The 57,671-nt window shown below is 41.1% G+C and carries 45 protein-coding genes and 2 pseudogenes (1 of these 47 cut by a window edge); 37 read left to right on the plus strand and 10 right to left on the minus strand.

The features are described 5' to 3' along the window. Positions 1 to 256, plus strand: a 256-nt coding sequence (locus tag OCV72_RS01545; protein ID WP_207643415.1) for a hypothetical protein, incomplete at its 5' end; no start/stop codon positions are given. 4 nt (positions 257 to 260) lie between these two features. Here the strand turns inward: OCV72_RS01545 and OCV72_RS01550 are convergent. Next, positions 261 to 953, minus strand: coding sequence for a YkgJ family cysteine cluster protein (locus OCV72_RS01550; RefSeq protein ID WP_055281391.1), 693 nt, complete (start codon positions 951 to 953; stop codon positions 261 to 263). Between the two features lie 112 nt (positions 954 to 1,065). Between OCV72_RS01550 and OCV72_RS01555 the strand changes: the two genes are divergently transcribed. Both OCV72_RS01555 and OCV72_RS01560 read left to right on the plus strand, forming a co-directional pair. Beyond that, entirely contained in the window at positions 1,066 to 2,229 is a 1,164-nt protein-coding gene (locus tag OCV72_RS01555; RefSeq protein WP_055281393.1) for an exonuclease SbcCD subunit D, read from the plus strand. Beyond that, a complete protein-coding gene (locus OCV72_RS01560) occupies positions 2,230 to 5,391 on the plus strand; it encodes an AAA family ATPase (RefSeq protein ID WP_055281395.1) in 3,162 nt (1,053 codons plus the stop codon). It begins immediately after the preceding gene. Between the two features lie 110 nt (positions 5,392 to 5,501). Here the strand turns inward: OCV72_RS01560 and OCV72_RS01565 are convergent, their stop codons facing one another. Both OCV72_RS01565 and OCV72_RS01570 read right to left on the minus strand, forming a co-directional pair. After that, positions 5,502 to 7,115 (minus strand): CTP synthase, encoded by a 1,614-nt coding sequence (locus OCV72_RS01565; RefSeq protein WP_055281397.1) that lies wholly within the window; start codon positions 7,113 to 7,115, stop codon positions 5,502 to 5,504. Between the two features lie 65 nt (positions 7,116 to 7,180). Beyond that, positions 7,181 to 8,674, minus strand: a complete 1,494-nt coding sequence (locus OCV72_RS01570; RefSeq protein WP_055281400.1) for a DUF1846 domain-containing protein — start codon at positions 8,672 to 8,674, stop codon at positions 7,181 to 7,183. Between the two features lie 183 nt (positions 8,675 to 8,857). On the opposite strand from OCV72_RS01570, the gene ftsH reads away from it, so the two are divergent. From ftsH to OCV72_RS01595, 5 genes are all read left to right on the plus strand, one after another. Then, positions 8,858 to 10,831, plus strand: a complete 1,974-nt coding sequence (gene ftsH, locus OCV72_RS01575; RefSeq protein WP_055281402.1) for an ATP-dependent zinc metalloprotease FtsH — start codon at positions 8,858 to 8,860, stop codon at positions 10,829 to 10,831. Positions 10,832 to 10,960: 129 nt separating this feature from the next. After that, entirely contained in the window at positions 10,961 to 11,662 is a 702-nt protein-coding gene (gene cobI, locus OCV72_RS01580) for a precorrin-2 C(20)-methyltransferase (protein WP_055281404.1), read from the plus strand. 64 nt (positions 11,663 to 11,726) lie between these two features. Beyond that, entirely contained in the window at positions 11,727 to 13,580 is a 1,854-nt protein-coding gene (gene uvrC, locus OCV72_RS01585; protein WP_055281406.1) for an excinuclease ABC subunit UvrC, read from the plus strand. Between the two features lie 50 nt (positions 13,581 to 13,630). Then, positions 13,631 to 14,560: an HPr(Ser) kinase/phosphatase gene (gene hprK, locus OCV72_RS01590; protein WP_055281409.1), complete on the plus strand. Its 930-nt coding sequence runs from the start codon at positions 13,631 to 13,633 to the stop codon at positions 14,558 to 14,560. A gap of 12 nt (positions 14,561 to 14,572) precedes the next feature. After that, on the plus strand, positions 14,573 to 15,505 hold the full coding sequence (locus OCV72_RS01595) for an ROK family glucokinase (protein WP_055281411.1): 933 nt from the start codon (positions 14,573 to 14,575) through the stop codon (positions 15,503 to 15,505). 92 nt (positions 15,506 to 15,597) lie between these two features. Here OCV72_RS01595 and OCV72_RS01600 read toward each other — a convergent pair whose 3' ends face one another. Next, positions 15,598 to 18,243 (minus strand): transglycosylase domain-containing protein, encoded by a 2,646-nt coding sequence (locus tag OCV72_RS01600; RefSeq protein WP_055281413.1) that lies wholly within the window; start codon positions 18,241 to 18,243, stop codon positions 15,598 to 15,600. A 152-nt stretch (positions 18,244 to 18,395) separates the two neighbouring features. On the opposite strand from OCV72_RS01600, the gene OCV72_RS01605 reads away from it, so the two are divergent. After that, entirely contained in the window at positions 18,396 to 19,049 is a 654-nt protein-coding gene (locus tag OCV72_RS01605) for a YigZ family protein (protein WP_055281416.1), read from the plus strand. A gap of 113 nt (positions 19,050 to 19,162) precedes the next feature. Here OCV72_RS01605 and hpf read toward each other — a convergent pair whose 3' ends face one another. Both hpf and OCV72_RS01615 read right to left on the minus strand, forming a co-directional pair. Next, positions 19,163 to 19,699, minus strand: a complete 537-nt coding sequence (hpf, locus tag OCV72_RS01610) for a ribosome hibernation-promoting factor, HPF/YfiA family (RefSeq protein WP_006426234.1) — start codon at positions 19,697 to 19,699, stop codon at positions 19,163 to 19,165. A gap of 134 nt (positions 19,700 to 19,833) precedes the next feature. Then, complete coding sequence (locus OCV72_RS01615) at positions 19,834 to 20,445, minus strand: hypothetical protein (RefSeq protein ID WP_022415036.1); 612 nt, start codon at positions 20,443 to 20,445, stop codon at positions 19,834 to 19,836. A gap of 98 nt (positions 20,446 to 20,543) precedes the next feature. On the opposite strand from OCV72_RS01615, the gene OCV72_RS01620 reads away from it, so the two are divergent. Next, a complete protein-coding gene (locus OCV72_RS01620; protein WP_006426232.1) occupies positions 20,544 to 20,699 on the plus strand; it encodes a hypothetical protein in 156 nt (51 codons plus the stop codon). A gap of 17 nt (positions 20,700 to 20,716) precedes the next feature. On the opposite strand, the gene typA is transcribed toward OCV72_RS01620, so the two are convergent. Beyond that, positions 20,717 to 22,540, minus strand: a complete 1,824-nt coding sequence (typA, locus tag OCV72_RS01625) for a translational GTPase TypA (protein WP_055281418.1) — start codon at positions 22,538 to 22,540, stop codon at positions 20,717 to 20,719. 157 nt (positions 22,541 to 22,697) lie between these two features. Here typA and OCV72_RS01630 point away from each other — a divergent pair, with 157 nt between their 5' ends. The 10 genes from OCV72_RS01630 (at position 22,698) to OCV72_RS01675 (ending at position 34,936) form a co-directional block, all read left to right on the plus strand. After that, positions 22,698 to 23,333: a single-stranded DNA-binding protein gene (locus tag OCV72_RS01630; protein WP_028088254.1), complete on the plus strand. Its 636-nt coding sequence runs from the start codon at positions 22,698 to 22,700 to the stop codon at positions 23,331 to 23,333. A gap of 90 nt (positions 23,334 to 23,423) precedes the next feature. Continuing rightward, complete coding sequence (gene dapA, locus OCV72_RS01635) at positions 23,424 to 24,314, plus strand: 4-hydroxy-tetrahydrodipicolinate synthase (RefSeq protein WP_028088255.1); 891 nt, start codon at positions 23,424 to 23,426, stop codon at positions 24,312 to 24,314. Positions 24,315 to 24,407: 93 nt separating this feature from the next. Then, positions 24,408 to 25,166, plus strand: coding sequence for a 4-hydroxy-tetrahydrodipicolinate reductase (gene dapB, locus OCV72_RS01640; RefSeq protein WP_055281420.1), 759 nt, complete (start codon positions 24,408 to 24,410; stop codon positions 25,164 to 25,166). Between the two features lie 124 nt (positions 25,167 to 25,290). Next, a complete protein-coding gene (locus OCV72_RS01645) occupies positions 25,291 to 27,243 on the plus strand; it encodes a fructose-1,6-bisphosphatase (RefSeq protein ID WP_055281422.1) in 1,953 nt (650 codons plus the stop codon). Positions 27,244 to 27,369: 126 nt separating this feature from the next. Next, positions 27,370 to 27,588 (plus strand): hypothetical protein, encoded by a 219-nt coding sequence (locus tag OCV72_RS01650; protein WP_055281424.1) that lies wholly within the window; start codon positions 27,370 to 27,372, stop codon positions 27,586 to 27,588. A 178-nt stretch (positions 27,589 to 27,766) separates the two neighbouring features. Beyond that, positions 27,767 to 28,534: a phosphoribosylformimino-5-aminoimidazole carboxamide ribotide isomerase gene (hisA, locus tag OCV72_RS01655; RefSeq protein ID WP_055281426.1), complete on the plus strand. Its 768-nt coding sequence runs from the start codon at positions 27,767 to 27,769 to the stop codon at positions 28,532 to 28,534. 157 nt (positions 28,535 to 28,691) lie between these two features. Further along, positions 28,692 to 31,259, plus strand: a complete 2,568-nt coding sequence (gene secA, locus OCV72_RS01660; protein ID WP_055281428.1) for a preprotein translocase subunit SecA — start codon at positions 28,692 to 28,694, stop codon at positions 31,257 to 31,259. Positions 31,260 to 31,355: 96 nt separating this feature from the next. Continuing rightward, a protein-coding gene (gene prfB / locus OCV72_RS01665; protein ID WP_117597141.1) for a peptide chain release factor 2 occupies positions 31,356 to 32,463 on the plus strand; the annotation gives its coding sequence in 2 pieces (ribosomal slippage) (positions 31,356 to 31,430 and positions 31,432 to 32,463; 1,107 coding nt in all). Positions 32,464 to 32,476: 13 nt separating this feature from the next. Then, a complete protein-coding gene (locus OCV72_RS01670) occupies positions 32,477 to 33,700 on the plus strand; it encodes a homoserine dehydrogenase (RefSeq protein WP_055281432.1) in 1,224 nt (407 codons plus the stop codon). Between the two features lie 27 nt (positions 33,701 to 33,727). Then, positions 33,728 to 34,936, plus strand: a complete 1,209-nt coding sequence (locus tag OCV72_RS01675; RefSeq protein WP_055281434.1) for an aspartate kinase — start codon at positions 33,728 to 33,730, stop codon at positions 34,934 to 34,936. Positions 34,937 to 34,964: 28 nt separating this feature from the next. Here OCV72_RS01675 and OCV72_RS01680 read toward each other — a convergent pair whose 3' ends face one another. Together OCV72_RS01680 and OCV72_RS01685 are read right to left on the minus strand one after the other, a co-directional pair. Continuing rightward, positions 34,965 to 35,372 (minus strand): helix-turn-helix domain-containing protein, encoded by a 408-nt coding sequence (locus OCV72_RS01680; RefSeq protein WP_055281436.1) that lies wholly within the window; start codon positions 35,370 to 35,372, stop codon positions 34,965 to 34,967. 127 nt (positions 35,373 to 35,499) lie between these two features. Further along, entirely contained in the window at positions 35,500 to 35,943 is a 444-nt protein-coding gene (locus OCV72_RS01685) for a CYTH domain-containing protein (protein ID WP_055281438.1), read from the minus strand. A 108-nt stretch (positions 35,944 to 36,051) separates the two neighbouring features. On the opposite strand from OCV72_RS01685, the gene OCV72_RS01690 reads away from it, so the two are divergent. The 10 genes from OCV72_RS01690 (at position 36,052) to OCV72_RS01735 (ending at position 48,744) form a co-directional block, all read left to right on the plus strand. After that, positions 36,052 to 36,597 carry a DJ-1 family glyoxalase III gene (locus tag OCV72_RS01690; RefSeq protein ID WP_171029332.1) on the plus strand — a complete coding sequence of 182 codons (546 nt, stop codon included), beginning with the start codon at positions 36,052 to 36,054 and terminating at the stop codon, positions 36,595 to 36,597. 181 nt (positions 36,598 to 36,778) lie between these two features. Further along, positions 36,779 to 38,065, plus strand: a complete 1,287-nt coding sequence (gene tig / locus OCV72_RS01695) for a trigger factor (protein WP_055281442.1) — start codon at positions 36,779 to 36,781, stop codon at positions 38,063 to 38,065. Between the two features lie 41 nt (positions 38,066 to 38,106). Then, positions 38,107 to 38,688, plus strand: a complete 582-nt coding sequence (clpP, locus tag OCV72_RS01700; protein ID WP_028088268.1) for an ATP-dependent Clp endopeptidase proteolytic subunit ClpP — start codon at positions 38,107 to 38,109, stop codon at positions 38,686 to 38,688. Positions 38,689 to 38,714: 26 nt separating this feature from the next. Next, positions 38,715 to 39,974: an ATP-dependent Clp protease ATP-binding subunit ClpX gene (gene clpX / locus OCV72_RS01705; RefSeq protein ID WP_055281444.1), complete on the plus strand. Its 1,260-nt coding sequence runs from the start codon at positions 38,715 to 38,717 to the stop codon at positions 39,972 to 39,974. A gap of 92 nt (positions 39,975 to 40,066) precedes the next feature. After that, entirely contained in the window at positions 40,067 to 42,397 is a 2,331-nt protein-coding gene (gene lon, locus OCV72_RS01710) for an endopeptidase La (RefSeq protein WP_055281446.1), read from the plus strand. Positions 42,398 to 42,443: 46 nt separating this feature from the next. Further along, positions 42,444 to 43,049: a ribosome biogenesis GTP-binding protein YihA/YsxC gene (gene yihA, locus OCV72_RS01715; protein ID WP_055281448.1), complete on the plus strand. Its 606-nt coding sequence runs from the start codon at positions 42,444 to 42,446 to the stop codon at positions 43,047 to 43,049. Between the two features lie 158 nt (positions 43,050 to 43,207). Continuing rightward, positions 43,208 to 44,116, plus strand: a complete 909-nt coding sequence (locus OCV72_RS01720) for a trans-4-hydroxy-L-proline dehydratase activase (RefSeq protein WP_055281453.1) — start codon at positions 43,208 to 43,210, stop codon at positions 44,114 to 44,116. 4 nt (positions 44,117 to 44,120) lie between these two features. Next, entirely contained in the window at positions 44,121 to 46,499 is a 2,379-nt protein-coding gene (gene hypD / locus OCV72_RS01725) for a trans-4-hydroxy-L-proline dehydratase (RefSeq protein WP_055281454.1), read from the plus strand. Between the two features lie 197 nt (positions 46,500 to 46,696). Further along, positions 46,697 to 47,473, plus strand: coding sequence for a DUF2238 domain-containing protein (locus OCV72_RS01730; protein ID WP_055281456.1), 777 nt, complete (start codon positions 46,697 to 46,699; stop codon positions 47,471 to 47,473). A 23-nt stretch (positions 47,474 to 47,496) separates the two neighbouring features. Next, positions 47,497 to 48,744 (plus strand): chloride channel protein, encoded by a 1,248-nt coding sequence (locus OCV72_RS01735; protein ID WP_055281458.1) that lies wholly within the window; start codon positions 47,497 to 47,499, stop codon positions 48,742 to 48,744. Positions 48,745 to 48,813: 69 nt separating this feature from the next. On the opposite strand, the gene OCV72_RS01740 is transcribed toward OCV72_RS01735, so the two are convergent. Beyond that, positions 48,814 to 49,227: a potassium channel family protein gene (locus OCV72_RS01740; RefSeq protein ID WP_055281460.1), complete on the minus strand. Its 414-nt coding sequence runs from the start codon at positions 49,225 to 49,227 to the stop codon at positions 48,814 to 48,816. Between the two features lie 235 nt (positions 49,228 to 49,462). Here OCV72_RS01740 and OCV72_RS01745 point away from each other — a divergent pair. From OCV72_RS01745 to OCV72_RS01775, 7 genes and pseudogenes are all read left to right on the plus strand, one after another. After that, positions 49,463 to 49,732 (plus strand): annotated as a pseudogene (locus OCV72_RS01745) (DEAD/DEAH box helicase family protein); the annotation flags it as partial. A 607-nt stretch (positions 49,733 to 50,339) separates the two neighbouring features. Continuing rightward, entirely contained in the window at positions 50,340 to 51,944 is a 1,605-nt protein-coding gene (locus OCV72_RS01750) for an ABC-three component system protein (protein WP_055281463.1), read from the plus strand. Further along, on the plus strand, positions 51,941 to 52,684 hold the full coding sequence (locus tag OCV72_RS01755) for an ABC-three component system middle component 1 (RefSeq protein WP_005341713.1): 744 nt from the start codon (positions 51,941 to 51,943) through the stop codon (positions 52,682 to 52,684). Before OCV72_RS01750 ends, OCV72_RS01755 begins: the two co-directional genes overlap by 4 nt. Further along, positions 52,681 to 55,080 (plus strand): AAA family ATPase, encoded by a 2,400-nt coding sequence (locus OCV72_RS01760; protein ID WP_005341714.1) that lies wholly within the window; start codon positions 52,681 to 52,683, stop codon positions 55,078 to 55,080. The genes OCV72_RS01755 and OCV72_RS01760 overlap by 4 nt, the downstream gene beginning before the upstream one ends. 448 nt (positions 55,081 to 55,528) lie before the next feature. Next, positions 55,529 to 56,356, plus strand: coding sequence for a ParA family protein (locus OCV72_RS01765; protein WP_005341717.1), 828 nt, complete (start codon positions 55,529 to 55,531; stop codon positions 56,354 to 56,356). Then, a complete protein-coding gene (locus OCV72_RS01770) occupies positions 56,334 to 57,245 on the plus strand; it encodes a ParB/RepB/Spo0J family partition protein (RefSeq protein WP_276554462.1) in 912 nt (303 codons plus the stop codon). Before OCV72_RS01765 ends, OCV72_RS01770 begins: the two co-directional genes overlap by 23 nt. Before the next feature lie 268 nt (positions 57,246 to 57,513). Then, a pseudogene (locus tag OCV72_RS01775) lies at positions 57,514 to 57,671 on the plus strand (SpaA isopeptide-forming pilin-related protein) (its annotated part continues 3,082 nt past the right edge of the window); the annotation flags it as partial.

Raw genomic sequence — 57,671 nt, forward strand, 5'->3', positions numbered from 1 at the left:
CGCTGCCAGTCACGACTTGAAGGAAACAATAGATAAGGATTATTGTGAATGTGGAATGCCGTTAGAAACAGTTAGAGAGTCAGAATCACCTAAAAGCAAAGGAACTACGCTCAAACTCGGCGTTCGCCTCAAACACGTTCGCTTCGTTCCTTTAACAGTGCTTCTGACTCTCTTAGTGTTTCTTATGGTATGGAACCTGAACAAGAAGCCTTATCTATTGTTTCCTTCAAGGACTGAGAGGCCGCTTCCACGTTAATAAATTAAATCCCAAGCGATTGAGTAAAAAGCTGCGACTTCTCCAGCCTCTCATAAAATTTCTCATAAAAATTCCCATCTTCCCCATAAGGCGTCAGATAAAACTGTGTCAGCACATGCATACTGATTGTTCTGGCAGTTGAATCAGAATTTGAAGAAGAATCAGAAGTAAGATTCATAACGTATTCCTGAAGCCCTTTCAGAAAGAAATGCCAGTCAGCAATATATTTCTCATAGGTTTTCAGATTCGGTGTATCCAGCCATTTTTTGATCTTTACTTTAGAACGATCCGTTTTCGGACATTCATGTACCTGTAAGAAATATTGGAAAGAATGGTTTTCATAAAAACGTCCCAGAGGGAACATGCGGCAGATTCCGGGACGGAATGCATGAACCGTACACCGTCCGTCCGCATCAAGGAAAGAACAGGCCTCTTTGGTTCCGGTCATCTTCAGATTCGGAAGAATGATCCCGTCTGCCACATTCAGTTCCAGCGGACCGGCCAGGAGTTCATTCACTGGTTTTGACAGATTGATGGAAAGCCGGTACACATCCAGTGGATCAAGGACGATGGAACTTCCCATACCGTGACAGCAGGCGGAGCAACCGTCACAGCCTTTGCAGTCAGTCCTGGCCATATCGTTGCTGCTGTATAATTTTCCATCGGATATTTCATCCAGATTAATCTCTCTTAACATACTCATTACCTCATATCTGTGATTATAGTTTTTTGTATAGTCTTGTTAGATAAGTTGATTATAGTGTAATATAGAGAAAGATGCAAATAAAATAGAAGGGATGTGGACAGGTATGAAATTTTTCCATTTATCGGATCTGCATATCGGAAAGCAGCTTCATCGTTATAATTTAAAAGAAGATCAGCAGGTGATCTTAAAAGAGGTCATTGCCTATGCAAAAGAATTGCGTCCGGATGCAATTGTGATTGCCGGGGATATTTATGATAAGTCAGTTCCATCAGCGGAAGCAGTGACTATATTTGATGAGTTCCTGACGGAACTTTCAGAGATCACACCGGCAATTCCGATTCTGATCATCAGCGGAAATCATGATTCACCTGATCGTCTGAATTATGCTTCAGAGATTTTGAGACGGCATCATATTTATCTTGTGGGGAATGTTCCGGAGCAGCCGGAAGAGCATATTGAAAAAGTAACATTGCAGGATAAATATGGAGAGGTAGATTTTTATCTGTTGCCATTTATGAAACCTGGATATGTAAGAAATGTTTTTGTTAACAATGTCCCAGAGACATATGCAGATGCTGTGAGAGAAATCATTAAACGAGAAGAGATAGATTATAATAATAAAAGAAACGTATTGATTTCTCATCAGCTTTATGTAGGAGAAAAGGAAGGAAGTCCGGAAACCTGTGATTCGGAAGTATTTTCCGTAGGAGGGATTGATAATGTAGATATCGGGGCAGTGAAAGAATTTGATTATGTGGCGCTTGGACATCTTCATGGGGCACAGTACGTCAGCAGGCCAAAGATCCGGTATTGCGGTACGCTTTTGAAGTATTCTGTCAGTGAGAGCACGCAGACAAAAAGTCTTACTGTGGTGACTTTAAAAGAAAAAGGGGAGAATCCGGAAATTGCATGCTATCCACTGCATCCGCTCAGAGATGTCAGGAAGAAAAAAGGAACGCTGGAAGAAATTATAAAAGAAGCCGGTGAAGAAGAAAAAGAGGATTATATCAGTATTACGCTGACAGATGAGATCGATCCATATAAACCGAAAGAGCAGCTGGAACGGGTATTTTCCCATATATTAGAGATCCGGGTAGATAATCAGAGAACAAGAACCAAATTAAAAGAAATGGATGAAGAACTTGTTATGAAGGATCCGTTTACCTCTTTTTGCGAATTCTATAAGGAGATGCAGGGAAGAGAGATGAATACGCAGGAGGAGACAATCATGAAAGAAATCTTTGACAATGTGAAGGGAGTGGAGTAGATGAGACCGGTTAAGCTTATTATGTCAGCGTTCGGATCATATGCCGGCAGAACAGAGATTGATTTTACAGAGATTCCCAATGGACTGTTTCTGATCACAGGAGATACAGGTGCAGGTAAGACTACGATCTTTGATGCAATCACATATGCGTTGTATGACAGGACCAGCGGCGGCACCAGAGATGGAAATATGATGCGGAGCCAGTATGCGGATGAAGGAACGGATACTTATGTTGAGTACACGTTTATATATCAAAAGAAACAATATAAGATACTAAGAAATCCGGAATATATGCGCCTGGGAAAAAGAAAATATGCAGACGGGTCACTGAGATATGTGAAGGAGACCCCAAAGGTAGAACTGACACTGCCGGATGGAAGTGTATTCAAAGGAAAGAAGAGAGAGACGGATCAGAAGATTGTAGAAATTACAGGGCTGGATGCAGATCAGTTTACCCAGATTTCCATGATAGCACAGGGAGAATTTCTGAAGCTTCTGCTGGCTGAATCAAAAGAACGGAAAAAGATATTTTCCAGAATATTTCAGACACGCTTTTATTACAGAATACAGGAAGAATTGAAGAAACAGGCAGTACAGTTATATGTCAAACTGGAACAGAATCTGCAGGAAATGAAGCTTGAGATGGCCAGGACAGAGTATCCGGTGTGTGAAAAAGGAAAAGAAACGGAGCTTAGCAGAAAATGGAAAGAAGTATCCGGACAGGATATTCCGGACAGAGACAGAATATCGGAGATACTAAAAGAAATCATCGGACAGGGAAGCCGATTGGAAAAGGCCTGCAAAAAAGAAGCAGACGGGGCACAGGTGCTTCTGGAAGATAAGAACCGTCTGCTGAAGGAAGCAGAACTTCTAGATCAGCTCTTTGATTCGTATGGACAGGTACTGAGCCATCTGAAAGAAAAAACAGCGGAAAAGGCAAAATATGAGCTTATGAAGGAGCAGATACAGTCCGGTAAGAGTGCAGAACGTGTCAGAACAGAGGAAAAGAGATATCTGGAAGAAGAAAAAAGGCTGACAGAGTTAAAAACACAGGATCACAGTCTTCAAAAGAAATTACAGGAATGCAGACAATTGTTGCAGGAACTTACAGAAGATCAGAAAGAGGCTGTGAAAGAAAAGACAGAAAAAGAGATTGTACTGACCGAGAAAAAAGTGCGGATACAGGATGCAATTTTGCAATATGAGAGTATTAATAAAAAGCAGGAAACTTTGAATAAACTTGCAGAAGAAATAAAAAAATATCTAAATCATGCAAGAATAATAAAAGAAAAGAATGAAATCCTGCAGAATAAGAATGAAGAAATAATTAAATTTCTAAAGCAACATGAAGATACTGAGATATGCATAAATGAATGCAGAAATAAAAAACAACAGACAGAAGAAAAAATGCGGCAATATAAGGAACTGGACAGACAGGAAAACAGAAAAGAACAATTAAAGGAAGACTGCGAAAGAGCAAAGAAAGAAGCTGAATGTGAACAGAAGAATTATGAACATGCATGGGTGGAATATGAAATGAAGTATCAGAAGTTTCTGAAAGAACAGGCGGGAATACTGGCTTTGACACTGGAAGCAGGACAGCCTTGTCCGGTCTGTGGTTCCAGAGAACATCCTCAGATTACATTATTGAGTGACGAAGCACCGACACAGGCAGAAGTAGAATCTGCAAAGGAGGAAAGAGACAGGAAAGAAAAAACAAGAGATATAAAAGTCGCTGCATTCCGGGAATGTCTTGCAGGATACCAGGCAGCACAGGAAATCTGCCAGACGCTTCAAATGAACATAAAAGATGCGCCGGAAGACGGAGTTAAGACTAACTGGAAAAAGATTATGCAAAATCTGGGACAGACGTTTGCAGAAACAGAAGAACAATTAAAACAACTGGAACAGATTTCCGAAAAATGCAAAGCATTAAAGAAGAATCAGGAACAGATTGCGGAGCAGTCGCTGGAACTGGAAAGAAAAGAACGGGAAACGGACCAATGCCTGACGGAATCAAAGCTGGTATATACAAAAGTACAGGCTGAATATCAGACTGCGAAGGAGAAACTGCCATATGAGACCATAGAAGAAGCAGAAAAACATCTGGTACAGACAGTAGGAGCATTGGAGCAGTTGAGAAAGAATTATGAGACAGTGACCAGACGTCTGACAGAAATGCAAAATAAAGAAAAGGAACTGGAAGGACGTAGTAAGACCGTGAAGGCATCTGCTTTACAATCTCAGAAAGAAGCAGAGAAAAAGAAACTCCGTTATGAACAGGTAATGAAGGCACAGGGATTTGCGGATGAGGAGAGTTATCATAGGAAATGCATGAAGGAGACGGAACTGGAAGAAGCAGAACGGTGGACAGAAGCATATCAGAGAGAACTTCAGGAACTGGAAGCAAACAGAAAATTACTGGAACAGCAGTTGAAGGGGAAAGAAAGGAAAGATATAGCGCAGATTAAACAGGAAATGAAAGAAGCATCTGAAGTGCTGGAGCAGATCCGCAGGGAATATATGAGGCTTCATAATATCAATGAAAAGAATAGAGAAATCAGGGATAATCTGAGACGCAATTTTGAGAAGAACAGTGGACTGCAGAACCAGTATGAAATCATTGGAAATCTGAGTAAGACGGCGAATGGAAATCTGAGTGGAAGTGCAAAACTGGACTTCGAGACTTATATTCAGAGGCAATATTTCCGGCAGATCATACGTGCCGCAAATAAGAGGCTGATCCGTATGACATCCGGCGAATTCATTCTGCAATGCAGAGATGTTGAAAAGCTGGGAAGCCAGGGACAGGCCGGACTGGAACTGGATGTGTATCATATGGCAACAGATACGATCAGAGATGTCAAAACCTTATCCGGTGGAGAGTCTTTTATGGCAGCGCTGTCTATGGCATTGGGACTTTCTGATATAGTGCAGAATACAGCAGGTGCGATCCATCTGGATACGATGTTTATAGATGAAGGGTTCGGATCTCTGGATGATGCATCGAGAGATCAGGCAATTCGTGTACTGAATGATCTTGCGGATAAAGACAGACTGGTGGGAATTATTTCACATGTAAATGAACTGAAAGAACAGATCGATCATAAGCTTGTAGTGAAAAAGACGGACAAGGGAAGTTCTGTAAGCTGGTCGGTATAAGGACGGAAAATCTGTTATCGGATCCGTTATATACAGAGATAAAAACAGGGAAGCTGTTGCATGATACGCAAGCGTTAGCAACAGCTTCCCTGTTTTTATTCGTTTAATAGTTATTTATGTTCTTCCTGATATTTCAGAGAAGCTTCGATAAATCCTCTGAACAATGGATGCGGTCTGTTCGGTCTTGATTTTAATTCCGGATGTGCCTGTGTGGCGATGAACCAAGGATGTTCAGGAATTTCAATCATTTCAACAATCCTTCCATCCGGTGAGAGACCGGAGAGCTTCATGCCGTGAGAAGTAAGAGCCTCGCGGTAGTCATTATTGACTTCGTAACGATGACGGTGGCGCTCACTGATCTGATCTGTTCCGTACATTTCGTAAGCTTTGGATGTCTTATCAAGTACACAAGGATAAGCCCCAAGTCTTAAAGTTCCGCCGATATCTTCAATGCCAATCTGCTCTGGCATGATATGGATGACCGGATGAGTGGTGTTTGGATCAAGTTCTGCACTGTGAGCATCATTGTAACCGATGACATCTCTTGCAAATTCTACGATAGAAAGCTGCATTCCGAGGCAGAGACCTAAGAATGGTATATTGTGTGTACGTGCATATTTGATCGCCTCGATTTTTCCTTCGATACCACGGTTACCGAATCCGCCGGGAACCAGAATACCACTTACGTCACTAAATAATTCCTCGGCATTATCGGCAGTAACGGTTTCTGAATCGATCCATTTGATATTTACAGTAGCACGGCTGAAGATTCCACCGTGTTTTAATGCTTCTACAACACTGATGTAAGCATCATGAAGCTGAATATATTTACCAACCAAAGCAACTGTGACTTCGGTGGTTGGATTCTTAAGGTAGTCGACCATTTCTGTCCAGTCTTTTAAATCCGGTTCCGGGCAGTCGAGGTGGAGACATTCACATACAACACCTGCAAGATTCTCTTCTTCCATTGCAAGAGGAGCTTCATACAGATATTCTACATCCAGATTCTGCAGTACATGATTAGACGGTACATTACAGAATAATGCGATTTTGTCTTTCAGTCCGACACCGAGTGGATATTCGGAACGGCATACCAGAATATCCGGCTGGATTCCCATTCCCTGAAGATCTTTAACGCTTGCCTGGGTAGGTTTTGTCTTCATTTCCTGAGAAGCCTTCAGATATGGAATCAGTGTGACATGAATCAGGATAACATTTTCACGTCCTTTTTCATGCTGGAACTGACGAATGGCTTCCAGGAAAGGCTGACTTTCGATGTCACCAACAGTTCCGCCGACTTCAATAATGGCAATTTCCGTATTCTCAGCGGCTGGATTGCGATAAAAACGGGATTTGATTTCATTTGTAATATGTGGGATAACCTGAACCGTTCCTCCGCCAAAATCTCCACGGCGTTCCTTCTGAAGAACAGACCAGTAAATCTTACCGGTTGTTACGTTGGAATTCTTGCTCAGACTTTCATCGATGAATCTTTCATAATGTCCAAGGTCAAGGTCGGTCTCAGCACCATCATCAGTTACAAATACTTCACCATGCTGTACTGGGTTCATAGTACCAGGGTCAATGTTGATGTATGGATCGAATTTCTGCATTGTAACTGTGTAACCACGAGCTTTCAGCAGACGTCCGAGAGATGCGGCTGTAATCCCCTTACCTAATCCAGACACTACACCGCCTGTAACGAATACGTATTTTACTGCCATAACTTCCTCCTTAAGTCAAAATTAGTTTCTCTGTTATATAAAGTGTTCAAAAAAATACTTTAAGATTATACACCTTTGTTATTAAAAAATACAGAGTTTTTTTCATATTTTGCTTCAAAAGTTGCCTGAATAGACAGCAGTTTGAATTGTTTGATGTCTACAGACCCCGGCATAACAGATACATGAGCCTGACAGCCTTTTAATTTAGGAAGCTGTTCCATCGCAAGTTTTGCATCTTCACTGGTAGCAGCACTTACAGAAAGGGCAATCAGAACTTCATCGGTATGAAGGCGTGGATTGCGGCTTCCCAGATATTTTGTTTTCAGACTCTGGATTGGTTCGATCGCCTGTGGAGAGATGATCTTGATCTCATGTCCGATACCTGCAAGTTCTTTTAATGCATTCAAAAGAAGAGCAGAGCATGCGCCAAGAAGATCCGATGTCTTGCCTGTCACGATCGAGCCGTCTGGGAGTTCCAGTGCAGCTGCAGGCCCGCCTGTACGCTCGGATTCGGTGAGAGCCGCATCGACTACCGGACGGTCATGAACGGTAATATCTGCCTGGTTCATTAACATTTCTAATTTATAAGTTTCTTCTTCAGAGCATGCGCCGAGAAGAAGTCTTCTCCTAGATGCATAGTATCTGCGGATGATTTCCTGACAGGAAGCGTTTCTACATGCGTCATCATTGCAGATACAGTTGCCAGCCATATTTACCCCCATATCTGTTGGGGATTTGTAAGGACTTTCTCCGTAGATGCGCTGGAACATGGCATTTAATACAGGGAAAATCTCTACATCACGGTTATAGTTGATCGTTGTCTCACCATAGGCTTCCAGGTGGAACGGATCTATCATATTAATATCATTCAGGTCGGCCGTAGCTGCCTCGTAAGCCAGGTTGACCGGATGTTTTAACGGAATATTCCAGATTGGAAATGTCTCAAATTTGGCGTAACCTGCTTTGATTCCGTGCTTGTGTTCATGATATAATTGTGACAGGCAGACAGCCATCTTTCCACTTCCAGGTCCCGGAGCAGTCACAACGACCAGAGGACGGCTTGTTTCTATATAATCATTTTTTCCGTAACCATCGTCACTTACGATAAAAGGTACATTTGTCGGATATCCGGGAATCAGGTAGTGACGGTACACTTTGATGCCAAGCTTTTCCAGACGGTTTTTGAATAATTCGGCACTTTCCTGTGCGTTGTATTTGGTAATAACGACACTTCCGACATAGAGCCCAAGTCCCTGATAGATATGCATCAGGCGGAGTACATCGGAATCATACGTGATACCAAGGTCACCACGGATCTTATTCTTTTCAATATCTTCAGCGCTGATGACGATGACGATTTCGGCCTGATCGGACAGCTCGCATAACATACGGAGTTTGCTGTCAGGCTGGAATCCAGGAAGAACTCTGGAGGCATGGAAATCATCAAAAAGTTTGCCTCCGAATTCCAGATACAGTTTGTTGTCAAATTGTCCGATACGTTCACGGATATGTTCAGACTGCATCTTCAGGTATTTTTCATTATCGAATCCAATTTTCATAAGTACATTCCCTCATCTAAAATATATTTGATCTTTTATAGTGGAAAATCTGCCGGAACCGGCATAAGCATTTTCATTTCAAGTATACTACAACACATAGGAAGTTTACAATCTTTTCATAATGTTTTTATTGATTTCTAACATAGTGGTCTTTATAATAATTAGTTATACAGGAGGATTAAAATGGACAACCAGAATAATAAGAATAACAAGAATAATAAACAAGGTATTTCGTTTATTTTATTGGTCACAGTTATTACATCGATTCTTGTGGTTGCACTGTTCCAGTTTCAGGGAATGACCTCTGCAAAAGAGATTACTTATAATAAATTCCTGAAGATGGTAGATGACGGCAAGGTCAAAAAAGTAGAGATTCAGAGTGATAAGATCATGATTGTCACGAAGAAGGATAAGGACAGTGGAATTTCACAGGAATATTATACCGGAGTTGTGAATGATGACGAACTGACCAACCGTCTGGAAAAAGCCGGTGTAGAATTTAATCAGGAGATTCCGGATACCACATCCGCGGTAGCAATGAACGTTATCTTAACATTCCTGCCAATCGCATTCTTTGTCGGAATGATCGTCTGGATGACAAAGCGTATGTCAAAAGGCGGCGGCATGATGGGAATCGGTAAGAGCAATGCCAAGATGTATGTAGAGAAGCAGACAGGTGTGACATTTAAAGATGTGGCCGGTCAGGATGAAGCAAAAGAGTCCTTACAGGAAGTAGTAGATTTTTTGCATAATCCCGGGAAATATACGAGTGTCGGTGCAAAGCTTCCGAAGGGAGCGTTGTTAGTCGGTCCTCCGGGAACCGGTAAGACACTTTTGGCGAAAGCAGTAGCCGGCGAAGCAAAGGTACCATTCTTCTCACTGAGCGGTTCAGCATTTGTGGAAATGTATGTCGGGGTAGGAGCATCCAGGGTACGTGATCTGTTTAAACAGGCTCAGCAGATGGCACCATGTATCATTTTCATTGATGAGATTGATGCAATCGGTAAGAGCCGTGACAATCAGATGGGCGGCAACGATGAGCGTGAACAGACACTGAACCAGCTTCTTGCGGAGATGGATGGATTTGAAAGCAATAAAGGACTGGTGCTTCTTGCAGCAACCAACAGACCGGAGATCCTGGATCCTGCGTTATTGAGACCAGGACGTTTTGACAGACGAATCATCGTGGAAAAACCAGATCTGAAAGGACGTGTAGAGGTTCTGAAGGTACATTCCAAAGATGTAAAGATGGATGAGACTGTTAATCTAGAAGAGATTGCACTGGCAACTTCAGGAGCAGTTGGTTCCGATCTCGCCAATATGATCAATGAGGCAGCAATCAATGCAGTAAAACATGGAAGAAATGCAGTGTGTCAGTCAGACTTATTTGAAGCAGTAGAAGTAGTACTTGTAGGAAAAGAGAAGAAAGACCGGATTATGAGTCAGGAAGAACGGAGAATCGTTTCCTACCATGAAGTCGGACATGCGCTGGTAAGCGCATTGCAGAAAGATGCGGAACCGGTACAGAAAATTACGATTGTTCCACGTACGATGGGAGCACTTGGTTATGTTATGCAGACTCCGGAGGAAGAAAAATTCCTGAATACGAAGAAGGAACTTCAGGCGATGTTAGTCGGATTGCTTGCAGGACGTGCCGCAGAAGAAGTGGTATTTGATACGGTTACAACGGGAGCTTCCAATGATATCGAGAAAGCAACAAGCGTTGCAAGAGCCATGATCACACAGTATGGTATGAGTGAGAAGTTCGGACTGATCGGTCTGGAATCCATTCAGAACCGTTATCTGGACGGACGTCCGGTCAGCAACTGTGGACAGCAGACAGCATCCGAGATTGATGAAGAAGTCATGAAGATGCTGAAAGATGCCTATGAAGAAGCAAAACAACTGCTGAGAGATCACAGACAGTCATTGGATAGGATTGCGGCATTCCTGATCGAAAAAGAGACGATCACCGGAAAAGAATTTATGGAAATCTTCCATGAAGTAGAAGGAATTGATCCGGATGCACCGAAGAAGGAAGAAGCAAGAATCGGTATGAATCCGGTAGAAGGTGAAGGGTTTGTTATGAAATCTGCAGATGATACAGCCGAAGAACCTGTTGAAGCAATAAAGGAAGTTGTCTGCGAAGAAGAATAAGTATAAAGAGAATAGATATACGAGGAAAGATACAGGGTAAAGTTTGAGAAGGCCCTGTATCTTTTTTCTTTTCAATTATATCTGCCTGGTATATAATAGGCAGGATGAGAGTATTCTGGAGGAAAGAGTATGAAGGGAAGATTATTCGGAGTCGGAGTCGGACCGGGAGATCCGGAACTTATGACATATAAAGCAGTGCGTATCATAAAGGAATGCCAAGTGCTCGCAGTGCCTGCGAGAGGCAGGAAACATGCGGTCAGCTACAGGATTGCAGCGGAGATGATAGAGAATATGGAAGAAAAAGAATTCCTGGATCTGGATACGCCGATGACAAAGGACAGACAGATTCTGGATCGGAATTATGAAAATGCAGCAGGGAGAATTATAGAAGAACTGGAAAAAGGGAAGGATGTAGCATATCTGACGCTGGGAGATCCGACAATCTATTCGACTTATATGTACATTCACCGCATAGTAAAAGCAAAAGGGTATGAGACAACGATCATCAGCGGAATTCCATCCTTTTGTGCTGCAGCGGCGAGACTGGATGACAGTCTTGTTGACCGGGCAGAAGAACTTCATGTAATCCCATCCAGCTATGGGATAGAAGCGGCACTAAACTATTCCGGTACAAAGATTCTGATGAAGTCCGCATCCGGAATAAGTGAAGTAAAGAGGACTTTGGAAGAAAAAGACGGAAATGTGAATGTAAAGATGATAGAAAACTGTGGAATGCCAGAGGAGCGGATCTATGAAAGAATAGAAGATGTTCCGGAGCAGGCAGGCTATTATTCTTTATTGATTGTAAAAGAGTCGGAAAAAGAGCGATAACAGGATTCAAAAAATCAGAGAAGATGTTTAGAATTAGAAAATAAAAAATATACAGGAGACGTATATGGAGAATTTTAACATACAGGAAGAACTGAAGAAGCTGCCCGGAAAACCGGGTGTATACCTGATGCACGATGAAAGGGATGCAATCATCTATGTCGGAAAGGCAATCAGCCTTAAGAACCGTGTCCGTCAGTATTTTCAGAGCAGCAGGAATAAAGGTGCCAAGATAGAACAGATGGTGACACATATTTCCAGATTTGAATACATTGTGACAGATTCTGAATTGGAAGCACTGGTGTTGGAGTGTAATCTGATAAAGGAACACAGACCGAAGTATAATACTATGCTGATGGATGACAAGAGTTATCCGTTTATAAAAGTTACAGTAAATGAGCCGTTTCCGAGGGTTATGCTGGCAAGACAGATGAAGAAGGACAAGGCAAAATATTTTGGTCCTTATACCAGTGCAGGCGCAGTGAAAGATACGATAGAATTGATCCGTAAGCTTTATCATATCCGCAGCTGTAACCGTTCGCTGCCAAAAGACATAGGGAAAGAGAGACCTTGTCTGAATTATCATATCCATCAGTGCCAGGCACCATGCCAGGGATACATTTCTCAGGAAGAGTATCGGAAATCCATAGACGAAGTTGTACGTTTCCTGAATGGACATTATGATCTGGTGTTAAAAGAACTGGAAGAAAAGATGATGGCAGCATCGGATAGTCTGGAGTTCGAAAAAGCAATTGAATACAGAGAACTGCTTACAAGTGTACAGAAGGTTGCTCAGAAGCAGAAAATCACAGATACGGCAGGAGATGACAGAGATATCATTGCAATGGCTTCTGAGGGAGAAGATGCAGTTGTGCAGGTATTTTTTATTCGAAGCGGAAGACTGATCGGACGGGATCATTTTTATCTGAAGAGCGCAGAAAATGATACGGAAGGCGAGATATTGTCAAGCTTTATCAAGCAGTTCTATGCAGGCACACCATATATTCCTGCGGAACTGATGCTGCCGGAAGAGATTGAAGATCAGGATATCATTGAAGAATGGCTGACGGCAAGGAGAGAACGCAGAGTACATCTTCGCATTCCGAAGAAGGGAACGAAGGAAAAACTGGTAGAATTGGCACAAAAGAATGCGCAGATGGTGTTAAAGAATGACAGAGAACGTCTGAAACGTGAAGAGGGAAGAACGATCGGTGCAGTGAAAGAACTGGAAAAGATACTGGGACTAAAAGGCATCATACGCATGGAGGCATATGATATTTCCAATACGAACGGATTCGATTCTGTCGGATCGATGGTAGTCTATGAACATGGGAAACCAAAACGGAACGATTACCGCAAATTCAAAATTAAAACTGTGCAGGGTCCGGATGATTATGCCAGTATGAATGAAGTACTGACCAGAAGATTCGGGCATGGATTGCGTGAACAGCAGGAAGAAAGTGAAACCGGAGGCTTTCAGATATTTCCGGATCTGATCATGATGGACGGAGGACGGGGGCAGGTGAATATAGCACTGGAAGTACTGGAAAAGCTTCATCTGCATATTCCTGTGTGTGGAATGGTAAAAGATGACAATCACAGAACGAGAGGACTGTATTTTAATAATACCGAACTTCCGATTGACCGCAACTCGGAATGTTTCCGGCTGATTACCAGGATACAGGACGAAGCGCACCGTTTTGCAATTACATTTCACAGACAATTGCGCAGCAAGGGGCAGGTGCATTCTGTGCTGGACGATATTCCGGGAGTCGGCCCTGCAAGAAGAAAAGATCTGATGCGATGCTTTGAGAATATTGATGCAATCCGTAATGCAACAGTAGAAGAGTTAAAAGAACTGCCAAGTATGAATGAAAAATCTGCACAGGAAGTATATAAATTTTTTCACCAGAATCATTAAGTATGGTATAATAATTAAAGAGATTTTTAATACGTGTGAGGTAGAAGAATATGGCGAATAAAGTTGAATTAAAAACACTTGTTGAAAAAATGAATCTTAAAAATTTAACACCGGATGTAGATCTGTCTGATAAAGATGTAGAGATACCAGATATTAACAGACCGGCACTGCAGCTTACAGGATTTTTTGAACATTTTGATTCAGAACGTGTACAGATCATTGGTTATGTAGAATATACATTTCTGGAGAAGATGACAGATGAAGATAAGAAAAAGCGGATTTATGAGACACTGCTTTCTTATAAGATTCCTTGCCTGATCTTCTGCAGGAATCTTCCACCGGAAAAGATGCTTCTGGAGATGGCAGAAAAGGCAAATATCCCTGTATTCCAGACAGAGAAGAAGACATCGGAATTTACAGCAGAGATCATCCGATGGCTGAATGTGGAACTTGCACCATGCATTTCTATTCATGGTGTGCTGGTTGATGTATACGGTGTTGGTGTGCTGATCATGGGTGAAAGTGGAATCGGTAAGAGTGAAGCCGCACTGGAACTGATCAAGCGTGGACACCGTCTTGTCAGTGATGATGTCGTAGAGATCCGCAGAGTCAGTGATGAGACACTGGTTGGATCGGCACCGGATATCACAAGACATTTCATTGAATTGCGTGGTATCGGTATTGTAGATGTAAAAGCATTGTTCGGTGTACTGAGTGTCAGGGAGACACAGAATATTGATCTTGTTATCACGCTTGAAGAGTGGAATAAGAACAAAGAATATGACCGTCTCGGACTGGAAGAAGAGTATACAGAATTCCTTGGAAATAAAGTGGTGTGTCATCATCTTCCAATACGTCCTGGACGTAATCTGGCGATTATCGTTGAGACAGCGGCCGTTAACCACAGACAGAAACAGATGGGATATAATGCAGCACAGGAACTGTACAAGCGTGTACAGCAGAATCTAACAAAAAAATAGGAGAGTAGCAAAATGAAATATTGTTTTGGTGTAGATATCGGGGGAACAACAGTAAAATTAGGTTTGTTTACGACCGATGGGGAGATTGTAGATAAGTGGGAGATTAAGACCCGTACAGAGAATCAGGGAGAGGCAGTTCTTCCGGATATCGCAGAGGCGTTAAGGGAAAAGCTTGAAGAAAAGAAGATCGACAGAGATGAGGTGGAAGGAATCGGAGTCGGAGTTCCGGCACCGGTGAATACAGAAGGTGTGGTACAGAACACTGCAAACCTCGGATGGGGATATAAAGAAGTAAAAAGAGAGATGGAAGAGCTTTCCGGCATGAGAGCCGAGATCGGTAATGATGCCAATGTAGCCGCACTTGGAGAAATGTGGCTGGGAGCCGGCAAAGGACGCAAAAATATCGTTATGGTAACGCTTGGAACAGGTGTAGGCGGTGGAATTATCATTGATGGAAAACCATTGGTAGGAGCGCATGGTGCCGGTGGTGAGATCGGGCATCTCTGTGTGAATTATGAAGAGACAGATCATTGCGGATGTGGTAATACCGGATGTCTGGAGCAATATGCATCAGCCACAGGAATTACCAGACTGGCGAATATCCGTCTTGCCAAAGATGATGCCAAGTCAGTATTAAGAGAGCAGGAAGTCAGTGCAAAGACTGTATTTGATGCAGTGAAAGCCGGAGATGCAGTGGCAAAAGAGATTGCAGAAGAATTTGGAAAATATCTCGGACATGCAATGGCTAATTTGGCAGCAGTGGCAGATCCGTCAGCAATTGTGATTGGCGGGGGTGTATCCAAAGCAGGTGAAGTACTGATAGAGTATGTGGAAAAGAACTTTAAAGAGAGAGCTTTTTTTGCTAACAAAGATACCGAATTTGTCCTTGCGACATTAGGGAATGATGCAGGAATCTGTGGAGCTGCTAAATTAATTCTTTCATAAAGGATATTGGAAAAATGAGATTGATTTTACAATCAAAAAAATATGTATAAAAAATGCGGGATGGTTTTAACTATCCCGCATTTTTCTATATATTACTGAGGTGTAGTACTGTCGGTTGAGCCACCTGTAGTACCGCCGGTTGAACCGCCGGTTGAACCACCTGTAGTACCGCCGGTTGAACCACCGGTTGAACCACCGGTTGAACTACCTGTAGTACTACCGGTTGAGCCGCCCGTTGTAGTACCGCCGGTTGTATCGCCGCCGGTTGCTGTGTTACCGGTTGTATTGCCGGTCGTTGAATTACTGCCGTTTTCTCTATTGGAGTCGCCGGAAGTATTAGCAGTAGAATTGCTGTCGTCTTCTGTGGAAGAGTTCGATTTGCTTCCGTATGAATATCCATGTCCGGAACATGTTTCGGTAGGCAGTGTGTCTTTTGCAAAATATTCTGTAATAGACGGGCATCCGCTTCCTGCGAGTTTTCCTGTAATTGTACAGATGCTTTTACGTTCAACGGAAGAAGGAACTTTGAAATCTTTTTCTTCCAGATTCTCGTGAATACGGCTCATGATACCTTTCCAGAGTCTGAAACGGAAACTTGTGTCATAATCACATTCCTTGTTGTCGTCATATCCTCCCCATACGGCACAGGTGTAATATGGTGTAAATCCACAGAACCATAAGTCCTTGTTGGAAGTTGTGGTACCAGTTTTACCGGCTACCGGCATATTAGGAAGCTGGCATGCAGTACCGGTACCGGAATTGACGACATCTTCCATTGCGCTGGTGAGAAGGTATGCTGTACTGTCTTTGAGGACGGTATGTGATTCGCCGGTACCATCCAGAAGGACATTGCCATCATGGTCAACTACTTTGCTGTAAAGCGTTGGTTTATTATATTCGCCGCCGTTGGCAATCGTTGCATATGCTGCACACATTTCGTAATTGTAGACACCTTCTGTGATACCACCAAGAGCAAGAGTCTGGGAAGTGCTGTCATCGAACACTTTTCCATTGATCGTCTTATTTTTTACAAGAGTACTGATTCCAAATTTCTGACAATACTCATAGCCTAATTCCTGAGTGATTTCATCACTTAATTTTACAGCTACTACGTTGATGGAACGTTTGATACCTTCACGGAGAGTTGTAGTACCGCCATATTGCTTATTGGCATTTCTTAAAACCTGTCCGTTTTTCAGTGTATATGGTTCATCATCAATTGTTGTTGCAAGAGTTTTGTCACAGGAATCTAATGCCGGTGCATAAGCCGCAAGAATCTTGAATGTAGATCCCGGCTGTCTCTTAGAACCCTGGTAGGCTCTGTTAAGACCAAGGCTGGAAGCTTTTTCTCCACGTCCGCCGACCATTGCTTTAATCTGTCCGGTCTTCTGATCCATGATCGTGATAGAAGACTGTGGCTGCGGAGTGATCGTGATACGTTCATCATAAGTATCTCCCTCCCTGGCAATTGTTGCTTTCCATTCTTCGACCATTGCTCTGGCAGCATCTTCGCTGGAATATAAAAGTCCCTGATCTTTTCCGTAAGTTTCTTTTACATAATTCTTGATGTTATTGCTGCCATAATTTTCCGTTGATCCATCGGCACGGGTTACAGTCAGTGCATAATCCAGACCATATTCTTTCAGTCCCGGATAATTGGAATCATCATTGGCTTCTTCATCGCAGATCTGCTGCATGGTTTGATTCTGTGTAGAATAAATACTAAGACCGCCGCTGTAAACAGCATTATAAGCCTGCGTATCAGTATAACCAAGCTGGTCTTTCAGATCCTGAATAACTTGCTGGGCAAGTGCATCAACAAAATAACTATAGGTATTATCTGCCTGAGAAGCAGTATTGGTTGTCTGAATCCGCGCATATACATCATCGGCAAGTGCTTCATCATATTGTTTCTGGCTGATATAATCCTGTTCCAGCATATTCTTTAATACTTTATTGCGTCTTACTTTATTGTTATCCGGATGAGTGATCGGATCATAAGTACTTGGACTTTGTGTGATTCCGGCAATGACTGCACATTCAGATAAGGTCAGATCAGATACATCTTTTCCGAAATAACGCTGCGATGCAGCCTGAACCCCGAGACAGTTCTGCCCAAGATTGATCGTATTCAGATAACTTTCAATGATCTCGCTTTTATCCATTTTCTTTTCAATCTGTAAAGCAAGATACTGTTCCTGGATCTTACGCTGGAATTTGTCATAAAACGTTTTTTCTTTGGTAAAGTTCGGGAACACATTGTTCTTGATCAGCTGCTGTGTAAGAGTACTGGCACCTTCAGTGAAATTACCACCTCTTGCAATGCCGACTACTGCAGCACGGGCAATACCCTGCAGATCTATACCGTTGTGTTTGTAAAAACGTTCATCTTCAATCGCAACAAAAGCATGCTGCAGATCTTTTGGTATCTCATCAACGGATTTGTATACCCTGTTAGAACCGGAAGATACAAATCGTTCAATCTCTGTGCTGCCGTCATCGGCGTAGACGAAAGTGGTAAATCCTTTCGGTTTAACGTCAGATGCGGAGACATGAGGAGTATCATCAATGATCTTTTTTATAAAAAGACCGCCGCCAGCTACTCCGACTACTGCTGCAAGAACAATACAGATCAGTAATGCTTTGAATAAACGGACAACGATACGTTTTCCCTGCATCGTAGATTTGGACGTTATTTTTTTCTGCCTTTTCGCAGCCTTTTTCTTTCCATAATTCATGCGTTTAGGCCTCCTTTATACCAGGTTATTATAGCAAATGTACACTCTTTTATAAAGAAAAAAATGAAAACTTCATATTAGACTAGGAAAATCTTAAGAAATTAGGTATTATATTATGTATAAATTTACAAATTATACGAAAGGACGACAAAATGTTACCAGAATACAGAACCATCTATCAGGGCGGAGAAGATGAGATTGTAGAAAAAAAATCAAGATTTATCGCAACTGTAATACCGGTGGAGAATGAAGAAGAAGCACTGGAATTTATAGAAAAGACAAAAAAGAAATACTGGGATGCCAGACATAACTGTTTTGCATATGTGATCGGAGAGAGAGGACAGCTTCAGCGCTGCAGTGATGACGGAGAGCCGAACGGAACAGCCGGAAAACCAATGTTGGATGTATTGCTTGGAAATGAACTGAGGAATGTGGCTGTGGTTGTGACACGTTATTTTGGCGGTACACTGCTTGGGACAGGAGGGCTGGTTCGGGCTTATTCACAAGCTGTGAAAGCCGGTCTGCGGGCATCGGTCGTGATAACGAAGATTCTGGGTGTGAAACTTCATATAGAGACAGATTATACAACATTCGGTAAGATCCAGTACATTCTGGCCCAGAGAGAGCTGAAAATACTGGATACGGTATATACGGATAAAGTAGAATTGGAAGTACTGATCCCGAAGACGGAACTGGAACAGGTGATGCATGCAATTACGGAAGGGACGAACGCACAGGCAGATATGACACCGAAAGAAGAGTGTTATTATGCTGAGATTGACGGTGTGCCAACGGTTTTGGAATAATTGCTTTGATGGTTTCTATTGCATATGAGAAATAAAAAAGAGACGACATGATAGGCTGCCGTCTCTTTTTACATCCTGATTTACAGGTATTATGTTGCATTTTATATGGAATTTTAAGAAAATTCTGGTTCGATCAATCCAAATGTTCCGTTCTTACGTCTATATACAACATTTACCTCGTCAGACTCTGCGTTACAGAATACATAAAAATCATGTCCAAGAAGTTCCATCTGTACACATGCATCTTCCGGATACATAGGTTTAAATCCGAATTTTTTGGTACGTACGATTTTAATCTCGCCGTCATCTTCAATATTATCTTCGGCGTCAAAGAATTCCTGTTTGAAGTTACCGCCTTCCTGTTCACGTGCTACCAGTTTATTTTTATATTTACGAAGTTGACGTTCGATGACTTCTTCTACAAGATCAATCGATACATACATATCAGAACTTTCCTGTTCGGAACGAACTAGACCACCCTTTACAGGAATTGTTACTTCAATTTTCTGATGTCCTTTCTGTACACTTAAGGTTACGTGAATCTCTGTATTCGGAGTAAAGTACCTTCCTAACTTTCCTAACTTGCTTTCTACGGCCTCTCTTAAGCCTGGTGTTACATCGATGTTCTTTCCAATAATAATAAATTTCATGATGCCCAACTCCTTTGCGACATAATTTCAAATAATTGCACGTTATACAATCATCAAATAAATGAATTATAATCTGACAATTGTTACTCGAACCGGCAATCTATCTGATATGTGTAGTATAACATGTTTGGCCGCTAATGTATAGCACGAATTACCTGAATTCTTGAAATTTTTCCATCATGAAGTTTGGCAACCCGCAGACCGCAATCGTGGAAGTAATAACATGCACCAACACGGGGCGTGATATTCTGTTCTTCGAGATGCCGCAGCAGTACATTGGAAAGGGTATCATCTGCTTCATGCGGAATGCTCACGCTGAGAATCTTGTTGACAACTTTAGCCTTGGTTGAAGCACGGAATACCGTTTCGTCTGCTATGTCGAATTCTGAGAATAAGAATTTTCTGGTTGCAAATAAGACTGCGATGGAACAGACGCCGATCAGACTGCTGTAGATGGAAGTGTGGTCCATAATGATGTGTCTTGCAATCGCAAAAAGCAGAACCTCAAATACGGTACTCGGAGAGTGCGAATACATCATACGGATCAATTCGACACCGATGATCAGATTAAAACAAACCTCGAGAAGATCATCGTAATTCGGATAGGTGTTCAGATTCGGAATATACTGAAGTGAACATACCATACGAAGGCAAAGCAGTATGATACCGATCGCAAGCATAAATGCAATCACATATTCCAGAATTGCGGCCACCTGTTTGAGAAGGTGAGAAATCAGTTCTTTCATTCGTGGATTCCTTTCTTTTATATAGATTTTCGCTGTAATTCCAGTATAAGTGAAAAAAAGATATTTGCCAATATCCCAAAGAAAGATATCATATCAAAATGAAGAACAATGGAGAAGGAAAATTTTTAGTAATGTGTGCTGCAGATGAGAACAAAAAAGCGGCAGAAAATAAAATATATAAATTGTCAGGTTTTCGTGAACAAAAACTGTTTTATATATTTTATTTTCTGCCGCTTTCGTGCGGTCAGTTATAACCGTAAATGTTTATTCATTAGCGATTTACACGTTTTCTCATCTTAGGATCCAGAATCTTTTTACGAATACGGAGTGATTCCGGAGTAACCTCCAGAAGTTCATCTGTATCGATGAAGTCGATTGCCTGCTCCAGACTGAGGACCGTCGGAGGTGTCAGACGAAGTGCATCATCTGCGCTGGAAGAACGAGTATTGGTAAGATGCTTGGTCTTACATACATTTACTTCGATATCATCTGTTTTTGCATTTTCACCGATGACCATACCGGAATAAACTTTTTCACCGGCACCGATGAAGAGTGTTCCACGCTCCTGAGCACTGTACAGACCATAAGTTACAGACTCACCGGTCTCGTATGCAATCAGAGATCCCTGTTTACGATACTGGATATCTCCCTTATATGGAGCGTATCCGTCGAATGCAGTGTTCATGATACCATTTCCCTTTGTGTCTGTCAGGAAATCACCACGGTAACCGATCAGACCACGGGATGGAATACGGAACTCAAGACGTGTATATCCACCATTGGCAGCACCCATTGTCTGTAATTCACCTTTTCTCTGGCTCAGTTTATCAATAACGACACCAGTGTATTCATCAGGTACATCAATGTAAGCAATCTCCATTGGCTCAAGAAGTTTACCATTCTCGTCTTTGTGATACAGAACCTCAGCTTTGCTGACTGCGAATTCATATCCTTCACGTCTCATATTCTCGATTAGAACGGAAAGGTGAAGTTCACCACGTCCGGATACTTTGAATGCGTCCATGTTGTCGGTATCTTCAACACGAAGGCTGACATCTGTGTTCAGTTCGCGCATCAGACGATCACGTAAGTGACGGGAAGTTACATATTTTCCTTCCTGTCCGGCAAACGGACTGTCATTTACAACGAAATCCATAGAGATTGTTGGTTCAGAAATCTTCTGGAACGGAATTGGTGTCGGATTTTCAGGTGAGCAGAGTGTATCACCGATGGAAATGTCAGAGATACCTGAAATTGCCACGATTGCACCGATAGATGCTTCTTTTACTTCTACTTTCTGCAGACCGTCAAATTCATATAATTTACTGATCTTAACTTTCTTCTGTTTGTCAGGATCATGATGGTTGACAACAACCATGTCCTGGTTAACTGCGATCGTACCGTTATCTACTTTACCAACACCGATACGTCCAACATATTCATTATAGTCGATCGTACTGATCAGAACCTGAGTCGGAGCTTCCGGATCACCTTCTGGTGCAGGAATATAATCCAGAATGGTCTCAAACAGAGGCTTCATGTCTTTCATTTCATCCGAAATCTCAAGTGCAGCCACACCATTCTTAGCGGATGCGTATACGAATGGGCAGTCTAACTGTTCATCAGAAGCACCAAGGTCAATGAGCAGTTCCAGAACTTCATCGATAACTTCTTCGGCTCTTGCTTCCGGACGGTCAATCTTATTGATACATACGATGACCGGAAGTTTTAACTCCATTGCCTTGCGGAGTACAAATTTGGTCTGCGGCATAGCACCCTCAAACGCATCAACAACGAGGATAACACCATTAACCATTTTAAGGACACGTTCTACTTCGCCGCCGAAATCAGCATGTCCCGGAGTATCTATAATATTGATTTTTACACCGTTATAGGTGACGGCAGTATTCTTGGAGAGGATCGTGATTCCACGTTCTCTTTCGATATCGTTAGAGTCCATGACACGTTCTGCTACTTCCTGATTTTCACGGAATACACCGCTTTGCTTTAATAATTCATCTACTAATGTTGTCTTACCATGGTCAACATGGGCAATAATCGCGATATTACGTACATCTTCACGTTTTGTCTTCATTACGAATCTTCCTTTTCTCTACCTATTATTATCTGCAACCACATTAGTTTATCACATTTTTTGAAATTTACAAGTATTTAGTTCTAAAATGCTGATTTGGTTCATAGACTTTGTAATGACTTAAAATACGATCCAGAGGAAGGGAGATTACAAAATTATGTCAGATAAGATGATTGAGAACAACCAGGTAACTATGATGGGAGAAATCGTATCCCCGTTTTTATTCAGCCATGAAGTATTCGGAGAAGGCTTTTATATGGTAGAAGTGGATGTGAAAAGACTCAGTAATTCCAAAGACAGGATACCGCTGATGATTTCAGAACGTCTGATAGATGTTTCGAAAGATTATACAGGGGAATTTATTATGGTAAACGGACAATTCCGGTCTTACAACAGGCACGAAGAGATGAAAAACAGATTGATTCTTTCTGTTTTTGTCAGAGAACTCTTTTTTATTGAAGAAGAGCTTGACGGGGCAAAGACGAATCAAATCTTACTGGATGGATATATCTGTAAACAGCCGGTATATAGAAAAACACCGCTGGGAAGGGAAATCGCAGATCTGTTGCTGGCAGTGAACAGACCGTACGGGAAATCCGATTACATTCCATGTATCTGCTGGGGAAGGAATGCCAGATTCGCTTCTGCATTTGAAGTTGGGGAGCACGTGCAGGTGGTTGGAAGAATTCAGAGCCGTGAATATACGAAGAAGATCACAGAAACAGAAACACAGAAAAGAGTTGCCTACGAGGTATCGGTCAGCAAGCTGGAATGTATGGATGAGCCGGTGTAAAGGATGAATTTTCGATAAGGGTTCGGATTGACATCATATTTAATTGATGATAGAATTTCATTAGATTATATGAAAGTCAGGAGGATCACTATGGCTATTTTTACAGGAGCCGGCGTGGCAATAGTCACACCATTTAATGAAGATGGAAGTATTAACTATGACAGACTTGATGAGTTGATCGAGTTTCATTGTGCACATAAAACAGACAGTATTGTAATCTGTGGTACAACAGGAGAGTCTGCTACCATGACAGAAGAAGAACACATGCAGTGTGTGAAATTTACAATCGACCGTGTGAATAAGAGAGTTCCGGTTATCGCGGGAACAGGTTCCAATTGTACACGTACTGCAATAGACATGTCAAAAGAAGCTTCCGAGTATGGAGCAGACGGTCTGCTTCTAGTTACACCTTATTACAATAAAGCAACACAGAACGGACTTATCGGACATTTCAGTGCGGTAGCAAAAGAAGTGACAGCACCGATCATTATGTACAGTGTTGCCAGCAGAACAGGCTGTAATATTGAACCTGCAACAGTTGCAAGACTGGTAAAAGATGTAGATAATATCGTGGGTATCAAAGAAGCATCAGGAAATATCTCACAGGTTGCAAAGATCATGAACCTGACAGACGGTAATGTTGACCTCTATTCAGGAAATGATGATCAGATCGTGCCGGTATTATCACTTGGAGGAAAAGGTGTGATCTCTGTACTGTCGAATGTGGCACCGGATGCAGCACATGACATTTGTGAGAAGTATTTTGAAGGGGATGTGAAAGGAAGTGCAGAACTTCAGCTGAAGGCACTCCCTCTGATCGATCAGTTATTCTGTGAAGTGAATCCAATCCCGGTTAAGAAAGCAATGCAGTTGATGGGAATCGACTGTGGCCCGCTTCGCATGCCGCTTACAGAGATATCCCCTGAACATGAGAAGAATCTTGCTCAGGCAATGAAAGATTTCGGTATTCAGTTAGTATAATAAAAAGACAGAAGGATATCATACGTCTATGGTATCCTTTGTTTTTACCGGCATACGCCCGGAAGAAGCATGTATACAGAGGAGGACAAGAATATGGTAAAAGCAATTATGCATGGATGTAACGGACATATGGGACGTGTTATTACAGATATTATCAAGAACACAGAAGGAATTGAACTTGTAGCAGGTATTGATAAATACACCAAAGTGCCAAATGAGTACCCTGTATTTGAGAACATTGGTGCGTGCGATGTGGAAGCGGACGTTATCATTGATTTTTCGAATGCAGCGGCAGCAGATGAATTGTTGGGTTATTGCGTGGAGAAGCAGGTGCCGGTCGTACTTTGTACAACAGGACTTTCAGAAGAGCAACTTGCAAAGGTGGAAGAATCTGCAAAGAAAGTTGCAGTTTTAAAATCTGCAAATATGTCACTTGGAATCAACCTGCTTCTGAAGATTCTGCAGGATGCTACTAAGGTACTTTCACCGGCAGGATATGATATCGAACTGGTAGAGAAGCACCATAATCAGAAGCTGGATGCACCAAGCGGTACTGCACTTGCACTGGCTGATTCTATCAATGAAGCAGCGGATAATCAGTATCATTATGTATATGATAGAAGCCAGGTGCGCCAGAAACGCGACGGAAAAGAAATCGGAATTTCAGCTGTACGCGGAGGAACGATCGTTGGAGATCATGAGGTGCTTTTTGCAGGGCAGGATGAAGTGATCGAGTTCAAACATACAGCGTATTCCAAAGCGGTATTTGGAAAAGGAGCAGTGGAGGCTGCAAAGTTCCTGGCAGGAAAACCGGCCGGAAGATATGATATGTCAGATGTGATCCAGTTCTAAAATGTGATATGATATAAGATATTGGAATCTAAAGTCCCATCTATGATGCCTGTGGATTGTTCTGTGCTTTGAGCTCACACAATCCCGGCATCTTAAAAAATAAAGGGGAGACCGGGAGGTAATTATGAGACAATTGGAGGAACGTTATCTGGAAAGACTTTCTCAACTGTATCCGACCATCGCCAAAGCTTCTACAGAGATCATCAATCTGCAGGCAATCTTAAATCTGCCAAAGGGTACAGAACATTTTCTGACGGACATTCATGGGGAATACGAGGCATTCGCACATGTTTTAAAGAATGGCTCTGGTTCTGTGCGCCGTAAAATTGATGATGTATTCGGTAATACTTTGAGTAGCAGGGACAAACAGACGCTTGCTACTCTTATTTATTATCCGAAAGAGAAGATGGACCGGATTAAGAAGACGGAAAAGAATATGGAAGACTGGTATAAGATCACACTATATCGCCTGATCGAAATCTGCAAAAGAACCGCCAGCAAGTATACCAGATCAAAGGTCAGAAAAGCATTGCCCGCAGATTTTGCATATGTGATTGAAGAGCTGATCACGGAGAAAAAGGATATGACGGATAAAGAGTCTTACTATAATGCAATCGTAAGCACGATCATCCGCATCGGAAGGGCAGAAAAATTTATTATTGCCATGAGTGAACTGATCCAACGGCTGACGGTAGACCATCTGCATATTGTGGGGGATATTTATGACAGAGGACCGGGACCGCATATTATCATGGACAAGCTGATGGACTATCATTCGGTAGATATCCAGTGGGGCAACCATGATGTCCTGTGGATGGGTGCGGCAGCCGGGCAGAGAGGATGTATTGCCAATGTGATCCGTATCTGTGCGAGATATGGAAATCTGGACATTCTGGAAGAAGGATATGGAATCAATCTGCTTCCGCTGGCAACATTTGCCATGAATACATATCGGGATGATCCGTGCGAATGTTTCAAATTAAAAGGCAGTCCGAATTACAGTGCAAGTGAGATGCTGCTGGATGTGAAGATGCACAAAGCGATTTCGGTGATCCAGTTCAAGGTAGAAGGGCAGATTATCAAGAAAAATCCGGGATTTAAACTGGATAAACGCAATCTCCTGCATCATATTGACTATGAAAAGGGTACAATTGAACTGGATGGGAAAGAATATAAAATGCTGGATTCGAATTTTCCGACAATTGACCCGAAAAAGCCATATGCACTTACCAAAGAAGAAGAGGATATTATGGAGCGTTTGGAAAGGGCATTTGAAAACTGTGAAAAATTACAGAGCCATATGCATTTCCTGTTGAACAAAGGCGGATTATATAAAGTGTATAATGGAAATCTGTTATATCATGGCTGTGTACCATTAAAAGAAGATGGCAATCTGAAGAGTGTGAGGATTTTCGGTCATACATATAAGGGGAAAGGTCTCTATGAAGTCCTTGAAAGTTATGTAAGAAAAGGATTCTATGCTATGGATTCTAAGGAAAAAGAACGTGGAAAAGACATTATGTGGTATATCTGGCTGAGCGAGAATTCACCACTGTTCGGTAAAGACAAGATGGCGACGTTCGAACGTTATTTCCTGGCAGAAAAAGAGACACATAAAGAGAAGAAAAATCCATATTATCTGTTGCTGGAAGATGAAAAGGTAATCTGCCATATACTGAAAGAATTCGGACTGGAAAATGAAGATGCGCATATTATCAACGGTCATGTACCGGTAAAATGCAAAGATGGGGAAAAACCGATCAAGTGCGGCGGAAAAGTTCTGGTGATCGATGGTGGATTTTCGAGAGCGTATCAGAAAGAAACAGGTATTGCAGGATATACATTGATTTACAATTCTTATGGACTGATCCTGGCTGCGCATGAGCCGTTTGAATCTACAGAAGCGGCCATTGAGAAGGAAAGTGATATACATTCAGACAGTACCGTAGTTAAACGGACATTGGAACGTAAAAAAGTGGAAGATACCGATGTGGGAAGACATTTGAAAGAACAGATCGCAGATCTGGAAGTGCTCCTTGCAGCATACAGAAGTGGTGTGATAGCAGAGAGACTGTAGAAATGTAAAAAAATACCAGTATCAGCAGCATACGGATTTTGTATATATTTTCAAAAAATGCAGATATTACTGATGACAGGTAATACTTGATGGCAGATGAAAAATATACGAAAGGAAGATTGTACAATGAAACAATGGAAAAAAATGCTGCTGATATTAATGTGTGCAGGAGCAATGTCGGGGCTGACCGGCTGTGGAAATAATACAAATGATACAGATGATAACGCAGTAAATGAAGTGGAAGATGGTGTAGAAGACGGTGTGGATGATATCGTAGATGATCTGGATCCGGACGATACGGAAAAAAACGATACAGGAAAAAATGATACGGATAATACCAGATAGGAAAAGGGACACCTGATTGCTGCAAGGTAAGACAAAAAGTACAAAACAAGGATGCCGGGGTGAAGGAAAAATATCCTTCCGGCATCCTTCGTTGTTGTCCGGGGCATTCGCGGCAAACTGGACGGCTGTACTTTAGTGTGGTAAAATGGTTGAAAACGCAAAAAGGAGATAAACATTTATGAAATTCAGACCATGCATTGATATACATAACGGAAAAGTAAAACAGATTGTCGGAGGGAGCCTTCGGGATCAGGGAGACCAGGCGGAAGAGAATTTCGCGGCAGATCAGGGAGCCGATTATTTTGCGGAAATGTATAAAAAAGACGGACTGAAAGGGGGACATGTCATTCTCCTGAATCCGGCATCGTCGGAATATTACGGACAGACAAAAAAACAGGCATTAAAGGCATTGCATGCGTATCCGGGAGGATTACAGATCGGAGGCGGAATTACGGCAGACAATGCTTCGGAATATATCCGGGCAGGAGCAAGCCATGTGATCGTGACTTCTTATGTATTCAAAAATGGTGAAATCTACTGGGATAATCTGAAAAAATTATGTATGGCAGTGGGAAAAGAACATGTGGTTCTGGATCTGAGCTGCAGGAAGAAGGACGGAAGATATTATATCGTAACTGACCGCTGGCAGACATTTACCAATGTGGAGCTTGGAACGGAGATCCTTGGCAGACTGTCCGGCTATTGCGATGAATTTTTAGTACATGGTGTGGATGTGGAGGGGAAAGCTTCCGGAATAGAACAGGAGCTGATAAATATCCTGAAGCAGGCAGACATTCCGGTGACTTATGCAGGAGGTATCGGAAGTATGGAGGATCTGGAACAGATACGCAGAACCGGAAACGGAAAGGTTGATTTTACGATTGGAAGTGCGCTTGATCTCTTTGGTGGCAGGATTCCGTATGAAGTGATAAAAGAATATCATTAATGTGCCATGCGGAATCAAAAAGTAATCCCCTATAAACAGGTCGTAAATAAAGTGTTAACACTTTATAAATCAGTTGAATTGAGGTATGGATAGTGATAAAATAATGGATAAAGTGGTCGTTTCGCGACCTTAAAGAGAAATAAGGAGTATACATCGAATGAATATTATACAGAAAATATTTGGAACTCACAGTCAGAATGAGTTGAAAAGAGTATATCCGATCGCAGATGCGGTTATGGCACTGGATGAAGATATGCAGCGGCTTTCAGATGAAGAATTGAAAGCAAAGACAAAAGAATTTAAGGACCGTCTGGAAAATGGCGAGACTTTAGATGATATTCTCCCGGAGGCTTATGCAGTAGTGAGAGAAGCGGCAAGCCGTGTGTTGGGAATGAAGCATTACCGCGTACAGATCATCGGTGGAATCATCCTGCATCAGGGTCGTATTGCAGAGATGAAAACCGGTGAAGGTAAGACACTGGTCGCAACTCTGCCGTCATATCTGAATGCACTGGAAGGAAAAGGCGTACATGTTGTAACTGTCAATGATTATCTGGCAAAACGTGATGCAGAATGGATGGGACAGGTACATGAATTCCTCGGACTGACTGTAGGTGTGGTACTGAACAGCATGGATAATGATGAGAGACGTGCCGCATATGATTGTGACATCACATATGTGACAAATAACGAACTCGGATTTGATTATCTGAGAGATAACATGGTTATTTATAAAGAACAGCTTGTGCAGAGAGGGTTGAACTATGCACTGATCGATGAGGTCGATTCCGTACTGATCGATGAGGCGAGGACACCACTTATCATTTCCGGACAGAGCGAGAAATCTACAAAGCTTTACGAAGCATGTGATATACTTGCACGTCAGCTGGAACGTGGTGAGGCAAGCGGAGAATTCACCAAGATGAATGCCATCATGGGTGAGGACATTGAAGAAACAGGAGATTTCATTGTTAATGAAAAGGAGAAGAATATCAACCTTACCGAAGATGGTGTAAAGAAAGTTGAAAAGTTCTTCCATATCGATAACCTTGCAGATTCGGATAATCTGGAGATTCAGCACAATATTATTCTTGCATTACGTGCACACAATCTGATGTTCCGTGACAAGGATTATGTAGTAAAAGATGATGAAGTGCTGATCGTGGATGAATTTACCGGACGTATCATGCCGGGACGCCGTTATTCGGACGGACTGCATCAGGCAATCGAAGCAAAAGAACATGTAAAGGTTAAGCGGGAAAGCAAGACCCTGGCAACTATTACGTTCCAGAATCTGTTCAATAAATATACGAAAAAGTCAGGTATGACAGGTACAGCTCTGACAGAAGAAAAAGAATTTCGTGAAATTTACGGAATGGATGTTATTGAGATTCCGACAAACGTGCCTGTAAAGCGTCAGGATCTGGAAGATGCAGTGTATAAGACACAGAAAGAAAAGTTCAGAGCTGTGTGCGATGCAATTGAAGAGGCACACGCAAAACACCAGCCGGTACTGGTTGGTACGATCACGATCGACAATTCGGAACTGTTAAGTGGTATGTTAAAGCGCCGCGGCATCAAACACAACGTACTGAATGCCAAGTTCCATGAACTGGAAGCTGAAATCGTTGCACAGGCAGGTATCCATGATGCGGTAACCATCGCAACAAACATGGCAGGCCGTGGTACGGATATCAAACTGGATGATGAAGCAAGGGCGGCCGGAGGTCTTAAGATCATCGGAACCGAGCGTCATGAATCCAGACGTATCGATAACCAGCTGCGTGGACGTTCCGGACGTCAGGGGGATCCGGGAGAATCCAGATTCTACATTTCCCTGGAAGATGATCTGATGAGACTGTTCGGATCGGAAAGACTGATGAATGTGTTCAATACACTGGGGGTGGAAGACGGTGAGCAGATCGAGCACAAGATGCTTTCCAGTGCGATTGAAAAAGCACAGGAAAAGATCGAGAGCAACAACTTCGGAATCCGTAAAAATCTGCTGGAATATGACCAGGTAATGAACGAACAGAGAGAGATTATTTACGAAGAAAGACGCCATGTGCTGGATGGAGATAACATGCGCGATTCTATCTTCCACATGATGAATGATTATGTGGAAAATGCGGTAGACATGGTGACCAGTCCGGATCAGGATTATGATGAGTGGAATCTGACAGAATTGAATCTGACGATCCGGAATACGATTCCGATGGAAGTGATCACGGAAGAAGATGTCAAAGATATCAGTCAGACGGAACTGAAGCATATGCTGAAAGAACGTGCGGCAAAGGTTTACGAGGCGAAAGAATCAGAATTTCCGGAGCCGGAGCATATGCGTGAGATTGAGCGTGTCGTTCTCTTGAAAGTGATCGACGCAAAATGGATGGATCATATCGATGATATGGATCAGCTGCGTCAGGGAATCGGTCTTCAGGCTTACGGTCAGAGAGATCCAAAGGTTGAGTACAAGATGATCGGATACGAGATGTTTGATGAGATGACAAGAAGCATTGAGGAAGATACGGTACGTACGATCCTGCATGTCAAACTGGAACAGAAGGTAGAAAGAGAACAGGTTGCAAAAGTAACCGGAACGAATAAGGATGATACAGGAGTACGTGAGCCGAAGAAACGTGCCGAAAAGAAAGTATATCCAAACGATCCATGCCCGTGTGGAAGCGGAAAGAAATACAAACAGTGCTGCGGACGGAAGAATTAATTTCAGAATGCAGACGTATATGATATGAGATGACGGCGGCAGGGCTAACCCGGCTGCCGGATAAAGAAGAATATAAGAAAAGAAAGAGGTGGAAATGTGGTTGAATTAGATCAGTTCAAAACAATAATGAACGCTTATGAAGAACCTCTTGCCGAAATGAGGGATTCACTTTGACGTTGCAGGGAAAGAGCGGAGAATCGAAGAACTGGAACGAAAGATAGAAGAACCTGGATTCTGGGATAATCCGGAAGAATCACAGGAACTAATGAAAGAATTGAAGAATCTGAAAGAACTTGTGGAGACAATCCATAATCTCTACAGTTCTTATGAAGATATCGGTCTTTTGATCGAGATGGGATATGAAGATGAAGATCCGGAGATGGTAAAAGAACTGGAGGAAGAGATCCATACATTTGAAGAAGTGTTTGAAAAGCTGAAGATCCAGACACTGTTGTCAGGCGAATATGATTCCTGCAATGCGATCATGACGATACATGCCGGAGCCGGCGGAACAGAATCCTGTGACTGGGCAGGTATGCTTTATCGTATGTACAGCCGGTGGGCAGAGAGAAAGGGATTCACACTTCAGGTGCTGGATTTCCTGGACGGAGATATCGCCGGAATTAAAGCAGTTACATTTGAAGTGAATGGTGAGAATGCCTATGGCTATCTGAAATCAGAAAAAGGTGTCCACAGGCTGGTGCGTATTTCACCGTTTAATGCGGCAGGAAAACGCCAGACATCTTTTGCATCGTGCGATGTACTGCCGGATCTGAAAGATGATATCGATATTGAGATTGCAGATGATGATCTGAAGATTGATACATACCGCGCAAGTGGTGCCGGAGGACAGCATGTAAATAAGACGTCTTCCGCAATACGTATTACGCATCTGCCAACCGGAATTGTGGTACAGTGTCAGAATGAACGGTCACAGCATCACAACAAAGAAAAAGCAATGCAGATGTTAAAAGCAAAGCTGCAACTCATGAAAGAGCAGGAGCAGGCTGAAAAAGTATCAGATATCCGGGGTGAAGTGAAAGATATCGGATTTGGCAATCAGATCAGGTCTTATGTTATGCAGCCATATACACTGGTGAAAGACCATCGTACAAATGAGGAAAACAGTAATGTAAATGCCGTAATGGATGGTGATATTGATTCATTTATCAATGCATACCTGAAGAAGATCGCGAACGGCTAAAGGGAGGGAATATATGATCAATATAGCAGTAATGGGCTACGGGACAGTGGGTTCCGGAGTGGTAGAAGTCATCAATACCAACGGGGCACGTATCAATCAGAGAATCGGTGAAGAACTGAATATCAAATATGTGCTGGACATGAAAGATTTCCCGGGAGATCCGGTGCAGGACAAGATCATACATGATTTCGAGACGATCGTATCAGATGAAGAGGTACAGATTGTTGTGGAAGTGATGGGTGGTATCGAACCGGCGTATACATTTGTAAAACGCTGCCTGCAGGCCGGAAAGAGTGTGGCAACATCAAATAAGGCACTGGTGGCAAAGCACGGAGCAGAGCTGCTTTCCATTGCAGCGGAACATAATATTAATTTCCTGTTTGAGGCAAGTGTCGGAGGGGGTATTCCAATCATCCGTCCGCTGAATTCTTCTCTGACTGCAGACGAGATCGAGGAGATCACCGGAATCTTAAACGGAACGACAAATTATATGCTGTCCAAGATGTTTTACGAAGGGGCAGATTATGATACCGTCCTGAAAGAAGCACAGGCAAATGGATATGCGGAAAGAAATCCGGAAGCTGATGTAGAAGGTTACGATGCCTGCAGAAAGATCGCAATCCTGTCATCCCTGATCTCGGGACAGCAGGTCGATTTTGAAGATATCTACTGTGAGGGAATCACAGAGATTACGGTAGAAGATATGAAATATGCAAAGGCAATGGGAACAACGATCAAGCTGCTGGCGTCCAGCAGACGTTATGCGGGCAACAGACTGCATGCGATCGTAGCACCATGTATGTTATATCCGGATCATCCGCTCTACAATGTCAATGATGTATTTAATGCAATCTTTGTGCATGGAAATGTACTGGGAGATGCGATGTTCTATGGAAGCGGGGCGGGAAAACTTCCGACTGCAAGTGCCGTAGTTGCAGATGTGGTAGACGAAGCAAAACATCTGAACCGTAATATTATGACAATGTGGAAAGAAGAAAAGCTCCAACTGGAAGATAAGGCGGATTCCAAGAGAAGATTCTTTGTGAGAATTAAGGGAGATAAAGAAAAACTGATTCCACAGCTGAAAGAATCATACGGAGAGATTGAAGTCGTAAACGTTCCGGAACTGGAAGATGAATTTGGATTCGTAACACCTGTTATGATGGAAGGTGATTATGAGACCAGATCAAAACTTTACAAAGAGCAGATCGTACATATGATCCGTATCCAGGATTAATCAGATTGGTCTGTCACAGGAGGAAACATGTTAATAGTTAAGAAATTTGGCGGCAGTTCTGTTGCCAATAAAGACAGGATATTTAATGTGGCAAAACGCTGCATTGAAGATTACAGGGCCGGACATGACGTGGTGGTTGTACTTTCTGCAATGGGAGATACTACAGATGAACTGATCGCACTGGCGAATACGATCAATCCGGACGCAAAAAAAAGAGAACTGGATATGCTGCTTACTACAGGAGAACAGGTGTCGGTATCCTTGATGGCTATGGCAATGCAGGCACTGGATGTACCTGCTGTATCCCTGAATGCTTTTCAGGTTATGATGCACTCCACATCCCGTTACGGGAATGCCAGATTTAAAAGAGTAGACACCGAACGCATCATGCATGAACTGGATTCCAGAAAGATCGTGATCGTAACCGGATTCCAGGGAGTCAATAAATATGACGATATCACAACACTCGGAAGAGGCGGTTCCGATACAACAGCCGTTGCACTGGCGGCGGTACTTCATGCTGATAAATGCGAAATCTACACAGACGTAGACGGTGTGTTCACCGCAGACCCGAGAGTTGTAAAAACTGCAAAAAAACTGGATGCGGTTACTTATGATGAGATGCTGGAACTTGCAAGCCTCGGCGCAAAAGTTCTTCACAACCGTTCTGTGGAAATGGCAAAAAAATATAATGTGGAATTAGTGGTGCGGTCCAGCCTGAACCGTTCAGAAGGTACCGTAGTCAAGGAGGGTTCAAATATGGAAAAATTACTGGTTACAGGTGTGGCTGCAGATAAAGATACAGTCAGAATCTCTGTTATCGGATTAGAGGATAAGCCGGGGACGGCATTTGCTGTATTTAATACACTGGCTGCAAATAATATTAACGTAGATATCATTCTTCAGTCTGTCGGAAGAGAAGGAACAAAAGACATTTCCTTTACGGTTGCATCTGAGGATCTGCAACATGCGATTGAAGTACTGAATGCGAATAAAGAAAGACTTACGATCCAGGATATCACATGGAATGAAAAGGTTGCAAAGCTTTCCATCGTTGGAGCCGGAATGATGAGTAATCCGGGAGTAGCTGCGAAGATGTTTGAATCATTATACAATTCCAGAGTCAATATCAATATGATCTCCACATCCGAGATCCGTATTACGGTACTGATTCCGGAAGAAGATATTGAAAAAGCAATGAATGCAGTTCATGATGGATTTGGACTGGGAGCCTGAGAAAAAGTCGGGAAAAAAGGAAAGACAATTATTTATCTGAGTGAAGAAAACCGGTAGCGAGTTTACGCTTCTCATCGGAAGAAGAACGGAATGCGAATACAAGATCCACTTCTTCTTCGGTGAGATAGATGTAGTTACCGGTATTTTTTTCGATTCCCTGCATATAAGGAGTAACCGTCTCGCGCATGCCGGAAGGATATTCTGATCCGGGAATAAAATGTTCGGCTTCGAGATCACAGAGGATAAGCTGATCCATAGTAACGTGAAAATGTGCAGCAAAAGAAGCCAGATAACCAAGATCCGGCGTACGTGTACTGGTTTCATAATTGCTGCAGGCCTGACGGCTGATATTGAAGATATCAGCAATATCATCCTGCTTTAGACCAGATATGGTTCTGAGATAGAATAAGTTTTTGGCCAGTTGCAGATTTGCCATGTTAAACCTCCACAAGTTACATATTGCTGTTAGTATAACAATCTGACCATAAAATAGATATGATATGCAACAAGACGTGACAAAACACGAAAAAGCAACGAAACGTGGCGCAAAGATAAATATCAATTTATAAACGGCTCAGATAGCTGTTATGATATTTTCCGGAAAAAGTGACATCTTCGCCGAACCAGCCGGGAGCGGTGAAAGAATCTGCATCGTCTTCGGTTTGAAATTCTACTTCTACAAGCATAAGAGGCGCAAGGTCTCCTTCAAAGATATCAAGCTCTGCGGTGAGGCCGGAAGAAAGCGGGATCATATACCGTTTCTTTTTGATCAGGCGTCCATCAATCTTGCCAAGAAGATGATGATAGGATTCCCGGTCAAGAGGAAGGTTATATTCCTGACGGGACATCAGTCCGGCAGACTTGTAAGTGAGTTCGTACTTTTCATTATCACGACGGATACGTACAACAGGATTGGTGTTCAGATACCCCTGCTCGAGAAGGCGGCATGGGTAAGTTTCCAGCTGATCCGGCAGCTTTGCAACAAGATATTTTCGTTCTATTTCCATATTATAAGGTCTCCTTTCATTTGCGGTGAAATTATGATACAACAGTTTACAGAAAAAGTAAACGGTGATAGAATTTAGAATAAATAAGAGATGAGGAGGATAATGAAGATGAAAAAAGTATGCGTATTATTGGCAGACGGATTTGAAGAGATTGAAGGTCTGACTGTTGTTGATCTGTTAAGAAGAGCAAAGATATATGTAGATACAATATCCATCATGGATGATTACATCGTACATGGAGCACATGGAATCAATGTGCAGACAGAAGATTTATTTGATGAAGTAGATTTTGATGAATTTGATATGGTTGTGCTTCCAGGCGGAATGCCGGGAACCCTGAACCTGAAAAACCATGACGGAGTCAGATATGTGGTAAAACAGTATGCAAAAGAAGGAAGATATGTGGGAGCGATCTGTGCGGCACCTACCATATTAAAGAGCCTGGGGGTACTGGAAGGCAGGAGGGCAACCTGTTATCCGGGCGTGGAAGATGAGATGGAAGATGTCGTGCTGACAGAGACAGCGGTTGTAGTAGACGAGAATATTATCACCAGCCAGGGCGTTGGCACTGCAATTGATTTTGGACTGAAATTGATCGAGATTCTGGATGGCGAAGAAAAAGCGAAGGAAATCGCAGATTCCATAGTCTTTTAATAGTTTTTCATAAAATTTAATAAAAATAGAAGAAAAAAGCGGAAAAACACCGGATTTAAGCAAAAACGGGGACTAGATATTTACCAGAGTTTGTGTTATACTTCTGTGGTGAATGTATTGTAGTATACCCGCTTTTTTTCCGCTACCCATGAGGCGGGTTAGAAACAGGAGGAAATAGTAAATGAGTTTACAGGTAGAAAAGTTAGAAAACAACATGGCGAAACTTACTATCGAAGTTCCGGCCGATGATTTAGAAAAAGCGCTTCAGAGTGCATATATGAAGCAGAAGAACAAGATCGCTATGCCGGGATTCCGTAAAGGAAAAGTACCACGTCAGATGATCGAGAAAATGTATGGACCGGAGATCTTCTACGATGATGCAGCAAATGCACTGATCCCTAAGGCATATTCTGAAGCATATGAAGAGTGTGAACTTGAGATTGTTTCAAGACCGGAGATCAATGTTGTTCAGATTGAAAAAGGAAAATCATTCATCTTTACAGCAGATGTTGCAACAAAGCCGGAAGTAAAACTTGGTGAGTATAAAGGACTGGAAGTAGATAAAGTATCTACACGCGTAACTCAGAAAGAAGTAGACGCTAAGATCCAGGAAGAAGCAGAGAAAAATGCAAGAGAAGTTGTAGTTACAGACCGTGCGGTAGCAGACGGTGATGAAGTAATTCTCGACTTTGAAGGATTTGTTGATGGTGAAGCATTTGAAGGCGGAAAGGGAGAGAACTATCCACTGACTATCGGATCAGGATCGTTCATTCCTGGATTTGAAGAGCAGTTAGTAGGCGCTGAAGCTGAGAAAGAAGTTGAAGTAAAAGTTACTTTCCCGGAAGATTATCATGCAGAAGAATTAAAAGGAAAAGAAGCTGTATTCAAATGCACAGTTCATGAGATCAAAGCAAAAGAACTGCCGGAAATTGATGATGAGTTCGCAGCAGAAGTATCTGAATTCGATACATTAGAAGAATACAAAGCAGACGTAAAAGCAAAGATCAAAGAGCAGAAAGCAGCAGACGGAAAGAGAAATCAGGAAGATCAGGCTGTAGAGCAGGCTGTTAAGAATGCAGAATACGAGATTCCACAGCCAATGATCGAGACACAGACAACTCAGATGGTAGAGGATTTTGCACAGAGAATCCAGTCTCAGGGAATCACTCTTGAGCAGTACTTCCAGTTCACAGGACTGACCGCAGAGAAGATGATGGAAGATATGAGACCACAGGCAATCAAGAGAATTGAGACACGTCTTGTACTTGAGGCGGTAGCAAAAGCTGAAAATATCGAAATCACAGATGAGAAGATCGATGAAGAACTTGCCAAGATGGCTGAATCTTACAACATGGAAGTTGAGAAACTGAAAGAATTCATGGGTGAGAACGAGAAGAAACAGATGAAGGAAGATCTGGCAGTTCAGGAAGCTGTTACATTCCTTGTTGAGAATGCAGTAGAAAAATAAGAACGTCAGATCATAACATAGTATAGTCAGGAGGCATATACATGAGTTTAGTACCTTATGTCATTGAACAGACAAGCCGTGGAGAACGTTCTTACGACATCTATTCAAGATTATTAAAAGACAGAATTATATTTTTGGGCGAAGAAGTAACAGATGTATCTGCAAGTGTGATCGTTGCACAGCTTCTGTTTCTTGAAGCAGAAGATCCGGAGAAAGATATCCATCTGTACATCAACAGTCCGGGAGGCTCTGTAACAGCCGGAATGGCAATTTATGATACCATGCAGTATATCAAATGCGATATTGAGACAATCTGTATTGGTATGGCTGCAAGTATGGGTTCATTCCTTCTTACAGGAGGAACAAAGGGCAAGAGACTTGCACTCCCAAACTCTGAGATCATGATCCATCAGCCGCTTGGCGGAGCTCAGGGACAGGCAACAGAGATTCAGATCGCAGCAGATCACATCTTAAAAACTCGTCAGAAACTGAATCAGATTCTGGCAGAAAATACAGGACAGCCGTTAGAGGTCATCAACGCAGATACAGAAAGAGATAACTTTATGACTGCGGAAGAAGCCAAAGCGTATGGTCTGATTGACGAAGTCATCAAGAACCGCTAGGGCAGTCCTCAGACGAGGTGAAAAGTATGGCAGGAAAGAACGATGATCAGGTAAGATGCTCGTTCTGTAACAAGACGCAGAATCAGGTGAGAAAGCTGATTGCAGGTCCGAATGGGGCATATATCTGTGATGAGTGTGTGGATGTCTGCGCAGAGATTATAGAAGAAGAATTTGAATACGAGAACGGAAGAGAATGGAATCCGTTCTCGGATATCAATCTTTTAAAACCGGAAGAGATCAAAGCATTTCTGGATGAATATGTCATTGGTCAGGAAGAAGCGAAAAAAGTATTATCGGTAGCTGTTTATAATCATTATAAACGTGTAATGGCGGGAAGAAATATGGAAGTAGATCTTGGTAAAAGTAATATTCTCATGCTCGGACCGACAGGATGTGGTAAGACGCTTCTGGCTCAGACACTGGCAAAGATTCTGGGAGTACCGTTTGCGATTGCTGATGCAACAGCATTGACAGAGGCCGGATATGTCGGTGAAGATGTAGAAAACATTCTTCTGAAGATCATTCAGGCGGCAGACGGAGATATTGAACGTGCAGAGTATGGAATTATATATATTGATGAGATTGATAAGATTACAAGAAAATCAGAGAATCCATCGATTACCAGAGATGTATCGGGTGAGGGTGTACAGCAGGCGCTTTTGAAGATTATTGAAGGAACAGTTGCCAATGTACCTCCACAGGGAGGAAGAAAGCATCCGCATCAGGAGATGATCCAGATCGATACCACGAATATTTTATTCATCTGTGGAGGAGCCTTTGAAGGAATCGAAAAAATCGTTGAAAAACGTATCGATCAGAAATCAATCGGATTCAATGCAGAGATTGCAGAAAAGCATGAAGATGATGTGGACAGACTGCTTCAGCAGATTCTGCCGCAGGATCTTGTGAAATTTGGTCTGATTCCGGAAATCGTAGGCCGTGTACCGGTAACAGTAGCATTGGAAATGCTGGATAAAGATGCATTAATGAAGATTCTTACAGAGCCGAAGAATGCATTGACTAAACAGTATCAGAAGCTGTTGGAACTGGACGATGTAGAGCTTACATTTGATGATAAAGCACTGGAAGCAATCGCAGAGACTTCCCTGAAGAGAAAGACGGGAGCAAGAGGACTGAGAGCGATTATGGAAAGTATCATGATGGATATCATGTATAAAGCACCATCGGATGAGACATTAAAATCATGCCACATCACAGAAGATGTTGTAAAAGGAACAGGAGAGCCTGTATGTGAACATGCAGAACCTGACTCAGAAAGTGCATAATAAATGAAAAGAAAGACGGCGGGTGCGAAGAATAATTGTACCCGCTGATTTTATACCAAGATAATCCAGTCGGTGAACAGGAGTGTGAATATATGACAGGAGAAACCTATAGTCTGCCTATGGTTGCCTTAAGAGGACTTACGATACTGCCGGAAGAGGTCAGACATTTTGATGTAAGCAGGGAAAAATCACTGCAGGCGATTGAAGAGGCGGTAAAAAACGGCCAGAAGTTATTCGTCAGCGCTCAGAAGAATCTGGAAATAGAAGAGCCGGGAGCAGAAGATGTCTATCTGGTTGGCTGTGTTGTTACCATAAGGCAGGTAGTAAAATTACCAAAAAAAATGAGCCGTGTACTTGTATCCGGAGAAGTAAGAGCAAGTCTTGTAAGAATGGATAGTGAGACACCATATCTCCAGGCAACGGTAGTAGAACTGCCGGATGATGAAGTAGTATCCGGAGAGCGGGAAGAAGACGATCCAATGAACCGAGAAGCAATGATCCGTGGATTACAGGATGTCTTCAAAGAATATCTGTTAAAGAATCCAAAGCTTTCAAAAGAACTTGGCATGCAGGTGGAATCCATTCATGATCTGAAATACCTGACAGATGTGATTGCTGCAAATATGCCGTTTTCATTCGAAGATGCGCAGGAACTGCTGGAAGAGACGAACGTTATGAGACGGTATGAACTTCTGGTATATAAGATCGTGAATGAGATCCAGGCACAGAAAGTAAAAGAAGAGATCCAAAGTAAGGTGAAAGAACGTGTGGACAAGAACCAGAGGGAATACATCCTACGGGAAGAACTGAAAGTAATCCGTGAGGAACTTGGTGATGACAATACCATGTCGGATGCGGATGAATTCCAGCAGGCGGCAGATGCATTGAAAGCTTCGAAAGAAGTAAAAGAAAAGCTGAACAAAGAAATCAAAAGATTCCGCAATTCCATGAATTCCCCGGCGGAAACAGGCGTTATCCGGACCTATATCGAAACAATGCTTGAAATGCCATGGGATAAAACTTGCAAAGAGCATAAAGATATTGCATTTGCAAGACAGGTACTGGATGAAGATCATTACGGTCTGGAGAAAGTAAAAGAACGAGTACTTGAATATCTTGCAGTACGGGCGCTTACGAAAAAAGGCGAAGCACCGATCATCTGTCTTGTGGGTCCTCCGGGAACCGGTAAAACTTCGATTGCGAAATCTCTTTCCAGGGCGTTGAAGAAGCCGTATGTGAGAATTTCGCTTGGAGGTGTCCGTGACGAAGCGGAAATCCGGGGGCACAGAAAGACTTATGTAGGAGCAATGCCGGGAAGAATCGCAAATGGAATGAAACAGGCAGGAGTCAAGAATCCACTGATGCTGCTGGATGAGATAGATAAAGTCAGCAATGACTATAAAGGAGATACATTCTCAGCACTTCTGGAGGTTCTGGATGGCGAACAGAATAATAAGTTCGTAGACCATTATCTGGAAGTGCCGATGGATCTGTCGGAAGTGTTATTTATCACAACGGCAAACAGCCTGCAGACCATTCCAAGGCCGCTTCTTGACCGTATGGAAGTCATTGAGGTTACCAGTTATACAGAAAATGAAAAACTGCATATTGCGCAGGAACATCTGATTCCAAAGCAGATCGAAAAGCATGGACTGAAAGCAGATCAGCTGACCATCAGTAAAAATGCGATCTGGAAGATGGCAAGAAATTACACAAAAGAAGCAGGGGTCAGACAGTTGGAACGTAAGATCGGTGATATCTGCCGTAAATCAGCAATGGAGATCCTTGAGAAAAAGAAGAAATCCATTCATGTGACAGAGCGGAATATGGAACACTATCTGGGTAAGGAACTTTACAGTTATCAGATGGCAAATGAAGAAGATGAAGTTGGTATTGTGCGTGGACTCGCATGGACCAGTGTCGGCGGTGATACACTCCAGATCGAAGTGAATATGATGCCGGGAGAAGGAGAAATCCTGCTGACCGGACAGCTTGGCGATGTCATGAAAGAGTCCGCGAGAACCGGTATCAGTTATATCCGTTCCGTAAGCAAAGAGCATGATATTACAGATGATTTCTTTAAGAAACATGATATACATATCCATATTCCGGAGGGAGCCGTTCCAAAAGACGGACCATCTGCCGGTATTACAATGGCAACTGCAATCATGTCTGCGGTGACAGGAAGAAAAGTACGGGCAGACCTCGCTATGACAGGAGAGATTACACTGCGCGGACGTGTACTCCCGATCGGAGGGCTGAAAGAAAAGCTTCTGGCTGCAAAAAATGCAGGAATGAAGACCGTACTTGTCCCGGCAAAAAATGAAAGAGATGTTGAGGAAATTTCAACAGAGATTACAAAGGGACTGGAAATTAAATTTGTAACACACATGAATGAGGTGCTGAAAGAAGCACTTGTATAGTCAGATCTTCTGGCACGGGTCAGGAGATGGATCAAAGGAGAAATATATGATAATCAGAAATATTAATCTGGAAACCGTATGTGGAATCACCAGCAAACTTCCGGAGAATACACTTCCGGAGATTGCATTTGCAGGAAAATCCAACGTAGGAAAGTCATCCCTGATCAATGCGCTTATGAACCGCAAATCATACGCAAGAATATCTGCAACACCGGGAAAGACACAGACAATCAACTTCTATAATATTAATGAGGCATTATATCTGGTCGACCTGCCGGGTTACGGATATGCGAAGGTATCCGAACAGGAGAAGATCAAATGGGGACAGCTGATCGAACGTTATCTGCACGGGTCGAAGCAGTTGAAAGTAGTATTCCTTCTGATCGATATCCGTCATAAACCATCCGGTAACGACAAGATGATGTATGAGTGGATCGTGTCACAGGGATTCCATCCGGTGATCATTGCAACAAAACTCGATAAGATCAAACGCAGCCAGAAAGACAAACAGATCAAGATTGTAAAAGAAGGTCTGGGAGTGTTACCGGGAACAATTGTCATCCCGTTCTCATCAGTGACGAAACAGGGACGTGATGAGATATGGGAGCTGGTGGAAAGAAATTATCTGAATACTCAGGAGAATGAAGAATAGACAGAATCCATTTCAGATGGTAATTAATGAGATAAAGTTTGTCAAAGGATTGACAAACTTTATCTTTTTTGTTATGATTAGACTAAAGTACAAACGTTGGTCTAAAACGGGTAAAAAATGTGAAAATAACAAGTATAATAAGAGGAAAGGAGAATATCATGGATCTGATAACCAATATCCAGAAGTATTCTATTCATGACGGGGACGGAATCCGTACGACTGTATTTTTTAAGGGATGTCCGTTAAAGTGTGTGTGGTGTCATAATCCTGAGACACAGCGCTTCGAGCAGGAAATTCAGTATGATGCGGAGAAATGTACCGGTTGCGGCGTATGCGCAAAAGTCTGTCCGAACGGCGCGGTCACCATGGAAGACGGAAGACCGAAGCTGGATAAAAAACTTTGTAAGCTCTGCGGAAAATGTGAGAATTTCTGTACACAGGGAATCCGGGAGATCGTTGGCCAGGAATATCCGGTAAAAACACTTGTAAAGGAACTGATGAAAGATCTGATGTTCTATGAACAGTCCGGCGGTGGAGTTACACTTTCCGGTGGTGAAGTGATGGCTATGTCTACAGATTATGTACTTGCGATCGCAAAAGCCTTGAAGAAAGAAGAAGTATCGCTTACAATTGATACATGCGGATATGTTCCGTATGAGAAGTTCGAAGCAATCCTTCCATATGTCGATACATTTTTATATGATGTAAAGGTAATGGATCCGGAATTACATAAGCAATATATCGGAGTAGACAATAAACTGATCTTAGATAATCTTGTAAAACTTTCAGATGCAGGAGCAAGGATATACATCCGCATCCCTACTGTTAAGGAAGTAAATGGAAACGAAGAGAATATGAAAGAGACGATCCGTTTCCTGAAAGAACACGGTATTCACCCGGCACAGGTTAATTTGCTGCCATATCATAATACGGGAAGCAGTAAATATCCGAAGCTGGATATGGAATATAAAGGTAATGACTTGAATGCACCGACAAAAGAAGAGATGGAGGGGTTTGTGAAACTCTTCCAGGAAGCAGGTTTTTCTAACACAAAGATAGGAGGTTAAAACAATGGCTGAAAAAAGAGGCATGAACGAAAGAATCCAGAAGTTAAGAGAACTGAGTGTTACAACACCGGTACACATCGATCTGGAAAGAGCAAAGATCGAAACAGATTTTTACAGAGAAAATGACGGAAAATATTCTATCCCGGTTATGAGAGCTATGGTGTTAAAAGAGTATTTTTCAAAGAAGACACTTTACCTTGGAGACGGTGAGCTGATCGTAGGAGAGAAGGGAAAAGATCCACAGGCATCTCCGACATTCCCGGAACTTTGCTGTCACAGCGTTGAGGATATGACAGTTATGAGTGAGCGTGATCTGGTATCCTTCCACACAACAGAAGAAGACAGAAAACTCCAGGCAGAAGAGATTATTCCGTTCTGGAAGGGAAGAACTATGAGAGAGAGACTTCTGGCTTCCATGACTTCGGAATGGAACGACTGTTATGCAGCAGGTATGTTCACAGAGTTTATGGAGCAGAGAGGACCTGGACATACATGTGGTGGAGAACAGGTATTTACAACAGGATATCTGGACTATAAAGAGAAGATCAAAAAGACAATGGATGCTCTTGATTTTATGAATGATCCGGATGCACTGGATAAAATGGAAGAGTTAAAGGCCATGGATATTTCCTGTGATGCAGTGATCATTCTTGGTGAGAGATATCATGACTTAGCATTGGAGATGGCAGAAAAAGAGGCTGATCCGGTACGTAAAGAAGAATTAAAACAGATCGCAGCCAATCTGGAGGTTGTACCTGCACATGCACCACAGACATACTGGCAGGCAATCCAGTTATACTGGTTTACACATCTGGCAGTTACAACAGAACTGAACCCATGGGATGCATTCAGCCCGGGACGTCTTGACCAGCATCTGATCAAATATTATGAAGCAGATACAGAAGCAGGAATTCTGGATGATGAGAGAGCCAAAGAACTGTTAGAGTGCTTATGGGTAAAATTCTACAATCAGCCTGCACCGGTTAAAGTAGGTATCACATTAAAAGAAAGTGCTACATACACAGACTTTGCAAATATCAATACAGGTGGAGTTACACCGGACGGACGTGATGGTGTCAATGCAGTCAGCTACCTGATCCTTGACTGTATGGACGAGATGAAGCTGGTTCAGCCAAACTCTAACGTAACGATCAGTAAGAAGACCCCTGCACGTTTCCTGAAGAGAGCATGCGAGATCTCAAGAAAGGGATGGGGACAGCCTGCGTTCTACAATACAGAAGCACAGACCATGGAGCTTATCAATGCAGGAAAATCACTGGAAGATGCACGTCGCGGCGGATCTTCAGGATGTGTTGAGACAGGAGCATGGGGAAGTGAAGCATACATCCTGACAGGATACCTGAATATTCCAAAAGTATTCCAGCTGACACTTTATAATGGATTTGACAAGGAATCCGGAAAACAGCTCGGCCTTAAGACCGGTGAAGCAAAAGATTTCAAGTCTTATGATGAATTATGGGATGCATTCCAGAAACAGCTGAAACATTTTATTGATATTAAGATTCGCGGAAACAATGTGATCGAGAAATTATATGCAGAGAATATGCCGGCACCTTGTCTGTCAGTGGTAACAAATGACTGCATCAGCAATGCAAAAGATTACAATGCAGGTGGAGCAAGATACAATACAAACTATATCCAGGGTGTAGGTATCGGAACAGTTACCGACTGTATCACATCTGTTAAGTATAATGTATTCGATAAGAAGAATTTCACAATGGAAGAGCTGCTTGAAGCTATGGATCATAACTTCGAAGGTTATGATGCAATCTTCCGTATGGTACATGACAAGACACCGAAGTATGGTAACGATGATGATTATGCAGATTCTGTTATGCAGGATGTATTCAACCTGTATCATGACCTGATCACAGGACGTCCGACCATGAGAGGCGGAAAATACGGAGTAGATATGCTTCCTACTACATGTCACGTATACTTCGGAGAAGTGATCGGAGCAACTGCAAACGGAAGAAAAGCGAATGTGCCTGTATCGGAAGGTATCTCACCAGAGAAGTCTGCTGATACAAACGGACCTACAGCTGTTATCAAGTCATGCTCTAAGATGGATCATCTTGCAACAGCAGGAACACTTCTGAACCAGAAGTTTACGCCTGATGTTGTTGCCGGAGAAAAAGGTCTTGAGAATATGTCAAGCCTGATCCGCAGCTACTTTGCAATGGACGGACATCACATTCAGTTCAATGTCATCGACAGACAGACACTGATCGAAGCACAGAAACATCCGGATGATTACAGAGACCTGATCGTTCGTGTTGCCGGATACAGTGACTTCTTCCGTAACTTAAGCAAACCGTTACAGGATGAGATCATCAACCGTACAGAACAGTCATTTGAATAAAATGAAATCTGCAGGGTAAACCTGAAGATAATTAAAAAATAAAAAAGTCCTTAGGCAGGAATCGTGATGCCGGCTGTTGCCGGATGTATAAATTCTTGTTTAAGGACTTTTTTTAGGCTTGACAGCAAAAAATATGATATGATATCAGTAAACGTAGAAATACAGAAAAAAATTAAGAAAAGAGATGGAGAAAAGTTATGAATCTAAAAGGAGTGAATTTGAAAAAGAAAAGGACAAAAATTCAGATGGCGCTGACGGTTTTCGTTATACTGTCGGTAGTCAGACAGTTTTTCCTGGGAAATTACCACAATATGTTTCTGGGAATTCTGACCCTGTTTTTGTTCATGGTACCCGCTGTATTAGATCAGACACTGGGAGTAACGATTCCGGTAGGACTGGAGACGGTGATTCTGATTTTTATCTTTTCGGCAGAAATACTGGGAGAGATCAACGCATTTTATGTAAAGATTCCTGTTTGGGATACCATTTTACATACGACAAACGGTTTTCTTATGGCGGCAATTGGATTTGCACTGATCGACCTGTTTAACAGAAGTGACCGGTTCTCAATTAAGATGTCTCCGTATTTCGTGGCATTTTTTGCATTTTGTTTTTCGATGACAGTCGGTGTATTGTGGGAGTTCTTTGAATTTTCAATGGACTGGTTCTTCGGACTGGATATGCAGAAAGACTGGATCCTTCCATCGATCAGCTCTGTGAAACTCAACCCGACAGGTGCAAATGTCCCGGTGCATGTGGACATCCAGTCAGTGGTGATCAATGGCGAAAAATGGAATCTGGGTGGATATCTGGATATCGGAATAGTGGATACGATGAAAGATCTGATGGTGAATTTTATCGGAGCGGTGGTGTTCTCGATCATCGGAATTCTATATCTGAAGCACCGTGGCAAGGGAAAACTTGCGGCATCACTGATCCCGCAGGTAAGAGACGAGAAGGAGCAGAAGAGATAAAAAGAACCGGATAAGAGTGGATTATGGAAAAGAATATACAGAAGATCAAAATAAAGAACCAATTGGAATTATGGGCATTCTGTGCGGTCATAGGAACTGTGGCGGGAGCTTTGGTCTGGGCATTGCTGAAGATCATGGCATCAGGAACAGAAATGATATGGGAGTGGATACCGGAAAGAATTCATATTCCGTATTATACAGTGCTCGTGTGTACTGTGGGCGGAGCCATTATCGGGATATTTCGAAAGTTATACGGGGATTATCCGGAAGATATGGAAACCGTCATGGGAAAAGTAAAGAAAGAAAAAAGATACGAATATAAAAATATGCTGGTCATGATGATCGCAGCACTGCTGCCGCTTCTGATCGGAAGCAGTGTAGGTCCGGAGGCAGGACTTACCGGGATTATCGTAGGCTTATGTTACTGGGCAGGAGAGAATCTGAAATTTGCAAAACAGAATACAAAGGAATATTCACAGATCGGTGCAGCCGTTTCCCTTAGTGTGTTATTTCATGCGCCGTTATTTGGAATCTTTGAGGTGGAGGAGGATCCGGATATGCAGCTGGCAGATCCGGGCCGGGGCTCCAAGATCTTCATATATGGAATTGCACTTGCAGCCGGAACCGGAAGCTATGCGGGACTTTCCGCTTTGCTGGGCGGAGGAATGTCCGGTTTTCCGTCATTTGATACAGTTGCGGTACAGAGAATCGATTATGTGATGATGCTTGTGTATATGTTCTGTGGATGTGTACTTGCATATTTTTATGAGACGACACATACGGTAACCGGAATCATTGCCGGAAAAATTCCGGGTGTCGTAAAAGAAATTCTGGCGGGGTTATGTCTGGGTGTGATCGGAATGTTGATACCGGCAGTGATGTTTTCGGGAGAAGAGCAGATGGGTGTTCTTATGAAAGAGTATGCCGGTTATATGGCGATAGCATTGATCGGCGTAGCATTTCTGAAAATCATATTGACAAATCTCTGTATCCAGTTTGGATTAAAAGGAGGACATTTTTTCCCAGTTATTTTTGCGGGAGTATGTCTGGGATACGGACTTGCGATGCTGTTCTTCGGACAGCAGGGGGACAGTCATGTTGTATTTGCGGCGGCGATTGTAACATCGACACTTCTGGGCGGTATCATGAAGAAGCCGCTGGCGGTGACCATGCTTTTGTTCCTGTGTTTTCCGGTGAAGATGTTTATATGGATATTTATTGCAGCAGCAGTGGGAAGTAAATGTGTGAAGAAGATGGGAAAAGAAGTATAGTGAAAATACCCGTTATCAGTATGTATTTCGATGATGCAAACAGGAATACATATTGACAGCGGGTATTTTTTAACGGAATTTGCGGACTTTCTGCGAGATATGTTCCAGTTCCTCTTTTGAAAGCTCCGGGAGCCGTTCCAGCTTATCCATGAACATAGCAAGTGTTTCTTTTTGCTGCATTTCAACCAGTTGTGTGTAGAAGTTTACGACAACACCTGTGACGATCGCAACGACAAAAATAGTGTAAATCGTGAGCAGGACGGAACAGATCTTTCCAATCAGTGTGACGGTAACAATGTCTCCAAATCCGGCGGTAGAGATGACGGCGTAACAATACCACAGCGCATCACCATAGCGGTGGATATCCGGTTCGACAAGCCGGATAACGGCGGCATCGGCCAGAAGGAAGAGGACAAAACCTAAAAGAATATGATCTGCCCGTGTACGTTTTAAAATTCCCCATAAGATTCTGAGTTTTTTCATAATCTGCTTCTCCTTGTATCCGTGTAAAAACTGATTTAAGTATATCATGAAATGCGTAAAAGTGTTCGGCATTTTTGATAATAAAATAAAAGTAATAAAAAGCATAGAACAAACATTCGATTTGGTTCTGTACTTTTTTTCTCCTGAATGATATACTATACAAGTAACAATACTAAAAATACAACTACTATTTCTAAAATATCACCGCCAGACAGAGCGGCTTAGGAGAAATCATATGGATCATTTTGAATTAGTATCACAATACAAGCCGACCGGTGACCAGCCGCAGGCAATCGAGGATCTGGTCAAAGGCTTTAAAGAAGGAAATCAGTGCCAGACACTGCTTGGTGTCACCGGATCTGGTAAGACATTTACGATGGCGAATGTTATTCAGCAGATCAATAAACCGACGCTTGTCATTGCGCATAATAAGACTCTGGCTGCGCAGCTATATGGAGAATTTAAAGAGTTTTTCCCGAATAACGCAGTGGAATATTTTGTCTCCTAGCATGAGAAAGTCACAAAACGGGTAGTATTTTGTGGTATGCGGGTGGTTGAATATCCAGATGTTGTGGAAGTGGTAGTGGTGAGAGTATAGGTGAAAAGCGGGTGGATGAAGAGGTTTTGTGACTTTTCATTGCCTGCTTTTTGATTATAATTAAAAATATAGTGTATGAACATAAAATACTTGTTATAATTTATAAGAAATATAAATATGACAGGTAGGCTGGTAGCAATTATGTGTGAGAGAAAAGGAGTAATGTATGATTGTATATCATGGATCAACAGAAATTATAAAAAACTAGATACAGTATATTCGAAAAAGTATCTGTTTTTGGTTGAGAATTTTATATTAGAAGCCAGTGAGAATGGAACATAGTGAATTTTTAAAGGGCTTCCTGATAGATGGGAAACTTTTGAATCGACTGAAGAGAATTAAGTGTTTTACAAGATTATGTTGGTGACAGTTTTTTAAGAGGAAAAACTTTAATGCGGTGAAAAGGAGAAATGTTAAAACTTGAAAAATCGACAAATGATGACAATTTATTGAAAGTTATGTGTATTATATATGTGAGAAAAAAGTATTAAATATAATTAAAAGGAGTACAACTGTGGAAAATGTTTTTGAACATGATGCGATTCCAACATGGAGCGGGTTTATATATCAAGGAAGAATAGCGGTTTATTTGGCAATTAAAAAAATAATTGAATTAAGGGATGGCAACAAAATATCAGAAATAGATAAATATGCAATAGAAATGGAAAAATGTGAAGATATAGCAATTGTATATCAGTGCGAAAAAGAAAAGCGGGAGTACATTTCTATTCATCAGGTAAAAAATGAAAAAGAAAATGCACTTGGTGCGTATAAGAAGCCTTTAATTCAGCTTATGTTAGAAAAAGGTTATTATACAAAAGATAATGGTGATGCGCCCGATGCATATCTTCATATAGCGAATAGGGTAAGAATACAAAATAAGGATTTTGAAACAGAGTATTTAGAAAATATTAAAAATTGGAAACAGAAAATATTGAATTATTATAATGCAGTTGATGAGGCATGTAAAAATTTCACATACAATCCCCATTTTTATGAGGAGTTGCTAAAAGCAATAGATACAGAACCTATTGGCATAGATAGAAGTGAATATAAGAAGCGATATAATGCGGTGATAACATATTGTAAAAAAGTGATGGAGAATAATGACTCTAAGGATATTCTCAAATTGAAAGAAGAGTTGGAAAATTTGAAAGATTATTTATTAAACAAATTTGCAGTGCCTAATATTAGCAATGAAGTAACAATATATGAGTATGATACTGGCTTAAAATATTTTGATGCAACGAAAATATTTGATGAGATAGTGGGATTAGTGGAAAAATATAAAGGAACAGTTGAAGGATGGTCTAAAGAGCAGTATAAGTATTTAGCTGATAAAATATTAAATTATATAGATAAAACAATTCTTGAACGGCATAAAAAATTACAAGAAAATAATGGTGTAGTAAAAGAAATTTCATTAAGTACAATAAAAGATATAATGGATAGCGTTATTGAAAATAATGAAAAGGAGGCAAATGTATTAGCTTTAAAGAGAGGGTATATAGAGACTTTAGAAAAATTTTGTGAAAAATGCAAACGAAGTAATGATTATACGTGTCAGGATATTGGGTGTAAATTACAACAAGCGGAATATAGAAAAGAAAATTTAAATGAAGAGGATTTTGTCAAGTTTTGCTACAATTTGAGACCGGAGTGTGAAAAGAAAATAGAAGACAGGGCGTGTATAGCTGATTTAGGCAATAAGGATGGATTAATAGAATCCGTTTTTCCAATAATAAAAGAAATACCATCGGAAAGATTTATGAGCAAAGAAGACGAGAGACAATTAAAGGTTAGAAATTATGATAAAACAGCATTTATAACGGCAATCACTAATTCGGATGCGGAGGATACTGTATTAGGAATTGAGCAGGCAATGGATAAAAATTCAGTTATGATAGAATCTATTTTTGATGCGGATCAGCTTGTAACTACGAGGTTAGAAGCTGAGGAAAATATTTGGAATCAGAGTTGTATAAAAATCCGCAGCGATGAAATTGGAGATGGTCAAAATGTTGAAAATAGAGATGAGAAAAGTATTTATGTGCCGAAAAGACCAGAGTTTGTAAAGGCAGAAAATTTAATTAAAGATATGGAGAAAGATGGAGAATGAGAGAATTTATAGAAGCATTATTTGAGAAAGAAAATAAAATTGAGTTTCAATATGAAGATTATGAAATGTCATTTTTTGCAGGAAGATTTAAGAGTTATTATTTGATTTTTTATATAAGGACTCAGGCGGAATTAATCGATTTATGGAAAAATACAAGTTCTATTTTTAAAACGATAAAACAAAATGAAGATATTTATAACAATAATATGGATAAAAATATTGTATGTGTTTATTGTTTAAATGTATCGGAAGAAGAATATTATGAAACAGGAAAAACAGGAACGATAAGTGGGTTAAGTAAAACGATAAGTTCGATTGAAGAGGATTTGAACTTTTTTATAAAACATGTATTTTTATATACAGACAAAATGAATAATGATGCTAATCAATATATTGGAGAATTTAATGCATTGTGTAAAAAGTACTTAACGATAGAGAATTTTGAACAATATAAAAATGAAATAGAAGAAAGTTATCTTTTTGATTTTTTGATGAATTTATTTATAAAATTTCCATTTTTAAAAATTGGAGAATATATGCGTCAGAATCAAGAAGGACAAGAATATCGTACGGCAACAAGTTTTATAGAAGAAAAAATAAAAAAAGATAAAATTGATATAGAAAAGATGCAGGAAATAATGGACTCTTTGGAAGAAACCGAAAATATAGGTACGGATGATGCAATATTTAAATGGATTGATAACCTGGATTTAGAAGAGGAGGAAAAAGAAATACAATGAGAATACGAGAAATAGAAGCAGAAAATTTTAAGTTGTTTACTAAAAATTTTCATGAAGTGAATGAAATTGAAAAATCCGATTTAATTGTATTTAATGGACCTAATGGATATGGAAAAACAAGTGCTTTTGATATTATTGAATTTTGCCTCACAGGAACTATAAAGAGAATTGGAAAATATAATGAGGAATTAGCTGTAAAAAAGACGGAAGCATTTGATAATAAGATTCTTATTTCTGATGAAACGAAAGAAGCATTTGTAAAAATTTTATTTGATAATGATGGAAAATGTATTGAAATAAAATATACATACTTCCCGGCGAAAAATAAGAAACGTGGAGCTTCGAAGGAAAATAATCCTCATAATATATTCGGATGTTTTAATAGAGAAATTATATGTGATGGAGAGAAAATATATAATCAGGAAAAGTTTTTAAGCGAAATACAATTTGATGATATAGAAGAAATATTTGATAAATGTTGTTTCTTGTCTCAAGATGAACATTTACAATTTTTGAAAGCTGCAAAAAAATCCAAAGCAGAGGGGTTAAATTTTTTACTTGATGTTCCAACAGAATGGGAGAAAGAGCAGGAAAAAGTAAATAAAAAAATAGATCTTTTAAGTAATAAAAAGTCAAAAAATACTTCCTATATTCCAAGACTAAAAAGTAGACAAGAGAAAGAAAAACAGAAACTGACAGAATTAAAAGAGAAAATGTTGGAAAGTCAAGAGGATACTTCGATAACTTATCGTAGATTATATACAAATAAAAATGTTAGTTGGGACAATGAAAACTTTCGAATAGATGAAATAACATATAAGAATTCAATAAAAGAGATAGATGATTTGATATATTTTTCGGAGCATAAACAAGAATGTGGAGATTATCATTGGAATTTACCGTATCAGGATTATATAAAGGAATACAATGGAGATAAAAATATATCATTTGAAGAATATCCACTAGAGTATGCTTATAGATTTATTAATTTATTAAAAAGAGAAAAAGATATAGAAGAAAAATATGAAAAAGAAAAAAGATATAGGACAATTATAGATTGTATTCAGAAAAGACAATTTGATAATTTGAATTGGGATTTTCTCCAAAAGGAAGAATTATTAGAAGCAGAAGTAATCGATGTTATAAAAATACAATTAGGAGAAGTGGACTCGTTAAAGCGGACACAGGGGATAGTTCAAGAAGCGATATCAACATTGAAAGAATCAAGAGAAACGTTAGTAAGTAAAGCAGACGTAATAATGAAAGAAGAACTGATTAGTTCAAAAAATTGTCCGCTTTGTGGAGCATCTTATTCTGATAGAGAGCAATTAAATGAAAAAATAAAGGAAGAGACAAATGTATTAAACAAAATATCAGATGAAACAACAACGCGAATCCAAAATATAAAGAAGAAAATATACGAAGAATATTTAGAAAAGGTAGAAGAAAAAATTCAAATAAAATTGGAAAATTCAATTTCGGATGAGACTTATGCGGATTTACAAAACGTAAAAAAGAATAAAGCTAAAATATTTGATTTAGAACAGTTACTTCAAAAAATAGAAATTGAAATAGACAATGAAGAAAAAAGCGAGGAGTCTCTTTTGCCTGGCTATAATATGCTTATAACAAGAATAAAAGAAAAATTGAGACCTGTAGCAGAAGAAATTTCAATGCAATTAAAAGAGAAGGATTTTGAGTATTATTATGAGAGATTTTATGATAAAAATCTAGAATTATTTTTTGAAATCAACAAAGAAGAATTATGTGAGAAAAGAAAGTATATTAATGGAATAAGACATAATTTTTATATTGCAGAGATGAATAAGAAAAATAAGGAAATAGAAATCCTTACAAGTAGAATTGACAAGTTAGAAAAGGTAGTTGAGAAATTAAAGGAGTATTCTGAGGCACTGAAACAGGGAATAAAAGAGTATAAAAAGAAAATTATTAGTGATATAGAACCATTATTGCATGTATATACTGCAAAAATTTTACAACAAAAATTTAACGGTAAAAGTATTTATATTTCTACAAATGAAGCTGTTGATAGTATTCAGTTTGTTAATTCAATGAAAGATAGGCAGGATATTTTGTATAGCATGAGTTCAGGACAACTTTCAGCAGTTGCAATTTCATTTTTGCTTTGTATGAATCAGGTTTATGGAAAACATAATCCGTGTTCTGTTTTGTTAATTGATGATCCGGTGCAGACGATAGACGATGTCAATATGGTAGGACTTGTGGATCTTTTAAGATACGAGTTTGAGGATAGGCAGATATTCATATCAACACATGAACAAACATTTGAATGGTTTTTAAGATATAGATATTCGAAAGCAAATAAAGCGGTAAAAATATTTAATATGAAAGAGATTATGTTGAATGAAGAATAAAAAGAATTGCTGTTAATAGGTAATTGCTTAAGTTTATGTGCTCATGAACATAGTAGTAATAAAAGGTGACATGAAAGAGTAAATTCCATTCTGCATTCTGCTTTAATTTCGCTGAAATAACAAGAGATTTGGAAAAGGTAAAATAACAAGAGTTTCAAGGGATAAAGCTTCATAAATGGTATTATCAAAAAAGAAATTCTATAGCACATTATAGGGCGATACATGAACCTGTTAAGTTAGATGCCGCAGATTGGAATACAATGATAAAATTTAATTTTGAAGTTATAGAATACTTATATGATAAATAATAAAAAGAAACTTTAGAAATGTTGATACATAGCCGATTGGTTCAATACGAGTCAGTCGGCTTTTTCATACCCATTTTTATACATAGCCAGTCCCGTAAAACGGATTGGCTATTAAATTTTTCAAGGAAGGAGGAAACTATATGACCAAGTGTAAAGTAATTGCCCTTGCAAATCAGAAGGGAGGAACAGCAAAGACCACAACTACATTAAATCTGGGAATCGGTCTTGCACATCAGGGGCGAAAAGTATTATTGGTTGATGCTGATCCACAGGGGGATTTAACAACTGCATTGGGGTGGACGAATGCAGACAGTCTTTCGATTACATTAGAAACACAAATGAAGAAGATATTACAAGACGAACCGTTTGTGTATAATGAAGGCATTTTGCACCATGAAGAAGGAGTGGATATTATTCCGACTAACATTGAGCTATCGGGCATGGAAATCTCACTGGTAAATGCCATGAGCAGAGAGCAGACTTTAAAGCTGTACCTGGCAGATTTGAAAAAGGATTATGATTATATCCTGATTGATTGTATGCCTAGTCTGGGAATGTTGACTATCAATGCGTTAGCTGCCGCAGACAGTGTAATTGTTCCGGTGCAGGCTCATTATCTTCCACTAAAAGGCATGACACAGTTAATGAAAACAATCGGTAAGGTACAGAGACAGTTAAATCCCGATCTGAAGATTGATGGAGTATTGTTGACACTTGCAGATATGAGGACAAAACTTGCAAGGACAACAGAGGATAGCCTTAGAGAGAATTATGGGAAATATATCCGGATTTTCAAAACTGTTATTCCAGTGGCTATCGCCGCGGCAGAAAGCAGTGCGGCAGGACAGAGCATTTATGAGTATGACAAGAATGGAACTGTTGCAAAGGCGTATGCAGAATTTACGAGGGAGGTGATTCAGTGTGGCGAAAAGCAGAGAAATAAACATGAATCTTCCCTCAGTCGATGACCTTTTTACTACGCAGGAAGAAAGAGACCAGAAAAATCAGGAGTATATAAAAGAGATTTCTATTTATGAAATTACAGACTTCCCGAATCATCCGTTTAAGGTAAAAATGGACGATAAGATGTTGGAAACAATTGAGAGTGTCCGTGATCATGGTGTATTAGTGCCTGCACTTGTTAGGGAGAAGCCAACAGGTGGGTATGAAATGATTTCTGGACACCGCAGGAAAATGGCAAGTGAATTGGCAGGAAAAGAGACAATGCCATGCATTGTAAGAAATCTTAGTGATGACCAAGCAGTCATTGTCATGGTTGACAGCAATCTTCAGCGAGAAGAAATCTTACCATCCGAAAAGGCATTTGCTTATAAAATGAAGCTAGATGCTATGAAGAGACAGGGACAGAGGAGAGATTTGACTTCTGTGCCACTGGCACAGAAGTTTAAAGGTAAAACTTCAAGAGAAATATTAGGTGAACAAGTTGGAGAAAGCCAAGACCAAATCCGCCGCTATATCCGCCTTACAGAACTTATCCCGGAAATCCTTGAAATGGTCGATGACAAAAAGATTTCTATGCGTCCGGCAGTAGAATTGTCTTATTTGCCGAAAGAGGAACAGGAGATATTGTACGACACCATGGAGTCGGAGGCTTGTACCCCAAGTCATGCACAGGCAATTAAAATCCGCAAATTTTCAGCAGAGGGCAGATTGAATGAAGATGTTTTGTTGTCGATTATGGCAGAGGAAAAGCCAAATCAGGTAGAGCAATGGAAAATCCCAAAGAACCGACTGAAGAAATATTTTCCATCGGGGACTTCACAACAAAAAATGGAAGAAACCATTATCAAAGCACTGGAATTATACCGTAAACGGGAAAAAAGCAGGGAACGATAGGAATTTTGACACCAAGGGAGAAGTCTATCCGTTGGCGGTTAATGAGAAATCAGTCTTTTTCTGTTTCCCCTCCCCACACCCTACCCCTTTGGTTTACCAGCAGATTACCAGCCGAAAAGACAATAAGGAGCCGGGAACATTTTCTCTTTCGGCAGGTCAGAGATTCCCACACCTTGCATGACAGCAGGGAATAAACAGCACAAAGCAACAACAGGCGTTCCAGACGGACGTCTTTTTTATTGGATTGAAAAGAAAGGAATTGTAGAAAATGAAGAAGATATGGAAACGAGTGTGTACGGGGCTTCTTGCTCTGACCACCATTTTAACTGCATTACCGACTACATCGGCTTACGCAGCAGAAACACAGTATTGGACAGAGTCCTCAGAGAGAGTCGGATATATTGAACATGTGATGAATGATGGAAC

The organism is Dorea amylophila (assembly GCF_025567265.1).
Classification (GTDB): Bacteria; Bacillota; Clostridia; order Lachnospirales; family Lachnospiraceae; genus Dorea_A; species Dorea_A amylophila.

Excerpts from the sequence above, each read along its gene's own strand:
- OCV72_RS01550 (WP_055281391.1), bottom strand. The coding sequence starts at position 953 with ATGTTAAGAGAGATTAATCTGGATGAAATATCCGATGGAAAATTATAC.
- OCV72_RS01555 (WP_055281393.1), top strand. The coding sequence starts at position 1,066 with ATGAAATTTTTCCATTTATCGGATCTGCATATCGGAAAGCAGCTTCAT.
- OCV72_RS01560 (WP_055281395.1), top strand. The coding sequence starts at position 2,230 with ATGAGACCGGTTAAGCTTATTATGTCAGCGTTCGGATCATATGCCGGC.
- OCV72_RS01565 (WP_055281397.1), bottom strand. The coding sequence starts at position 7,115 with ATGGCAGTAAAATACGTATTCGTTACAGGCGGTGTAGTGTCTGGATTA.
- OCV72_RS01570 (WP_055281400.1), bottom strand. The coding sequence starts at position 8,674 with ATGAAAATTGGATTCGATAATGAAAAATACCTGAAGATGCAGTCTGAA.
- ftsH (WP_055281402.1), top strand. The coding sequence starts at position 8,858 with ATGGACAACCAGAATAATAAGAATAACAAGAATAATAAACAAGGTATT.
- cobI (WP_055281404.1), top strand. The coding sequence starts at position 10,961 with ATGAAGGGAAGATTATTCGGAGTCGGAGTCGGACCGGGAGATCCGGAA.
- uvrC (WP_055281406.1), top strand. The coding sequence starts at position 11,727 with ATGGAGAATTTTAACATACAGGAAGAACTGAAGAAGCTGCCCGGAAAA.
- hprK (WP_055281409.1), top strand. The coding sequence starts at position 13,631 with ATGGCGAATAAAGTTGAATTAAAAACACTTGTTGAAAAAATGAATCTT.
- OCV72_RS01595 (WP_055281411.1), top strand. The coding sequence starts at position 14,573 with ATGAAATATTGTTTTGGTGTAGATATCGGGGGAACAACAGTAAAATTA.
- OCV72_RS01600 (WP_055281413.1), bottom strand. The coding sequence starts at position 18,243 with ATGAATTATGGAAAGAAAAAGGCTGCGAAAAGGCAGAAAAAAATAACG.
- OCV72_RS01605 (WP_055281416.1), top strand. The coding sequence starts at position 18,396 with ATGTTACCAGAATACAGAACCATCTATCAGGGCGGAGAAGATGAGATT.
- hpf (WP_006426234.1), bottom strand. The coding sequence starts at position 19,699 with ATGAAATTTATTATTATTGGAAAGAACATCGATGTAACACCAGGCTTA.
- OCV72_RS01615 (WP_022415036.1), bottom strand. The coding sequence starts at position 20,445 with ATGAAAGAACTGATTTCTCACCTTCTCAAACAGGTGGCCGCAATTCTG.
- OCV72_RS01620 (WP_006426232.1), top strand. The coding sequence starts at position 20,544 with ATGAAGAACAATGGAGAAGGAAAATTTTTAGTAATGTGTGCTGCAGAT.
- typA (WP_055281418.1), bottom strand. The coding sequence starts at position 22,540 with ATGAAGACAAAACGTGAAGATGTACGTAATATCGCGATTATTGCCCAT.
- OCV72_RS01630 (WP_028088254.1), top strand. The coding sequence starts at position 22,698 with ATGTCAGATAAGATGATTGAGAACAACCAGGTAACTATGATGGGAGAA.
- dapA (WP_028088255.1), top strand. The coding sequence starts at position 23,424 with ATGGCTATTTTTACAGGAGCCGGCGTGGCAATAGTCACACCATTTAAT.
- dapB (WP_055281420.1), top strand. The coding sequence starts at position 24,408 with ATGGTAAAAGCAATTATGCATGGATGTAACGGACATATGGGACGTGTT.
- OCV72_RS01645 (WP_055281422.1), top strand. The coding sequence starts at position 25,291 with ATGAGACAATTGGAGGAACGTTATCTGGAAAGACTTTCTCAACTGTAT.
- OCV72_RS01650 (WP_055281424.1), top strand. The coding sequence starts at position 27,370 with ATGAAACAATGGAAAAAAATGCTGCTGATATTAATGTGTGCAGGAGCA.
- hisA (WP_055281426.1), top strand. The coding sequence starts at position 27,767 with ATGAAATTCAGACCATGCATTGATATACATAACGGAAAAGTAAAACAG.
- secA (WP_055281428.1), top strand. The coding sequence starts at position 28,692 with ATGAATATTATACAGAAAATATTTGGAACTCACAGTCAGAATGAGTTG.
- OCV72_RS01670 (WP_055281432.1), top strand. The coding sequence starts at position 32,477 with ATGATCAATATAGCAGTAATGGGCTACGGGACAGTGGGTTCCGGAGTG.
- OCV72_RS01675 (WP_055281434.1), top strand. The coding sequence starts at position 33,728 with ATGTTAATAGTTAAGAAATTTGGCGGCAGTTCTGTTGCCAATAAAGAC.
- OCV72_RS01680 (WP_055281436.1), bottom strand. The coding sequence starts at position 35,372 with ATGGCAAATCTGCAACTGGCCAAAAACTTATTCTATCTCAGAACCATA.
- OCV72_RS01685 (WP_055281438.1), bottom strand. The coding sequence starts at position 35,943 with ATGGAAATAGAACGAAAATATCTTGTTGCAAAGCTGCCGGATCAGCTG.
- OCV72_RS01690 (WP_171029332.1), top strand. The coding sequence starts at position 36,052 with ATGAAAAAAGTATGCGTATTATTGGCAGACGGATTTGAAGAGATTGAA.
- tig (WP_055281442.1), top strand. The coding sequence starts at position 36,779 with ATGAGTTTACAGGTAGAAAAGTTAGAAAACAACATGGCGAAACTTACT.
- clpP (WP_028088268.1), top strand. The coding sequence starts at position 38,107 with ATGAGTTTAGTACCTTATGTCATTGAACAGACAAGCCGTGGAGAACGT.
- clpX (WP_055281444.1), top strand. The coding sequence starts at position 38,715 with ATGGCAGGAAAGAACGATGATCAGGTAAGATGCTCGTTCTGTAACAAG.
- lon (WP_055281446.1), top strand. The coding sequence starts at position 40,067 with ATGACAGGAGAAACCTATAGTCTGCCTATGGTTGCCTTAAGAGGACTT.
- yihA (WP_055281448.1), top strand. The coding sequence starts at position 42,444 with ATGATAATCAGAAATATTAATCTGGAAACCGTATGTGGAATCACCAGC.
- OCV72_RS01720 (WP_055281453.1), top strand. The coding sequence starts at position 43,208 with ATGGATCTGATAACCAATATCCAGAAGTATTCTATTCATGACGGGGAC.
- hypD (WP_055281454.1), top strand. The coding sequence starts at position 44,121 with ATGGCTGAAAAAAGAGGCATGAACGAAAGAATCCAGAAGTTAAGAGAA.
- OCV72_RS01730 (WP_055281456.1), top strand. The coding sequence starts at position 46,697 with ATGAATCTAAAAGGAGTGAATTTGAAAAAGAAAAGGACAAAAATTCAG.
- OCV72_RS01735 (WP_055281458.1), top strand. The coding sequence starts at position 47,497 with ATGGAAAAGAATATACAGAAGATCAAAATAAAGAACCAATTGGAATTA.
- OCV72_RS01740 (WP_055281460.1), bottom strand. The coding sequence starts at position 49,227 with ATGAAAAAACTCAGAATCTTATGGGGAATTTTAAAACGTACACGGGCA.
- OCV72_RS01755 (WP_005341713.1), top strand. The coding sequence starts at position 51,941 with ATGAGAGAATTTATAGAAGCATTATTTGAGAAAGAAAATAAAATTGAG.
- OCV72_RS01760 (WP_005341714.1), top strand. The coding sequence starts at position 52,681 with ATGAGAATACGAGAAATAGAAGCAGAAAATTTTAAGTTGTTTACTAAA.
- OCV72_RS01765 (WP_005341717.1), top strand. The coding sequence starts at position 55,529 with ATGACCAAGTGTAAAGTAATTGCCCTTGCAAATCAGAAGGGAGGAACA.
- OCV72_RS01770 (WP_276554462.1), top strand. The coding sequence starts at position 56,334 with ATGAATCTTCCCTCAGTCGATGACCTTTTTACTACGCAGGAAGAAAGA.